The following is a 57,671-nucleotide window of genomic DNA, read 5'->3' on the forward strand; positions in this document are numbered from 1 at the left end:
ATGCAAAGGTCAAAGCTTTCAGAGCAACTTCTAGAGGGGTAAGAGATGTCAAATTCTTTCTGTTCAGACTTTCTAAAATCTATGCTTAAAGTTTCATGCCCCCAAGAATTCCGCTTGATCCCTTCTAGAGGGGTAAGAGATGTCAAATTCTTTCTGTTCAGACTTTCTAAAATCTATGCTTAAAGTTTCATGCCCCCAAGAATTCCGCTTGATCCGTTACAAGAGCATAAAAAAGGGGAAAAGTATCTTTAAAAGACTCTTTTCCCCAGCTACGGGTGGAATATGGGGCTCGAACCCACGACCCTCGGTACCACAAACCGATGCTCTAACCAACTGAGCTAAAACCACCATGTGTTTTCAACGGTACAAAAGTACGATTTAAAATATTTTATTCAAATCTTTTTTCAGTTAGATTAAATCTTTTTTTTAATCCTTTAAATCTCAGTCGATTAATTTTTACTGTAAATATAAAAAGTACCCTAAAAATTGCTTTTATACCTTAAAAAGCTAGATTTGCCTAACATATGATTGAACTTTATACCGACGGAGCAGCTAGCGGAAACCCAGGGCCGGGTGGATACGGAGTGATTTTACGCTCAGGTTCCCATTATAAGGAATTGAGTGCAGGATTCCGTTTAACTACAAATAACAGAATGGAATTGCTGGCTGTTATAGTAGGCTTAAATGCACTAAAAAGTCCAGGGCAAGAAATCACTGTATTTTCAGATTCAAAATACGTGATCGATTCAGTAGAAAAGAAATGGGTATTCGGTTGGGTGAAAACTGGATTTAAAGGCAAAAAGAATAAAGACCTTTGGATGCGCTTTCTTAACGTGTACAAACTACACCATGTTAAGTTTGTTTGGATAAAAGGGCACAATAATCACCCTGAAAATGAACGTTGCGACGAGCTGGCAGTTGCAGCATCTAAAAACAGAAGCGCATTGGGCGTTGATACAGAATTTGAAATGGAGAAGAGCAAATCCTCTTTATTATAAGCATAGCCTGTTTTTTACTGGTAATATTGTCCATGATTTAACAAAATAAGTCCATTTTTAGAGCTTATATAAAACACGATTTTTAGTAACCAAAATATTTCGATTCATTAGTAAAAGGAAAAACTTCAATAATAACTATATTGTTGGCGTCTTTTTACAAAATAAATAGCGACTAAACTTTTAGCTTAATTAGTATGGACGAAGTATTTTTGAGTGATAGAATAACAAATGTAACCTATATAATTTTCAAACTTTAATTAACCAAACATGAATTTATTAAAAAATAGATTTGCCTTAAAACTACAATTTGCTGTTGTTTTAGTGGCTGGTCTGGCGGCCTGTAAAAGTGTAAAGACAGGTGGATCTAGTGCTTCTGTTAAATACGCTGAAGCAAAATTGGGCTGGGAACTTGGTTCTCAAGCTTACACTTTCAGATTATTCACTTTTGCTGAAGCAGTTAAAAAGATAGATAGCTGTAACCTAAGATATGTTGAAGCTTTCCCTGGTCAAAAAATAGGTGGTGGTATAGAAGGAACAATGGGTCCAGATATGGACGACGCTAAAAGAAAAGCTGTTTTAGCCAAACTTAAAGAAAGTAATGTGAAAGTTGTAGCATTTGGTGTTACAGGTGCTAACAGCGAAGCTGAATGGGTTAAATTGTTCGAATTCTGTAAAGCAATGGGTATTCATACCATTACTTCTGAACCGAATGAGAAAGACTTGCAAATGATTTCAGATTTATGCGATAAATATCAAATCAATGTTGCTATTCACAATCACCCTGAGCCTTCTCATTACTGGAATCCTGATATCGTGTTAAACGCTATCAAAGGAAAAAGCAAACGCTTAGGTGCATGTGCTGATATAGGTCATTGGGTGCGTTCTGGATTAGATCCAGTTGCATGTTTGAAAAAACTTGACGGACACGTATTGCACTCGCACATGAAAGATCTTCATGAAAAAGGTAAAGGTGGACATGATGTACATTGGGGAGAAGGTGTTTCTAACATCCCTGCAGTTATCGCAGAATTAAAAAGACAAAACTTTAAAGGAGCAATCTCAGCTGAGTACGAATACAACTGGGAAAGCAATAGTGCTGATGTAGCTGCAAGTGTAGTTAACTTCCGTAATCTTGTATCTAAATTGTAATAAGCAATAAACATGATAAAATTGTCATTATTGAAACCAATAACAGCACTGTCGCTGTTATTGGTTTCTTCATATATAGCAAACGCACAATCGCCGGAAAAACCCGATGAGAATAGGTTTACCAAAGTTGTGCTTCAACAAAAATTAGAAGAGCCAATGCAATTCCAAATCCTCGATGGAGGTAAGGTTTTGTATGCAGAGCGCAAAGGAAAATTAAAAATATACGATCCTGCAACCAATAAAATGGATGTAATAGCTGATTTTACCGTTAGTAGAGAGTATGTAAGTAAAACTGGTGAACGTTCTGAAGGTGAAGATGGATTGCAGGGAGTTATCCTTGATCCTAATTACGCTAAAAACAAATGGATCTACATTTTCTATTCTCCTAAAGATGTTTCGGTAAACAGACTGTCTAGATTTACTTGGGCAGGTGGTAAACTGAACATGGCTACAGAAAAGAAAGTATTAGATGTAGTGGTGCAACGCGAAGAATGCTGTCACGTAGGTGGCGGTATGTTATTCGATAAGGACAACAACTTGTACCTAAGTACCGGTGATAATACCTTTTCAAGATCATCAGATGGTTTTACACCAACTGATGAACGTCCGGGAGAGGCTCCCCGTGATGCTCAGAAATCATCTGGTAACACCAATGATTTAAGAGGTAAGATTTTACGTATCCACCCAGAACCAAACGGTTCATATACCATTCCTGAGGGTAACTTATTCCCTAAAGGAACGGCAAATGCCCGTCCTGAGATTTATACCATGGGTAATAGAAATCCTTGGAGATTAGCCATTGATAGTCATACAGGTTGGTTGTATTGGGGTGAGGTAGGTCCGGATGGCTCAAATTCTTCAGAATCAAGAGGTCCAAGATCTTACGATGAGTTTAATGTGGCCAAAAAATCGGGTAACTATGGTTGGCCTTACTTTATAGGAAACAACCAGGCATATCGCCAATATGATTTTGCGACTAAGAAATCTGGCGAGCTTTATGATGTGCTTAAACCGGTAAACAATTCGCCTAATAATACAGGATTAAAAGTATTGCCACCTGCAGAATCAGCTATGATCTGGTATCCTTACGCAGCTAGCGAAGAGTTCCCGGTAATGGGAAGCGGTGGTAGAAGTGCTGTAGGCGGTCCGGTATTTCATAAATCTGATTTTACCAATGCTAAATACTTATTCCCTGCTTATTACGAAGGTAAATGGTTAATCACTGACTGGGTACGTGGTTGGATATTGGCGGTAACTCTTGATGAGAATGGCATGTACAAGTCTATGGAGCGTTTCTTGCCTGAACTTACTTTAAGAGGGGCTATTGATATGAAATTCGGTCCAGATGGTAGTTTATATGTACTTGAATATGGTAACGGATACTTTAAAGACAATCCTGAAGCTGAGCTTATCAAAATTGAATTCAATGGTGGTAATCGTAAACCTCAGGTACAGGCTACTGCAAATAAAACTGCAGGTGCTTTACCTTTAAAAGTGAAGTTGTCTTCAGAAGGTACAACTGATAGTGATGGCGATGCATTAAAATACGAATGGAAAATCACCAAAGGTGGAGTGTTAAAACAAACGTTTAAAACTGCAAATCCTGAAGTACAACTTACAGCAGCAGGTGTTTACAAAGCTACACTTACTGTTACCGATCCACATGGCGCTAAAAACAGCAAATCTGTTGATTTAGTAGCAGGAAACGCAACTCCTGTGGTTAAATTTAACTTTACAAAAGGAAACTCAAGCTTCTATTTCCCGGCTAGCATTATCAATTATGCAGTTAGTGTTACAGATAAAGAGGATGGAAGCCTTGCCGATAAAAGAATACCGGCTTCTCAGGTTTCTGTAGCCATCAACTATTTGTCTGAAGGATACGACATGACAGTTGTAGCGCAAAACCAAAATCAGTTTGATGTTTCTGCTCAGTATGCTAAAGCGAAAGCATTAATCAAAAAAAGTGATTGTAATGCTTGTCATGCTGTAGATACTAAATCTTTAGGCCCATCATTTACTGATGTAGCTTTAAAGTATAAAGGAGATAAAACTGCAGAAGGAAAGCTTACCAAAAAAGTGATTGATGGTGGTTCAGGTGTTTGGGGCGATGCAATGATGCCAGCGCACTCATCAATGTCTACTGCTGAGGTAAACTCTATCGTTAAATATGTGTTGAGCTTTAGCGAAAAGAAAACTGCTCAGAAATCGTTACCGGTTACAGGTTCTTACACTACAAATGTTGAGCCTGATCAACCTAACAAAGGAAGCTTTATTTTCAGAGCTGCATATAAAGATCATGGAACTAAACTTGCTCCGGCACAGTTTGGAGAAGATGTTGTTGTATTGCGTCATCCTTATGTGTTAGTTAATAATACTGATAACTCAAGTGAAATTAGCTTTAACGACAATAAATCTGTTGCTATAGCTAAGAGTAAAGGTGCTTATTTACAACTTAACAAAGTTGATTTAACAGATATTAAACAGATTGAATTTGTTGGTTCAGATAAAGTATCGGCAGGTAAAATTGAAATTCGTATAGATTCACCGGAAGGAAAGCTTATCGGACAGTCATCTGTTAAGGAAAACGGTAGTTTAAATACCGTTGCAAATATTGAAGCGCTTAAGGGTAAATACAATGTTTACTTTGTGTTTACGGAGCCTTCGGCTCGCTTAAAGGCGATTAGCATGAAAAATCTTTAAACAAGTTAAATTAAATATTAAAAAGGTGGCTTACTATAAAGTAAGCCACCTTTTTAATATACCTTATTTATCACCTTACCACTCTGATCCAACACAACCTTACGTTCCTCAAGTAATTTCTTCAATTCAACTTTATAATAGAACTTTTTAGCTTCTTCATAACGATCTACATCATCAATTCTGAAACCTTTATAGCTTTGTTTTAGCGTATTAAATACTGCTGCTGGCAATTCCGAAGAGCGAAGCTCTTTCTTATGCTTTACAATTGCTCCTTTGTCATTTAACCAAACTTCATTATCCCTTCTGGCTACGTCAAATTCCACATTGTATAAGTCACCTTTGCGTTCCCATTCAACTCTGGTAGCTTTCGGAAACGATTTATTAAATGAATTTAATACAGTAGGAGGAACTTCACTGACAAGTAAATCCTGAGCATAAGTCAAACCAGAAATAAGCAAGCAGATTGCAAGTAGTAGTTTCTTTGTCATAGTAAATTGAGTTAATGTTTTTATTTATAACAAGTGTTTTACTTATAACAAAGGAAAAAGGAAAACCTCCTTAAAAAAATGAAAAAATAAAAAATAACTCAATTACAGCTTTGCCATTTTTAAAGCGTTTATTTTATTGATGATCTGAATGTTAGATTCCTGTTCCGTACTAATCAATTCTTTAAGCGAAATGTTATCCAGCAACTGATCTACAGATAACTGGATCATTTGCCATAAAGAGCGTACAGAACAATCTACCGAGTTGGTACATAATTTCAGTGAACCAGAGTAATCTTCGCAAAACTTATTGCTATAAAGAGAACCGCCAAGCACCTTCATCACCTGATTAATATTGATCTCTTCGGCAGGTTTAGCCAAAATATAACCACCCTTATTACCGGGTGTACTATTTATATAACCGGCCAACCGAAGCGTACGTGTAAGCTTGGCCACATAGGCCGCAGAAAGTCCTTCTGCATCACTAATCATAGGAATGCTTGCTCCTTCTTTATCTCCATGTCGGGCTATGTGGAGTAGTATCCTTAAGCCATATTCTTCCTGAGCAGTGATTTTCATATTACATCATTCCTAATTCGAACCGCGCTGTTTCCGACATCATGTCTCTATTCCACGCAGGTTCCCAGGTTACAATAACAATAACCTCATTTACACCTTCAATTTGTTTTACCTTTTGCTCTACTTCCAAAGGGATAGATTGCGCAGCAGGACATCCCGGAGCAGTAAGCGTCATCACAATCTGTACATTATTTAGCGGAGGCATTATCTCCGTTTCATAGATAAGCCCTAACTCATAAATACTTACAGGAATTTCCGGATCGTATATGGTTTGTAAACAATCAATCACTTTCTGTTTCAATTCTTCTTTATCCATGACCTTCAATTTATTTATGATCAGTTTTTTGACTGCCAATTGCCTGAAAGGCGATAGCATAGTTTTTCATTTGTTTTATCATTGAGAGCAAGCCATTAGATCGGGTTTGTGCCAAATGCGTCATCATACCAATCTCTCCTATAAAATCCAACCGGGCGTCAATAATTTCGGTAGGAGTATGGCCAGATAATACCTTTATGAGCATACTGATCAAGCCTTTCACAATTACCGCATCACTATCAGCTTTAAAGAACACGCGACCATCGTTGTAAGAAGCAACCAGCCATACCGTACTCTGGCAGCCCTTTATTTTATTTTCATCGAGCTTGTGTTCATCTTCAAGTACAGGCAACTTTTTGCCCATATCAATAATGTACTCGTACTTATCTTCCCATGAATCAAACAGTGCAAAGTCCTCAATTATCTCTTTTTCTATCTCCAGTATCGGCTTAATATTCATTACGAAAGCATTTTTATGGTTTTATTTAAACCTGTAATCAGTGCGTCTATTTCTTCTTTTTGGTTGTAAAGAGCAAACGATGCTCTTATGGTACCCGGAATACCAAAGCGTGCCATTAAAGGTTGTGTGCAATGGTGCCCCGTTCTAACTGCAATTCCTTGATTATCCAGTAAAACTCCCACATCCTGAGGGTGTATATTCTTAATTATAAAAGATACCAGACTTACCTTTTCTTTGGCATTGCCGATGATGGTTAAACCCGGAATGGCTTGTAATTGAGCTGTAGCATAAGCAAGCAGTTCTTCTTCATGAGCTCTTATAGCAGGTTTCCCGGTTTCTTTAATGAAATCCAGAGCTGCGTTTAGTGCAATAGTATCTGCTATATTCGGTGTGCCCGCTTCATATTTATAAGGCAGGTCGTTATAGATGGTTTTTTCGAAAGTAACTTCCTTAATCATCTCTCCGCCGCCCTGAAAAACAGGCATAGCTTCCAGTAATTCTTTCTTGCCGTAAAGTACACCAACCCCTGTTGGCCCATATACTTTATGCCCAGAAAAAGCAAAAAAGTCGCAGTCCATTTCCTGTACATCTATATCAAGGTGTACGGCCGACTGTGCCCCATCTATTAGCACCTTAGCGCCAACCTGATGTGCCGCCAATATAATCTCTTTAACAGGATTTACGGTGCCTAATGAGTTGGAAACATGAACAACAGAAACCAGTTTAGTTTTGTTACTAAGCAAAGCTTTATAAGCATCTATCAAAAGTTCGCCATCATCATTAACAGGAATAACTTTTAGAACAGCACCTTTTTCCTCACATAGTATTTGCCATGGAACAATGTTAGAATGATGCTCCATGCCCGAAATAATGATCTCATCACCAGTTCCTATGTTTTGTCTGCCCCAGGTGTAAGCAACCAGATTAACCCCTTCTGTAGTACCTCTGGTAAAGATAATCTCTTCTTCGTGCAAAGCACCTATAAACTCTTGTGCGGTACGACGGGTAGCTTCGTAAGCCATAGTAGCTTCTTCGGCAAGGGTATGGATGCCCCTGTGTATATTGGCGTTGTAATGGGTGTAATAATGGGTAAGCGCATCAATAACCACTTGCGGTTTTTGCGAAGTAGCCGCATTGTCAAAATACACCAAAGGCTTGCCCTTAACCATGCGGTTAAGTATCGGAAACTGCTGTCTGAGATCTAATATGCCCATGTTATTGAATAGCTAAATGTTCATAGATAAGTTTAGAAACATAAGAACGTAAAGGCTCCGGTTTAATTTGATCAATAATATCAGCAGCAAAAGCTTGCAGTAAAAGCACTGCGGCACTTTCTTTTGGAATACCCCTTGCCCTTAAATAAAACATAGCTTCTTCGTCTAGCTGACCAATAGTACAACCGTGAGAGCATTTAACGTCGTCTGCAAAAATCTCTAGCTGAGGTTTTGTATTTATAGTTGCATTTTCTGATAACAAGATGTTCTTGTTGCTTTGGTAAGCATTGGTTTTTTGCGCATCCGGCTGAACCATAATGCGGCCATTAAATACCGCTGTTGAAGTATCATCTGCAATTCCTTTGTACAATTGATTGCTAAAGCAATTTGGCTTTAAATTGTCTATCAGTGTATGGTTATCTGCATGACTTTTACCTTTCAACAAGTACAAACCATAAAGGTGAGTTTCATTGCCTGCGGCATCAAGTACCAGATTCATATTGTTACGTACGATGCCTCCGTTTAAAGTAATGGTAACGGTATGCACGTAGCTTCGTCCAATTTGTCTGATATGTGTACTGCTTACCTGACTGGCATTTGCCACGTCATTTTGGATTTTATAATACTCTACATAAGCGTTCTCCTTAACTACCACTTCCATCACCTGGTTGTTAAAACTGTCCGACGAGCCAAGGGTAGTATAGCTTTCCGTTAGTTGGAGCTTGCTGCTTTCATCAACTAAAACCAGACTTCGCGGTAGTGCCAACGAAGGATTTTCTCTGGCATCTAAAATATGATAGCAATAAACGGCATGCTCAGGTTCTTTACCTTTAAGCACATGAACAAAAACCCCACCATCAATAAAAGAGGTGTTTAAGGCATGAATGCCATTATTTAAGTAATTACTGCTCTGATTCAAATGAGCGGCAACAATGTCTTTATATTCGCCTTTAGCAGCATCTTCAAGGGGTAATACGATAAGATCAGTAGCCTCCGAACGGATGGTAGAAAGATTGGCCATAAAGCGACCGTTTACAAACACCAGCTCATTTGCTTGTTTATAACCCGGTAATCTTAGCGCATTAACATCCACTAAAGTAACCGAAGAGTTTTCTGCTATTTGATATTCCTTATTGAACAGACTGCTTACATTGGTGTACTTCCAATCCTCATCACGATAGGTAGGCACGCCATCTTTAGTGAACTCATCAAATCCATTCTGCCTCAAATTGGCAATTGTACCTTTCGGATTTGCCTCTTGTAGCTGCTCAAACTGATCTTTAAAATAAGTTATGTTGTTCATTGTAAAGTCTTTTAAATGGACTGCTACTGATTGGCAGCTAAATCAATATCATCAGTGATGAAGTCGTACCCTTTTTCTTCCAGTTCAAGCGCCAGTTCCTTTTTGCCCGATTTAACAATACGACCGTTGTAAAGCACATGTACAAAATCTGGATGGATATAATCAAGCAAGCGCTGATAGTGGGTAATCAGTAACATGGCGCGATCGGGGCTTCTTAGCTTATTGATGCCATTAGCAACTATACGAAGCGCATCAATGTCCAAACCGGAATCAGTCTCGTCCATGATGGCAAGTTTAGGTTCAAGCATGGCCATTTGAAAAACCTCATTGCGTTTTTTCTCTCCGCCAGAAAAACCTTCGTTGATAGAGCGACTCAATAAACGCTGATCTATTTCAACCAAAGCCATCTTTTCTTTCATCATCTTTAAAAAGGCAACCGCATCCAAAGGTTCCTGCCCAAGGTATTTACGCTTTTCATTTACTGCAGCTTTAATGAAGTTGGTTGTACTAACACCCGGTATTTCTACCGGATACTGAAAGGCAAGAAACAAACCTTCCCGAGCCCTGTCTTCGGTTGATAATTCCAGCAGATCTTTACCTAAAAAAGAAACGGCACCTTCTGTAACTTCATATTCTTCTCTGCCGGCAAGAACAGAGGCAAGGGTGCTTTTTCCGGAGCCATTTGGCCCCATAATAGCATGAACTTCCCCTGGTTTAATATCGAGGTTAATTCCTTTCAAAATTTCTCTTCCGTCGATGTTTGCGTGTATATTCTTTACTGATAGCATAATTCTTATAAATTTTGTTTAACCTACACTGCCTTCCATGCTAATGGCCAGTAGTTTTTGTGCTTCTACGGCAAATTCCATTGGCAACTGATTCATTACTTCTTTGGCAAAGCCATTTACAATAAGCGCCACTGCGGTTTCTGCATCGATGCCTCTTTGTTTACAATAAAAGAGCTGATCTTCTCCAATTTTTGAAGTAGTAGCTTCATGCTCTACAATTGCCGTTTTATTTTTAACCTCTATATAAGGGAAGGTGTGTGCGCCACATTTATCGCCGAGTAGCAAAGAATCGCACTGCGAATAATTACGCGCATTGGTGGCCTGTTTACTGGCTCTAACCAATCCTCTGTAGCTGTTCTGACTATGACCTGCAGAGATTCCTTTAGACACGATTCTGCTCCTTGTATTTTTGCCAAGGTGAGTCATTTTTGTACCTGTATCTGCCTGTTGATGGTTGTTTGTGAATGCAACCGAATAAAACTCACCAATAGAATAATCACCTTTTAGAATTACACTAGGGTATTTCCAGGTAATAGCTGAGCCTGTTTCAACCTGTGTCCAGGAGATTTTAGAATGATCGCCTTTACAAATACCACGTTTAGTTACGAAGTTGTAAATACCACCCATGCCATTTTTGTCGCCCGGATACCAGTTTTGTACAGTTGAATATTTAATTTCTGCCTTGGTATGAGCTACAAGTTCTACTACTGCAGCGTGTAGCTGATTTTCATCTCGCGTTGGGGCTGTACAGCCTTCAAGGTAACTCACATAGCTTTCATCTTCAGCAATAATCAAGGTGCGTTCAAACTGACCCGCATTTTCTGTATTGATACGGAAATAGGTGGAAAGCTCCATTGGGCAGCGCACTCCCTTAGGGATGTAGCAGAATGAGCCATCGGTAAATACCGCCGAATTTAACGCGGCAAAATAGTTATCCGTCATAGGAACTATCGATCCAAGGTATTGTTTTACCAATTCGGGATGTAGCTGTACCGCTTCGCTGATGGAACAAAAGATGACCCCGATTTCCGAAAGTTGCTCTTTAAATGAGGTGGCTATAGAAACACTGTCCATCACCACATCAACGGCAACTCCGGTAAGTCGTTTTTGTTCATTTAAGGAGATTCCCAGCTTCTCAAAAGTGGCTAGCAATTCCGGATCTGCCTCGTCAAGGCTGTTTAATTGCTTTTTAGGCTTGGGAGCCGCGTAATATATAATGTCCTGGTAATTGATGATGGGGTACTTAATGTTTGCCCATTTTGGTTCCTCTAGCTTTAACCAGTGGTTATAAGCTTTAAGTCGCCAATCTAGCAGCCATTCCGGTTCGTTCTTTTTACTCGAGATAAGTCGGATGGTGTTTTCGCTAAGGCCCTTGGCAATTACGTCTGTATCTATGTCTGTTACGAAACCGTATTTGTATTCGGTTAATACGGCCTGTTCCAGAGTATCTGGTTTTTCTTTCATAGTAGCCTATATTAATTAATTGAAATATTAATATATATCAAATATACGCGGTATAAACTGTTTGTACAAAATAGTATAAACAGCGTAGTGTAATAATTGATAGTGAGTTATGGAGAGGGGATGGCGTTACCTGGAAATCATGAAGATATTGGTCAGATTTTATCAAGCTCTGACTGGATAATGTCTGGACGATCACTGGACAACCACTGGACAATGTCTGGATAATTGGTAAACTATCTTATATTCATGGTCATATAAATTATTTGTAATTTTAGACTAAGATTCGAGTCAAACGAATATAATGAATTGCAAACTGGTACAGCCGCCTGATTATCTTAAAAGATTTGTTCGCTACTTCTGGATTTTAGAGGGCGGAAGTAATGGTTGCGCGCCTACAACATTTGTTGCGCTTCCAGACGGTTGTCCGGGAATGATTTTTGGGCAGGCAGAGCAGGGTTCGTTTTTGGAATCTCACAATTACAAACTGCCGGAAGTGTTTTTATACGGACAAACTACTAAACACACGGAAATTAGTACGGCAGGAAAATTCAATACTATTGGGGTCTATTTTTATCCAGATGCGGTAAAATCTATATTTGGATTTAGTGCTGTTGAAATTACAAATACCTGCTTGGATGTGGATTTGACCTCAAAAAAGACCGACTACAACTTATCAGAAAGACTTTTGAATGCTTCATCTCTGGCCCATCAAATAGAACTAATTTCAGATTATCTGTTTAATTTGATTCGTAAAAACAGGAAGGTTCCTGATGATTTAACACATTATGCAGCATCTAAAATGATCAGTTCAAATGGTAATATCGCTTTAAAAGAATTGCAGCAGGATTTAAGAATATCAGAAAGAAGCTTTGAGCGCAGATTTAACCAAAATGTAGGAATTAGTCCGAAATTGTTTTCTAGAGTATGTCGTTTTCAGGCATCTTTAAGTCAGTTGAGAAACAATAAATATAATATCCTTACAGAGGTAGCTTTTGAAAATGGCTACGCTGATCAATCTCATTTTATCCGTTCTTTTAAAGAATTTACAGGATTTAGTCCGGAGCAATATCAAAAGCAATCAAATGAGCTGGTAGAGAATTTCCCTGAACTCATTAAATAACTCATCTTTTATTTAAATAATATTTAGTGTCGGTTTTGTTCTATTCATGGTTTTGTATAGCTCATAATTTTGGTAAAAAAAGAAATTATGATAGCAATAACAGGAGCAAACGGAAACCTTGGTAAAGCAACTATAGGTTTTCTATTGAACAAGATTAAGCCAGAGCAGATTGTGGCGATAGTAAGAGATCCAAAGAAAATGGAGGATCTAAAAGATTCAGGTATTCAAATTCGCATTGCCGATTATGACGATCTTGAATTGTTAAAAGAAGCATTGAAAGGAGTTGATAAGCTATTGCAAATATCGGCAATAAGTATAGGCGAGCAGGGTATCAAAGAGGAAGCTAATGTGGTTAAGGCCGCAAAACAGCAGGGTGTGCAACACATTGTTTATACAGGTGCTGTAAAGCCAAAATTGGATGCGCGCTTTATGGCAACGCAACAATGTTTGGCAACAGAAAAGGCTATTTTGGATTCAAGAATACCCCATACCTTTTTTGGCAATAGTTTGTATATGGAAACCATCCCAATATTTATTGGCGAGGCGCTGGAACATGGCAATATTTACTATCCGGCAGGTAATGGAGCAGTAAGTTTTGTATTGCGTATGGACATTGCTGAGGCGCTAAGTAATGTACTTGCAAGCAATGGTCATGAAAATAAGCGGTATGAAATAACGGGTTCAAAGGCTTATACTTTTAAAGATCTGGCGGCTATTTTAACCGCAGAAAAGGGAGTAGAGGTTTCTTATGTGAATATCCCTAATGTAGTTTTAGCTGAAGAACTGGGTAAGTTTCAAATGTCTGATGATCAGATAGGCTGGCAGTTGAGTTTGGCCGATAGTATTAAAGCTGATGAGTTTTCTTATGTTGACATTACACTGGAGAATTTATTAAAGCGTAAACCATTTGAGCTTAAGGAATATCTAAGAAATCTTTAGTAATTTATGGAAAAGTTAAATCGTATGATGTCTTTAACGAATATAGTTTTGGTGCTTGCGGGCACCACAACTGCACTGATGGCAGGATTATTTTATGCCTGGTCTTGCTCAGTAAATCTGGGATTGGCAAAGCTGTCGGATGAAGGGTATTTAACTGCAATGCAGGAAATTAACAGAGCCATATTAAATCCGGTATTTTTTGCAGGATTTTTGGGCGCATTGGTGTTGTTGCCGCTAAGTGCATATCTGCATTATGGTTCGCCTTTACAACTTAAATTCTGGTTACTGGTTGCAGCAGCATTGTGTTACATTATAGGAACTTTTGGAGTCACTATTTTTGGTAATGTGCCGCTTAATAATGCATTGGATGTTTTTGATTTGAAATCAGCAACTGCTGAGGCAATGAGGGCGCAAAGGATTGGATTTGAAGCCACTTGGAATTCATTAAATACCATTCGGGCGGTTACCTCTACTTTGGCTATTGTATTGGTTATAATTGCATGTTTGTACCCAGATGGGGCACAAACACACAATTAAGAATTGTTATATAGTTTTAGGGGTATATACTTTAATTACACCATCGTTTTCACTGCTTACTACCAATAAACTTTTCTTGGTAGGACTGTTTTTTGCAGCAATAAATAGTACTCCTTCAGGAGCATCTCCACATTTTAAAAGTTGTAAGAAAACTGGTTTAACCGGATTGGTTACATCATATACCGCTACTGCATCGGCTCTTTCCATACCTACAAAAGCAACTTTTTTGGTTCCAACGGTTCCAATAGTTATTCCTTCCGGTTCAACACTTTTGTCGTCACTTCTGCTGTCTTCATAAGTGTTAGCGGCAACACATTTGGCGTCCAGTTCGTTTTTACTGTCGAAAATCTGACTTCCATTGATGCCATTCCAAACGCTAAATGAACGAGAACCTAATGAATATAATGCATCAAAAACTCCATCACCATCGGCATCGCCTAAGGTTGTTGTAATGTTAAGGCGACCAAGTTTACCATCTTTTTTTAGCTCAGCTGCATTTGGGAAAACAGTAGGATTAAGTGTAATGTCCTTAACTTTTTTCATTTCTGAGAAAGCATCGTATTCTCTAGAGTCACCTTCGTTGGCGGTAAATAGGTAAGGAGTTCCGTTTTGCTCAAGTACGGCAATAGCATCAGGCATATAAATACCTTTTACCGGCCATTTTGCAGCAGCAAAACCACCGTCTTTATCACTAGGATCTATTTCGTTACCATCTGTGTTGTAGTCTTTAAACCCAAGAGGGAATATGTTGGTTATGGTTTTCGAAGCAATATCAATTTTGGCTATTGCATTGTTTTCCTGTAAGGTAACCCATGCAGTTTTTGAATCGCTAGATACGGTAATGTACTCAGGCTCTATGTCGTTTACAAAGTTTTTACCTGGGCCAAAAACTCTAAATCCTTTAGCTGTAAGAGCAGCTTGCTGACCGATCATAGAGGAGAAGTCGATAGTAGTTACGGCGTAGTTGTCGTTAACAGATATGATAGAGATTGTGCCAGCCGGATCGCTTTTGTAATCGGTGCTAGGCTCGCCTTCGTTGGCTGTTAAAATATATTTTCCATCAGGAGAAAAGGTAACCATATCGGGCAAGGCACCAACGTTTATTTCACTGATTTTGCTATGGTCGCTGGTTTTAAAAACAACAACTTTACCATTAGCCTGTTTGTTGTTGGCTTGGATAGCTGCGGCTAGTTTGCCATCGTGAACTGCAACGCTATTAACTGCACCTCCGTATGGGGTAACGCTAATAAAGCCAGTAGCTTTCATGTTTGACGGGTTTGCAAAATCAACCACCTCAATTCGGTTAATCTGATTTGGCTGACCTTCATTTTCATTTTTTACGACAAAAAGTTTGTTAGTAGCGGGGTCAAATGCAGAGATTTCGGCAGCGCCTAATTCTCCAATATCAAGAGATCCTATTTCAGCATAAGTTGATGGATCTTCGTTTAAAACAACCTCTTGGTCTGTTATTAATTGCTCTTTTGTACAGCTAAATAGGCCAATTGCAAGTAAACTAAATAGTAGCGTTTTTTTCATGTATCGAATATGTTTAAGCTACGAATGTATTGTAGGTAGATTACCACTGCCTAAGTATAAGATTATTATATTGTTAAAATAATTTTAGGTGTTGTCCCCATTGAGACTTACTTAGTTGTCTATCATTATAACCAAGCAATATCTATGAAGCGCTCTCATTTTGGATTATTGTTATTTCTCTTGATTTTTTTGGCATTTGTACCAAAAGATGATGATCCCATTGAGAAATTGGTGACCTCTTTGCAGAAATGGTCAGAGACTAATCCTCAGGAAAAGATTTACCTCCACACAGATAAACCCTACTATGCATTGGGCGATACCATTTGGTTTAAAGCTTACGTAACTGTAGGTAGCAGACATCAGCTTTCGGCCTTAAGCGGTGCTTTGTATGTTGATCTTATTAATGAGAAAGATGTTGTTGAAAAGACATTGAAATTGCCATTAACCGCAGGTATGGCGCTGGGTGATTTTACATTGTTTGATACTATGGATGAAGGTAATTATAGAATCAGAGCCTATACTAAGTGGATGCGAAATGCAGGTGAGGATTATTTTTACGATAGAACCTTTGCTGTAGGAAATGCATGGAGTAATGCTATAATAGCCAAAGTGGCATATCAGTACAAAATGATAAACGATAAAACTAACATAACTGCTGTTATCAATTATCGTGATCTAAATGGTAAACCTATTTCAGATAAAAAAGTTAGTTGTCATATTATTACGCAGGGGTATAAATCGGAAGAAAAAAAGGTAAGAACGGATTTAGATGGAAATGTCAAGATTGAGTTGCCAAATGATGAGCAACTGGATTTAAAAGGAGGGCAGATACAAACTGTGATTGAAACTGATGATAAACAAAGTGTGAATAGGAATTTCCCAATAAAGGTTGCTCTGTCGCGAAGTGACGTACAGTTTTTTCCAGAGAGCGGAAGTTTAGTGAATGGAATATCATCAAAAGTAGCGTTTAAAGTAGTGGGGATGGATGGACTTGGAATCCCAATAAAAGGTACTATAACTGATTTGGATAATAATGTTATAGTTGAGTTTGAAAGTCTACATGCAGGAATGGGAGCTTTTACTATAAAACCTGTTTCAGGAAAGGGTTACAAGGCAAAGATTGCTTATGCCGATGGTTCAGAAAATGTATTGGAGCTTCCTAAAGCTGAAGACAATGGTTATGTATTGGCTGTATATCAGCCGGATCAGGATAGTGTGTTGGTAAGGATTAATGCTTCTGCTAAAGAATACAATGCCCTTGAAAATGTTGCACTTATAGCTCAGTCAGGAGGTGAGGTGGTTTTTGCTTCCCAAGTAAAAATTACTAAAGGGATAACTTCAATCTGGCTTAAAAAGAATGATTTTCCAAGTGGCATTGCTCAATTCACTTTGTTTAACAGTAATGGAGAGCCGTTAAATGAACGGATCGCTTTTATAAGAAGTAAGGATCGGATGAAGATTTCTATAAAATCAGATAAAGCAAGCTATAAAGTAAGAGAAAAGATGGATCTAGGGATTGAAGCTAATGATCAATTGGGTAAGCCAGCAATAGGGAGTTTTTCAATATCTGTTATTGATGAAAGTAAGGTGCCTTCTGATGAGATTATGGAGAATACAATTTTATCAAATACACTCCTTACTTCTGATTTGAAAGGATATGTAGAAAAGCCCAATTACTATTTTATAAGTGAGGATGAGACGACAAATAAGGCACTTGATTATTTGATGCTTACCCAAGGGTATAGGAGGTTTGAATGGAAGGATTTTACAGATGAAAATCCCAAAGTAGCCATATATAAGGCAGAAAGCTTAGTTAATGGTATTTCTGGTAAAGTAGTAACCTTAGGAAATAAACCTGTTCCTTATGGAAAAGTTACGTTGTTGTCAATAAAGTCAGGAATTATTGCAGATACGGTTGCAGATGTAAATGGAAGGTTTGCATTCGACAAATTTGTACTTACGGATAGTTTGAAATTTACTGTTCAGGGTAGAACTCAAAAGAATGGCCGTAAGGTAGAAGTGATCATTGATCCTCCGGCAATGCATTCGATAAGTAAAAATAGAAATATTGCTGACCTGAACCCAGACATAGCTGAAAGTACCAAAGTATATCTGGAAAATAGCCAAAAGCAAAAGATGGCATTAGAGAAGATAGTTAAGTTAAATAAGGTTAATTATTTAAAAGAGGTCAAAATAAGGGCTAATGCAAGTGACCGGAGGCCAAAGAAACAGAAAGAATATAATTTAAATCCTGGAGAAAACCGCTACGATCAAATTATTAAAAATGAAGAGTTACAAGCTTGTCTCGACCTGAGAAATTGTTTGGAAGGCAAGCTAATTGGTGTTGTTTTTCTAAGTCTAATGACAAAGTTTGGTCTGGTTACCGTACCGTTTTCAACAAGAACAGTTACCAGAAGCTTTGAAACGGCTATGTTGGTAGTTTTAGATGGTTTTGCTATTAGAGTAAGATTTAAAGATGATCCTGAAATATCCAAATTGATGGGGATATTTGATCAACGAGATCCGAATCCACTGGATATTGCAAGTATCGAAGTTTTAAGAAGCCCTAGTTTAACTGCTGTTTATGGCGTTGAGGGAGTAAATGGAGTTATTCTTATTAATACAAGATCGGGTGGAACAAGAGGGACTGAGTATAATCCTTCAATCTTTAGTTTTTCGCCTAAAGGTTTCGACAATGCCAGAATCTTTTATTCTCCACGGTATGATCATAAGAAGACAATTGTTGAGTTGGCTGACTTGCGCTCTACTATCTATTGGAACCCTGTTTTAAAAATGGATAAAAATGGCAAGGCGAAGGTTAGCTTTTTTAATGCCGGTGATCCTGGTACTTATAAAGTAGTTATTGAAGGTATAAATGCGGATGGAGAGTTAGGGAGGCAGGTGTATCGATATATCGTAGAATAAAAATAAGCAAGCAATAGTTATGAGGCGCTCTAAGGTTGGATTATTGTTATTTCTCTTGATTTTTTTGGCATTTGTACCAAAAGATGATGATCCCATTGAGAAATTGGTGACCTCTTTGCAGAAATGGACTGAAACCAATCCTCAGGAAAAAGTATATTTGCATACCGATAAGCCTTATTACGCATTAGGCGATACGGTTTGGTTTAAGGCCTATGTAACCATTGGCAGCAGGCATCAGCTCTCTGCATTAAGTGGCGCTTTGTATGTAGATCTGATCAATGAAAGAGATTCGATACAACAAACTTTGAAACTTCCGGTTACGGCAGGAATGGCTATTGGAGATTTTGTTCTAAGTGATACTTTAAATGAGGGTAATTACAGGATAAGATCTTATACCCAATGGATGCGCAATGCCGGTGAGGACTACTTCTTCGATCGGACATTTATGGTAGGAACTGCTTTTGGTAATGAGGTGATAATTAAAGCAGATTATCAGTATAAGACCGTCGACGATAAGCCGGTTGTCACAACAGTACTAAATTATAAGGATGAGGGGGGTAATTCGCTTTCTGATCGGGAGGTGAGGTATGAGCTGGTTGTTAACGGAGCTACAATAGTTAGTAAAAGTAAGAAAACTGATGTTAATGGGAATATAAGTATTGATATGCTCAATAATCAGAAATCTAATTTGATAGGAGCTTATATTAAAACTACGGTATTGGCCGATAGCAAGATAAATATTACCAAAGTGATTCCTATAAAAGCGGCGCTTTCACAAACTGATGTGCAGTTTTTTCCTGAAAGTGGCATTCTCGTAAATGGGATATCTTCAAGGGTAGGTTTTAAAGCAGTTGGTGCAGATGGTTCTGGGGTAGCCATTAAGGGTGTTGTTACTGATAATGAGAATAATGAAGTAGTAAGTTTTGAAAGTGAGCATGCGGGTATGGGGATGTTTAACTTGAAGGCTGAACAAGGGAAATCATACAAAGCAAAAATTACTTATGCTGATGGTTCAGAAACAAGTTTAGCGCTTCCAAAGGCGGAGCAGGAAGGGTATGTTTTAGCTGTTTATCAAACGTCAAATGATAGTTTGCTGGTAAGGATTAATGCTTCCGCCGATCAGGTGAGAGATCAGCAACTTGTTAGCTTGATTGCACAATCAGGAGGGGAGATGATTTATGGCTCCCGGGTAAAAATAGTTAAACCTTCAACCTCGGTATGGCTACAAAAGAAAGATTTTCCGACAGGAATTGCACAGTTTACACTGTTTAATGGGAGTGGAGAACCTTTAAATGAGCGGATCGCCTTTTTAAAGAATCCCGACCTGATGCATTTAAAAGTGAGTGTCGTTAAATCTGAATATAAAAGTAAAGAGAAGGTTGAAATAGAATTGGATGCGAAAGACCGTATGGGTATGCCTTCGGTAGGGAATTTTTCTGTAACAGTAATTGATGAGCAGAAAGTACAATCAGATGAAAATTTGGAAAGCACCATCTTGTTTAACATCCTCCTGACTTCAGATTTGAAGGGGTATATAGAAAAGCCTAATTATTACTTTTTAAAGGATTCGGAAGAGATAAACAGAGCTTTGGATAATTTGATGCTAACACAAGGGTATAGAAGGTTTGTTTGGAAAGAATTATTGAATCCTGTGAAGAATAAACCAGTTTATAGAGCAGAACAGTTGGGCGTAGAGATATCGGGAAGGGTTCTTACTCTAGGCAACAAGCCTGTAGCTAACGGAAAGGTGACCTTGATGTCGTTGACAGCAGGAATAGTACAAGACACAACAACCAATGCGGAGGGCAGATTTAAGTTTGTAGGATTAGTACTGAAAGATAGTATAAAGTTTGCAGTGCAGGCAAGAACGGCAAAGAATGGGAAGCAAATAGAAGTGGTATTGGATACTGTGCCAAAGCAGTTGTTGACTCAGAATAGAAACATTGCTGATGTTAATACAGATATCCCCGCAAGTATTAAAGCATATCTCGAAAATAGTAAAAAGCAGGATCAGGCTTTCTCAAAGATGGGTGGTTTAGGTCGTACACAAAGGCTAAAGGAGGTAAATATCAGGGCAAAGAAGCTTCAAAGTGAAAAGTATACGGCTCAAGGTATGTTTCAAGTACCTGAAGGTCATTCTGATCAAACTTACATTATGGAAGATGGAGATAAATGTGCAACGCTTGGTATTTGTTTACAAGGGAGATTGTATGGAATTACTTTTACTAATTATCAAAAAGGCTACTGTTCAATTGCTAATTATCCCCACGTTCGTAGTGGGAATATTTTGAGTCCGGTAAGTGTTTTTCTTGATGGAAGAAAAGTGTCTGATTGTGATGAGTTGAGGGGTATTTTTGAATTAAATGTCGTAGATCCGGCTAGCATAGGGAAGATTGATGTTGTTAGATTGAGTATGACCTTTGATCAAGGGATATATATAGTAACAAAAAGAGGTTGGGCACAAAGACCAAGATACATTCCTTCTATTACCAACATTTCTCCAAAGGGTTTTAATAAGGCCCATCTGTTTTATTCGCCTCGTTATGATCAAGCCAATGCCAATGTAAACTTGCCTGATCTTCGTTCCACGATTTATTGGAATCCGACTTTAAAAACAGATGAAGACGGTAAGGTAAAGTTTGATTTCTTTAACGCAGATGGACCTGGTAATTATAAAGTTGTTGTAGAGGGAATTAATGCTGCGGGTGAATTAGGAAGGTTAGTGTTTAATTACAAAGTAAACTGATTTAATATGAAACGTTCTCTTTTGCTTCTGTTTTTTCTTCTTGGTATTCTGGCATTTGTGCCTAAGGATGATGATCCTATTGAAAAACTACTAGGCTCTTTGCAGCATTGGTCGGAAACTAATCCTCAGGAAAAGGTATATCTGCATACCGATAAACCCTATTATGCATTAGGCGATACGATTTGGTTTAAGGCCTATGTAACTATCGGTAGTAGGCATCAGCTTTCTGCATTAAGCGGAGCTTTGTATGTAGATCTGATTAATGAAAGAGATTCAATACAGCAAACATTAAAACTTCCGGTTACGGCAGGAATGGCTATTGGCGATTTTGTGTTAAGTGATACTTTAAATGAGGGAAACTATAGGCTAAGATCTTATACTCAATGGATGCGCAATGCCGGTGAGGACTACTTCTTTGATCGGACATTTATGGTTGGAAATGCTTTCGATAATGAGGTGATAGCTAAAGTTGATTACCAGTATAAAACAATTGAAAATAAACCGGCAGTGGTGGTTCAGTTAAATTACCGAAACGAAGGAGGTGAAGTACTTTCAGGTAAGGGAGTAAATTATGAAATTGTTGTGGACAAGGAAGTAATGACAACTGAAAGAGTGAAGACTGATGCTGATGGAAATATAGTAGTTAGCATCTTTAATGACCCAAAAAAGGATTTAAAAGGTGCTTATCTGCAAACTACAATAAAAATAGATGGAAAGAAAAGTGTTACTAAAACAGTTCCGATAAAGGCTGTACTTTCACAGAGTGATGTGCAGTTTTTTCCTGAAAGTGGTAGCCTTGTTAATGGAATAACTTCGAGGGTTGGCTTTAAGGCTGTAGGTGTTGATGGATTAGGATTGCCGATTAAAGGTGTTGTGAAGGATAGTGAGAATAAGGAAGTGGTCAGTTTTGAGAGTTTTCATGTTGGTATGGGAATGTTTAATTTAAAGCCGGAGTCTGGTAAAAGCTATCATGCAGTTATTACTTATCCCGATGGATCAGAGATGAAATTAGATCTGCCAAAGGCTATAAATCAAGGGTATGTACTTGCGGTTTATCAAACCTTAAATGATAGTTTATTGGTTAGGATTAATGCTTCAGCAGATCAGGTTAAAGCCCAGGAATTTATTAGTCTCATTGCACAATCAGGAGGCGAAGTGATTTATGGATCACAAGTGAAGGTAATTAAATCCTCAACCTCTGTCTGGCTACAAAAGAAAGATTTTCCGACAGGAATTGCCCAGTTCACTCTTTTTAATGGCAGTGGAGAGCCCTTAAATGAAAGAATTGTGTTTGTAAAGAATCCGGATCTGATGGAGCTTAAATTAAATACAGTAAAGGATAATTACACTGCCAAAGGAAAGGTAGAAATGGAATTGGAAGCTTTGGATTCTAAAAGAAATCCCGTTATTGGTAATTTCTCTCTAAGCGTGATTAATGAAACGAAAGTGCCATACGATGAGGCGTTTGAGAATACATTGCTTTCAAATACGCTGCTTAATTCTGATTTAAAGGGCTATATAGAGAAGCCTGGTTATTATTTTGCAAAGGAAACAGAAAATGCAAATCAAGCTCTTGATAATCTGATGTTGACACAGGGATACAGAAGGTTTGTCTGGAGCAATCTTGTAAAAGAAAATAAGAATCCCCTTACTTATAAAGCTGAACAGCTTACTTCAGAAATCTCCGGCAAGGTGCTGAGTTTAGGTGGTAAACCTATTGTTAAAGGAAAGGTGACTTTATTATCCTTGCGCGCCGGAATTGTAAGAGATACAATTACTGATGAATCAGGTCGGTTTAACTTTGATCAGCTCGTACTTACTGACAGTATAAAATTAGCTGTGCAAGCAAGAAGAGCAAAGAATGGTAAGAATGTAGAAGTAATATTGGATAGTGTTGCAATACAAAAGCTAACTAAAAATAAGAATACGGCCAATATCAATGCCAATATTTGGGGCAGTATTAAAGAATATCTGAATAACAGTAAAAAACAAGATGAAGCTTTGGCGAATGTGGGTGGATTAAGTAGAACTCAAAGGTTAAAAGAAGTTAATATTCAAGCTAAAAAAATAAAACCAATAGTTAGAGTGCATAACTTAAATGGGCCAGATCATTATGATCAAATTATCAAAGCAGAAGAACTTAAAGCATGTGCAACTTTAGCAGGATGCCTGGAGGGAAGATTAACTAATATTATTCTTAGAAAGGTTTCAATTTCGGAAATGTGTCCTCCGGTTACCTGCGCATTTTCGGGGAGAACTTCAGTCGCTGAATATAATAAAGAGTCTGCAATGTTAATTGTTCTTGATGGAATTCAGTATAGTCCTAGTGATGGGAATTGTAACGTAATAGGTGGGATTTTTGATTTTGGAGATCCGTCGCCTGCTGATATAGAAAGTATAGAGGTTTTAAGAACTCCAGGGTTAACTAATATTTATGGAAACAAAGGAATGAATGGAGTGATATTGATCAATACTAGACGAGGTGGGAGTGGTAATGAAAGATATACTCCTTCGATAGCCAATATTTCTCCAAAGGGTTTTAATAAAGCCCGTCTGTTTTATTCGCCTCGTTATGATCAACAGAATGCTAATATGAAATTGCCTGATCTTCGTTCCACCATTTATTGGAATCCAATTTTGAGAACTGGTGAAAATGGTAAGGTGAAGTTTGATTTCTTTAATGCGGATGGATCTGGGGTATATAAGGTTGTTGTTGAGGGTATTAATGCTGCTGGGGAATTAGGTAGGTTAGTTTATAGATATAGAATTGATTAGTTTAATGGAAAAAAAGAACAAATGAAAGTTATCATTCTGGTTTTATTTTTATTGACATTTCCGCTCTTTAATTGTCTAGCCCAGTTCCCTTTTTATGGAGATCTGCAAAAGCCTAAAGGGAAAGTGAAGTCATTTACTGAGACTTGCTATGAGACTACCGGGGGTATAAATACTTTGGTTCAAAAAAGAAGTTATGCTTATGACTTAAATGAGAAACTGATTGAACAAAAGATATATGATACCATAGATAGTAACTCCATAGAACAGACCATAAGTTATGTATATGAGAATAAGGAACTCTTAGAAGAACAAGGTGATGGTGAACATGGTTACAGGATTAAATATATGTACTATGATAATGGAAATATGATGGCGAAAAAATATATTTCTGATGCTGTGAAAAACTTGGAACGCTATGAGTATGACAATAAAAATAATAGGAGCTTACGCGTTTGTTATGATGGATATGGAGAATTAAAGCTTAAGGAGGTATATAGGTATGATAACTCAAATAACCTCATATTAAAGCAGTGGAATGATTATGATACTACTTTAAATAGCGGAAGTATTGCCTATTCAATTGAATCAACATTACTGTGTAGTGGGGAACGGGCTTATGCTCCAAATGGACATTTAAAATACTCAATTACTTATGAATACGATGACAAGAATAATATGGCTCAGGAGATTAGATATACCGGAGGAGGCTATGTTGACTGGAGAAGGAAATATTCATACGAGTATGATGTGAAGGGTAATTGGCTTACCCTTAATAACAAAAATAAAGCAAGTACTTATTTAACCAAAAGAGATATTAACTATTATTAAATATTATGAAACGAGCGCTCTACATTCCTTTCTTTTCCGTTGTAATTCTGGTTTTAGCATTTATTCCCGGTGATAATGATCCGGTTGATAAGCTAATTGCATCTTTGCAAAAATGGGTTGAAACTAATCCACAGGAAAAAGTTTACTTGCATACTGATAAGCCTTATTATGCAGTTGGTGATACCATTTGGCTTAAAGCTTATGTAACAAGTGGGAGCAGACATAAGCCATCAACCCATAGTGGGATAGTGTATGTAGATCTGATTAACGAAAGAGACTCCATACAGAAAACGCTTAAGCTTCAATTGACTAAAGGAACGTCGGCCGGAGATTTGATATTAGCAGATGATTTTAAAGAGGGTAACTATAGACTAAGAGCTTATACGCAATGGATGCGTAATTCGGATAAAGATTATTTTTTTGACCGTACTTTCATTGTAGGTGATCCCTTTCTTAACAGTGCGGATGCCAAAACGAATTCCCCGATTGCAAAGAAGGAAACTAAAGGAAAGGAAAATAAAAAGACTGATGTTAAGGGTGAACTTTCTGAGAGTGATGTTCGGTTTTTTCCGGAAAGTGGAGATTTAGTTAATGGGATAACATCTAAAGTAGCTTTTAAAGCTATTGGAATTAATGGTGCCGGAATAAGTATTAAAGGTAAAATAAAAGACAATGAGGGTAAAGAAATTGCTGGTTTCTCTAGCTTGCATGCCGGGATGGGGGCTTTTAATCTAAAGCCAGAATTAGGGAAGAGTTATGTGGCAGAAATAATTTACCCGGATGGATCAGAAAAACAAATAATGCTTCCTAAAGTGAGTGATGATGGTTACGCTGTTTCAATTAATCAGGATAATAAAGATAGTTTAAGTGTCAGTATTAAAGCTTCTTCAGGTTTGTATCAGTCGGCAAAAACTGTTGCTCTAATCGTGCAATCCTCTGGAGAGGTTATTTATTCTTCTTCAATAAAAATAACCAAACCGATAACATCAATACGACTCGCCAAAGGTAGTTTTCCTACAGGAATTGCCCAGTTTACCTTGTTCAATAATGAAGGCGAGCCTTTGAATGAAAGGATCGCATTTGTTAAAAGCAGGGATCTGATGCAATTGAAGGTGGAAACTGAAAAGACAAGTTACAATACTAAAGAAAATGTTGAGATAGAGTTAGAATCAAAAAATCCATCAGGAAAACCTGTGGCCGGAAATTTCTCTGTAACTGTAATTAATGAGGGTAAGGTGCCATTTGATGAGGCTTCGGAAAGTACAATACTGTCAAACCTATTGCTTAGTTCTGATTTGAAAGGCTATATAGAAAAGCCTAACTATTATTTTATTAATGAAACCGAAGAAACTAGTAGAGCTTTGGATAATCTGATGTTGACGCAAGGCTATCGGAGGTTTGTGTGGAAGAGTCTTGGTCAGGCTTTTACTCCAGTTTACAAAACGGAAAAGTCGGGTATAGAAATTTCTGGAAAGGTAGTTACATTAGGGAATAAACCACTTGTAAATGCAAAAGTGAATCTGCTTTCATTAAATGGAGGTATCATGGAAGATGCCAGGACATTTTCTGATGGAAGATTTAAGTTCGAAGACTTAATGTTTAAAGATGGTTTTAAGTTTGTAGTGCAGGGCAAGACAAGTGATAACCGAAAAAATGTTGAGGTAATATTAGATAGTGCTCAGGTGGAGGGTATTACTAAGAATAGAAATTTGCCGGATGTTGGTAATGGCACTAGCACAGATATTAAAGTCTATCTTGAAAATAGTCGAAATCAGGATCAGGCATTGCCTAAGTTCGGCAAGTTAAGTCATGTTCAAAGGCTTAAAGAAGTAAAAATAATAGCCAAGAAAAGGGAAAGTGAAAAACTTGCTCCTCAGGGAATGATGCAGATTCCTGAAGGACATGCTGATCAAACCTTTTTTCTTGAAAAACCTGAAGTTTGTGCCAATTTAGGGATTTGTTTACAAGGAAGATTACATGGGGTGCGTTTCGGGAAGGGAGGAAAAGATGGGGTAGTTAACAATTATCCATTATATCATGATACTTTAGCTGATTCAGTGCGTCTTATGCAGGTTATAGTTAACGGAAGAAAAATTGAGGACGATATGGAGATTGCTGGAATATTTGATAACAATGACATAGATCCTGTTGATATTGTTAAAATTGAGGTGGTTAGGAGCAATTTGGCATTGATAGGGTTGTTGGGGAGATCCTCTATTCTTATTTACACAAAAAGAGGTTACCTGAGAAATAAAAGATATACCCCAAATATTGTCAATTTTTCGGTAAAGGGTTTTGATAAAGGGCGTGAATTCTATGAGCCCAGATATGAAAATGGGGATAAAAATAATAGGATTCCTGATTTTCGTTCTACGATTTACTGGAATCCTGCTGTGAAAACTAATAATGAAGGTACGGGTCTCTTTGATTTTTATAATGCGAATGAACCTGGGATTTACAAGGTTGTTGTAGAGGGGATTAACTCTGCAGGTGAATTAGGGAGATTGGTTTATAGGTACACAGTGAAATAAATTAAGCTGTTGTCCCTATTCTGTTGTTCTGAGATGTCTTTGTTTATATATACGCAATCATATTTAAAACAATGGAAAATCAAAGCTTCATAAGATTCCTTAGGATTGGGCTGATGTTATCAGTCCTAACTTTTCTGGCCTTTGTGCCAAAGGATCAAGGACCGGTTGAGAGATTAGTAACCGCATTGCAGAAATGGATAGAAACTAATCCACAGGAAAAAGTGTATTTACATACCGATAAGCCTTATTATGCACTTGGCGATACCATTTGGTTTAAGGCCTATGTAACTGTTGGTAGCAGGCATCAGCTATCTGCATTAAGTGGTGCACTGTATGTAGATCTAATAAATGAAAGAGATTCGATAGAAAAATCTTTAAAACTACCGGTTACTGCTGGTATGGCAATGGGTAATTTTAGTTTAAATGAAGAGCTTAAAGAAGGGAATTATCGGGTAAGGGCTTATACCCAATGGATGCGAAATACAGGTGAGGATTATTTCTATGACCGTACTTTTATTGTCGGTAGCCCATATAGCAATGAGATTATTTCTAAAGTTGATTATCAGTATAAGGTAATTGATAACAAACCGGTAATAACTGCCCAATTGAGTTATAGTGACGATGAGGGGCAAGCCATTTCAGGACGATCGGTGAGTTATCGGGTAGTAGCGCATGGGGAAACCATAACAACCAAAACTGTAAAAACAGATGCTAATGGAGTCATTTATATAAATGTTCAGAATGATAAGGCTGCAAATCTACAGGGAGCTTATATCCAAACAACTATAGAAACTGATAGTAAATTAAAGATTACTAAAGATTTTGCAATAAAGGCAGGATTTTTAAATAGTGACATTCAATTTTTTCCAGAAGGTGGTGGTTTGGTAAATGGGGTTGCTTCAAGAGTAGGTTTTAAGGCTGTAGGAATGGATGGGAAAGGTGTTTCGGTTAAAGGAAAGGTGGTAGATGAGCTAGGAAATGATGTTGCTGACTTTGAAAGCCAGCATGCAGGAATGGGGGTCTTTAATTTGAGGCCCGAAGAAGGAAGAGCTTATACCGCGAAAATAACCTATCCTGATGGTTCGGAAGGGTCTATTGCTTTGCCTAAAGCAGAAAATAAGGGGTATGTACTTGCTGTTTATCAACCAAATAAAGATAGCGTACTGGTAAGGGTAAATACATCGCCTGTTATGACTGGTACTCCATTAAAAGTTAGCCTTATTGGGCAATCCGGAGGTGAAATAATTTATGCTACATCACTTGATATTACTAAATCCGTAAACTCAATCTGGCTGCTGAAGAAAGATTTTCCGACAGGAATAGCTCAGTTTACGCTGTTTAATGAAAGTGGTGAGCCTTTAAATGAAAGGGTTGCTTTTATAAAGAACAACGACCAGATGAAACTGGAGATTACAACCGCAAAGCAGAGCTACAAATTGAGAGAAAATGTAAGTGTAGGACTTCAAGCTTTTAATTCAAATGGGAAACCTGTAGCAGGAAATTTCTCGGTAACTGTTATTAATGAGGATAAAGTGCCTCTGGACGAAAGTAATGAGCATACTATATTATCCTCAACATTGCTTACTTCAGATATTAAAGGGTATGTGGAGAAGCCCAATTATTATTTTAATGCGGAAAGTGAATCTTTAGATAAAGCCTTAGATAACCTGATGCTGACACAGGGGTATAGACGCTTTACCTGGAAAGAACTTTTAAGTGGTTCTTCGGTTAAACCAGAGTTTATGTCCGAAAAGTTAGGGACAGTGATTTCTGGAAAGGCAGTGTCGCTAACAAATAAGCCTGTAGTTAAAGGAAAAGTAACATTAATGTCGATGAGAGCTGGCATACTGGAAGGAACAACTACTGATACGCTCGGACGATTTAAGTTTGATCAGCTGGTTTTAACTGATAGTGTGAAATTTAGCGTACAGGCCCGGACAGAAAAGAATAAAAATAAAGTAGAGGTGATTTTGGATCAACTTCCGGAACAGAACCTAGGTAGAAATAAAAATTTACCGGATGTAAATACTGATATCACGGGTACAACTAAAGCCTATTTGGAAAATAGCAGAAAGCAGGAGGAAGTATTGGTAAAGATGGGTAAACTGGATAGGGTACAGAGACTACGGGAAGTGAAAATCAGCGCAAAAAAGCTGCAGATTGAAAATTATTCGCCTCAAGGTGCGATGGTAATTCCTGAAGGTCATGCTGATCAAACTTATATAATTGATAATCCGGAAACCTGTGCCAGCTTAAGTATTTGTTTGCAAGGTAGGTTGCAAGGCGTGCAGTTTAGAGAGTATATTAATGGACCTGAAAAGATTCTTCTATATCCTCATTATCTTGAAACAGATTTTTCACCACCTAAATGGGTTCCTTTACAGGTTATTTTAAATGGCAGGAAGCTTGATGTTAGCGAAACAGCTGATATATTTTCCTCAAATACAATAGATGCTACAGATGTTGCTAAAATTGAAGTTGTTAGGCAGAATGCTGCTTTGAAATCATATTTGAAAGGAGCTGCTTTGTTAATCACAACTTATAAATCAAGGAAAACTAAATATGACCCGAGTATAGTTAATTTTCTGCCCAGAGGTTTTAATAAAGCCCGCGAATTTTATTCGCCAAGATATGATCGTCCGGGGCTCAATAATCAGGCTCCAGATTACCGCTCAACTGTATATTGGAATCCCGGAATAAGAACTTTCGATGCAGGGAAAACCACATTTGATTTCTTTAATTCCGATGTAGCAGGGAACTATAAGGTGATTGTTGAAGGAATTAATGCTGCGGGTGAACTAGGTAGGCAGGTTTATAGGTATAAAGTAGAAGGCGGGGAGTTTCAGGCTCAGCAACCGATAGTTCAGAATGCTAAAGGTGTAGTTTCGGCATTACAGGATTTTCATAGTAAACTACCAGAGGAGAAGGTTTACCTACATACTGATAAACCTTACTATAATCTGGGTGATACGATTTGGTTTAAAGCATATTTATTTGATCCTTCTTATTTATCTGCTTCAGAAAAAAGCGGGTTGCTGTATGTTGAACTTAATGATGATAGTGCTGAGGTAGTTAGAAGAATAAGTATTCCTATAAAGCAAGGTTTAGGCTGGGGACAAATCCCATTGCCTGCAAAGATTTTTCATGAAGGGGGATACACCTTACGTGCTTATACCAATTGGATGCAGAATTTTGGAGATGATTATTTGTTTAATAAGCGTTTTTATTTAGGTAAGCCTAGTCAGAATATATGGCTAGTGAAATCGGAGGCAACAATTGATAAAGTGGCAGACAAAGATCAAGTTAAAGTAAATATTAACCTGATGCGTTCTGATAAAGTTCCTCTTGGATTGCGTGACGTAGGGATTAGAGTAATGGAAGGTGATAAGTTGCTCTTTAAGGAAGAACTTAGAACTACTAATGAGGGGGATTTAGCACTGATGTTTAATCTCAAAGAAAAGGCTGATGGCAAAAACATAAGAATAGATATTAAAAGTCTGGCAAAAAATGATGGGAGTCAGGTACTAAGTGTCCCATTGAATATTAAACGTCAGCAAAATATTGATCTACAATTTCTACCTGAGGGTGGTGCACTAGTAGCAGGATTAAAATCGTTTGTTGGTTTTAAAGCAGTGGCCGAAGATGGAAAAGGAGTGAATTTTGAAGGGGATGTTTATGATAGTAAAGGAAATGTGATTGCTCCAATTGCCAGTTTAGTTAATGGGATGGGATCATTTGAATTTATCCCTAAGGATGGTGAAAAATATACAGCTAGGTTAACTAGGCCACTAGAAAATGATAAAAGTTATTCTTTGCCATTGGTAAAATCCACTGGAACTGTTTTGCATGTGGTTAATAATAGGGAAAGTGACTCTCTTGAAGTTAATGTAATGGCTACTTCGGGCGCCATTAATTCTGATAGTACTTATTATGTAATAGGTACTTCACGAGGAATAGTGTGTTATGCAGAACAGGTGGATTTTAAGAAACCTAAGCTGATGATAGGTAAAAGTAAGTTTGCAACAGGCATAGCCAGGTTTACTTTGTTGAAAGGAAAGCGTCCTTTAAATGAGCGTATTGTATTTGTCGATCATCAGGATCTGGCCACGGTTAATGTAGTGCCTAATAAAAGAAACTTCCTAAAAAGAGATAGTGTTGCTTTGGCTATTGAGGTAAAAGATGTAAACGGAAATCCGGTATCAGGGAGCTTCTCTTTATCGGTAACTGATGATTCGCAAGTTAGGGCAGATAGTTTAGGGAATCATGATATTGCAGCTAGTTTGTTATTAAATGCAGGATTGAAGGGTGTAATAGAAACTCCCGGGTATTACTTAAGTAAGAAAGATAAGCAAACCTGGACAGCGCTTGATAACCTTATGCTTACGCAGGGGTGGACAGGCTACAAATGGGATGATGTATTTAATGAATCAGCAGCGCCTAAATTTATTGCTGAGAAGGAGTTTAAAGTAACAGGTAGAGTGACCAATCTTTTTAAAAAACCTATATCTGGAGCTCAAATGCTGATATCTTCACAAAAACCGTTTTTTATAACAACTGCAATAACTGATCCGCAAGGCAAATTTATGTTCTCGGCTTTGCCTCAAATTGATTCCGGATCTTTCTTTATTCAGGCCAGAAGTCCAAAGGGGAAAACTATGAATTTTGGAGAAGTAGAAGTAGATCGACAACTGTTTCCTCCGGCCGAAGAAATGTTTAGAAATAAAATAATGCCCTGGTATGTAAACACTGATAGTACCCAACTGAACTACGTTAAAAATAAAGCTATCCTATTAAAAGAAGAAAAGTTGAATGCTGGAGGTATTCCTTTAAAAGAGGTTAAGATTGTTGATAAAAAGGTCATAAAGGGTTCATTTAATAAGGGTAAACCAGCTGATTTGGTTTTTGATGAAAAGGACATCAAAGAATCTGCGGTGATGAGTCTGTATCAGTTACTTAAACAAAAAGTGCCCGGATTTAGAGTGGTTTTTGAAGATGGCTTTGCAAAGATGAAGATGAATAATTATGATTTGATGATTAGTATTGATGGAAAACCACTTCCCATGTTTTATAGTGATGTACATGATGTAATTGATCCAAGAGTTGAGGATATTAAACAGGATTTGGAAGACTTTAAAATTGCCACTTTTAGGGGGTTGGAGGTTTTCTATACCAGAGCAGCTAAATCTGCATTTACTGGGGGTAGTGGTGCGGGATCTGCAGGGGGTACAGGTGTGGGGTCTGCAGGGGTTGCTATGGCTAACTATGCAGCGAAATTTGGAGAAAATGGGGGAAAACAGCCAAATACCTCAAGAAGGGAGGTTGAGATGGCTGTTGCTCTATTAACAACCTTTAGTGGTACCGGCTGGCATAGAATTAACAAACCTGATGTCGCTTTTTACCGACCTCTCCCAATTATGTATCCGCAGGAATTTTACCGGGCAAAGTATGTTGCTACGAGCGCTTCAGCGATGAATCCAGATTTAAGGGCAACTATACATTGGGAGCCAAACGTTGTAACAGATGCTCAGGGAAAAGCAAATGTGTCTTTTTATACTGCTGATATTCCAGGATCGTATACTGTAACCATTGAGGGAAGTAATATGAACGGCGTTATTGGAAGTAGTCGATATAAACTGCTGTTACCTAAAGAAGTTAGTAAGTAATTATCTCTTAATTTTTACACCTAATAAATATGCGCTTCATGATAATTTTTTATATTTATGAAATTCTAACCAACCAGAACAAACCGTATGAAATTTAAAAACGCTCTTAAAATTGCGATTCCTGTGCTATTAGTTGTCGGGGCTTTCTCTTTTACGCCAAAGGATACTGATCCTGTAGAAAAATTAGTAGCATCGCTGCAAAAATGGACAGAAACCCAACCACAGGAAAAAGTATACCTTCACACTGATAAACCTTATTACATGGTGGGTGATACCATCTGGTTTAAAACTTATGTAACTATTGGAAGCAAGCACCAGCTTTCTGCACTTAGTGGCGCAGTATATGTTGATCTTTATAATGAGGCAGATTCACTTGCTCAATCATTAAAGCTACCTCTTATAGCGGGTATGACTAAGGGTAGTTTTGTATTGCCGGATAGTAGTTCTCACGATGGTAATTACCGGATTAGGGCCTATACACAATGGATGCGTAATTCTGATCCTGCTTTTTTTTACGATAAAGTAATTAGGGTTGGTAACTCAGTTGCTAACACTGTTTTTTGTAAAATAGGCTATGAATATAGTAAAGATGGATCGAAGGATGTTGTAACCGCTGTATTAACCTATTCCAATGATAAAGGTGAGGCTTTAAGTAATAGGCATGTCGACTATGCGCTTTTAGAAAATGGCTATGAGAAAGTATTTAGTGGTAATAAAGAAACGGATAATTATGGGCAGCTAAAGATAAAATTAGATGGCGGTAAATCGGGTAAGTTACAGGATAAGCATCTGACAGCGAAGCTTCAAACGAGAGAAAAGGAAATAGTGGTCAAGGATTTTTCAATTAAAAGCATATCAACACAAACGGATGTTCAGTTTTTTCCGGAAAGTGGACCGTTAGTAAGTGGAATACGCACTAGGGTTGCATTTAAAGCAACAGGGACTGATGGATTAGGTGTGCCAATTAAAGGGGTTATCATTGATAATGATAGTAAAGAAGTAGGAACTTTTGAGACAACCCATCTTGGAATGGGACAATTTAGATTGCTTCCTGAAAAGGGCAAATCTTATCAGGCAAAAGTGACTTATCCTGATGGTTCTGAAAAATCGATTAAATTACCGGCAGTTCAGGAAAGCGGATACGTTCTTTCTGTTTTTAACAATACTGAAACAGATACGGTACTTGTACGTATTGTGGCCAATCCTTCTATTATTGAAAAAGGGGCCCAAACAGTTAGTCTGATTGCTCAAGCTAGTGGTAGCGTTAGTTACGCAAGCAGTATGCCAATAAGTAAGGCGCAAACTTCTCTATCGATACCTGCAAAGGATTTGCCATCCGGAATAACTCAATTTACATTGTTCTCTTCTACCGGTGACCCGATGAACGAAAGGGTAATTTTTATCCAGAACAATGATCAGATGGATGTTAAATTATCTACAGCTAAAAAAGTTTATGCAGGAAAGGAAAAGGTAGAAATAGACTTAAATGTAGCTGATGGAAGCGGCGCTCCTGTAGGAGGTAATTTTTCAGTATCTGTAGTTAGTGAAGATGCTGTTCCGGTTGATGAGACGAAAGAAAGTACCATATTTTCTCAAATATTGTTAAGCTCTGACATAAAGGGCTACATAGAGAAGCCTAGCTATTATTTTAACAATCCTACTGAAGAAACTAAAGCAAATCTTGATCTTTTAATGCTTACCCAGGGCTACAGAAGATTTGTTTGGAAAGATATAACGGCTGGTAAGCCATTTCAGCCTGCTTTTCAAGCGGAAAAATTAACCACTAATGTTACAGGAAGATTATTGAGTTTGGGAGAGAAGCCCATAGCTGGTGGAAAGATATCCTTGATAAATAATAAATTAGGGGTGGTAATTGATACCGTAACGAATGCACAGGGTTATTATAAATTTAGTGATCTCTTAATTACGAATGAGATCAGCTTTACCGTTCAAGGTAGAAACGCAAAAGGTGGTAAAAACGTAGAAATAAAAGTTGATAAGATTCGTGATCAGGACAGAACACCAAATTTTAATATTGGTGATTTGGATACTGATCTGGGTAAGTCAATGTTAGCTTCGCTTGAGAATAGTAAAAAGCAGGATGCTGAAATGGTAAGGAACGGTCAAATGGGAAGAGCACAACAACTTAAAGAAGTAATAATAAGTGCGAAAAAGCGTAAGAGAGCATTTGGCTATGACCTTATATTGGATGGACATGCAGATTTTACTTACAGACCAAATAATGTACAGGCATATGGGACACTTTTGGAATGGTTAAGAGCTACAATTGGCAATGTTGATTTTAGATCTTCTGAGGCTGATTGTGGACCTGTAACCTTGCCATTTACAAGAAATGAAAAAATGGGGGTATTTGTGGATGGTAGAAGAATTAACGATTGTGAAGTTCAGGATCTGTTTTATTTAGATCCTCTGGATATTGAAAGGGTAGATGTTGCTCGTACTAATGCGGCTATAATCAGTATGGCTGGAGGGCCTTGCTTGTTCTTGTCAACGAAAAGGGGAGTTGGAATATTACGTTCAGGATATAATCCTGAAGTTGTAAGTTACGCGCCAAGAGGCTTTAATCCCGTAAAGGAATTTTATGCTCCGGTTTATGATAGCAACAGTCGTATAACTGATTTAAGAAGTACCGTTTACTGGAATCCTGGAGTGTTGGTTGGTGCAAATGGAAAAGGGAAAATTAGCTTTTTTAATGGAGATACCAAGGGTGTTTACAGGGTAGTTATTGAAGGTATTAATGGGGATGGTTTGTTAGGCAGACAGGTGTATAAATACGAAGTTAAGTAAAAGATATTTTTCTTGAATGATTTGTCCCCAATTGGGACCTCATAGTTGTCTTTGTATTTGATAACCGAAGTGTTATCAAATACAAAGACAACTATGAAATTGAAGCGCTCCCTTTTTCTATTTTGTGCAATAACTCTAATTGGTGTGTTGGCTTTTACAAGTCGAGATGAAGACCCAGTTGAAAAGCTGGTAACTGCTTTGCAGAAATGGACAGATACTAATCCCCAAGAAAAAATCTATCTGCATACCGATAAACCCTATTATATTGTTGGTGATACCATATGGTTTAAAACATACGTAACCATAGGAAGTAAAAATCAACTTTCGGCATTAAGTGGAGCTGTTTATGTGGATCTGATTAATGAGGGTGATTCAGTTGCCCAGTCGCTTAAACTCCCTTTGACCGCTGGGATGGCCAAGGGAAATATTGTTTTATCTGATACAGTTTTACCTGAAGGAAATTATCGTTTGAGGGCTTATACCCAGTGGATGCGCAATGCGGGTTCTGACTATTTTTACGACAGAACCTTTAGTATAGGTAATTCTGTAGCTAACGCTGTTTTTGCAAAAATTGATTACATCTACACTCAAGATGGAACAAGTACCAAAGTAAAGGCACTATTAAAATACACCAATCAGAAAGGTGAACCTTATGTGGATAAGCCCATCAGGTATGAGTTAAGAAAAAGCTATAAGCTACTTGCAACCGGAGGCGGTAACACCAATGAACTTGGCGAAATCTCTGTGAACATTCCAGATTCAAAACCTGGGGACGTTTTGAACTCATACTTATTAACAAAGATTGCTATTGCCAAGGATGCAAATATTGTCAAATCATTTCCAATAAAAACCGCCTCATTAAAAACAGATGTTCAGTTTTTTCCTGAAGGGGGTAGTTTGGTTAATGGAGTGAGGTCAAGAATAGGATTTAAGGCAACTGGTACCAATGGGCTGGGGGTTCCTGTAAAGGGAGTAGTTATAGATAGCGAAGATAAAGAGGTGGCAGAGCTGGAAAGTAAGCATCTTGGGATGGGGTATTTTCAACTGACACCTGAGCAGGGTAAAACCTATCAGGCAAAAATAACTTACACTGATGGATCAGTTAACATCTTGAAGCTGCCTGACGCAGTTAATGATGGGTATGTGCTTTCTGTGTATAACAACCCGGAAACTGATACCATATTGGTAAGGGTAAATGCTAATGGTTCTACTTTGAAAAAGGAAGGTCAGGCTGTTAGTCTGGTAGCTCAATGTGGAGGTACAGTTCAATATGCAGCTAGTATTGTTATTAATAAAGCTGCTACTTCTATTCCTATTTCCGCTAAAGATTTTCCGTCCGGAATTTTGCAGATCAGTTTGTTTTCTGAAGAGGGTAGTCCTCTGAATGAAAGGGTTGTCTTTTTACAGAGAAATGATCTGATGGATTTGAAAATTAATAGTTCAAAAAAGGAATATGGTGTGCGGGAAAAAGTAGAGATGGAAATTGATGCCAAAGACGCTTCGGGTAAACCTCTTGTCGGGGATTTTTCAGTGTCAGTAATTAATGAAACTATAGTTCCTTCCGATGAAACTACAGAAAGTACGATAATTTCTCAACTGCTGCTAAGTTCTGATATAAGGGGTTATATAGAGAAACCTAATTACTATTTTTATAAACCTACAGATGAAACCAAGGCAAATCTTGATATCTTAATGCTTACTCAAGGATATAGGAGATTTGTTTGGAAGGATTTGATATCAGGTAAACAAGTGCCACCAATATATAGAGCGGAAAAGTTGGTTACTGACATTACAGGTAAGTTAGCTACTTTGGGGAATAAGCCTGTTGCAGGGGGTAAGGTTACATTAATGAATAATAAGCTAGGGTTGATTTTAGATACCGTATCCGATAATAATGGATTGTTTAAGTTCAGCAATCTGCTTATTACCGAGGGAATTGATTTCATGCTTCAGGGGAGGACATTGAAAAATGGAAAAAGATTAGAGCTTCAGCTTGATAAAGTGACGCAGCATGAGCCAACGTCTAACGTGAATATAGGAGATATTAATACCAATATACCTGCAGTGCTTAAAGCCTCAATAGAAAATAATATTGAACAGGATATGGATTTGCAAAAACATGGAAAGACAGGTCGAGTGCAGCAGCTAAGGGAAGTTCAGGTAAGTGCAAGCAAAAAGTGGGGGTTTGGAAATCATATCAATGAAAATCAGGCAGATGAGGTGTTTAAGCCGGATAGTCGGAGGCCATGCGCAACACTTAAAGAGTGTTTAGAAGAAATGGATAAAACAAGGGTTTCATTTACATTGAATAAAGGTGGACTATGGCAGTTAAAAGGAAATTATGTTACATTAATAGATGATGTGTTAATTGAACCTGAGGATTATCAGGAGCTTCTTTTATCTGATGTTTCTGATATAAGAAAGATATATTTCTCCTATCAAAGCAGGGTTATGTCTGCAAGATTATTGGCCAGTTACATGGCCAGATTTGACCCAAAGGACCCTCCTTCAGTAATGGCAATTTATACTAAAAGCGGCAATTTTCGTAAAAAGTATGATCCTTCGGTGGTTTATTATACACCAAAAGGGTTTAGTGCTGTAAAAGAATTTTATGCACCTAAATATGATAATCCTGCAGCTAGTAACCCGTTGACAGATTTAAGAAGTACAATTTATTGGAATCCAGCTACAGTTACAGATCAGGAGGGTAAAGTTAAACTTACTTATTTCAATTCAGATAATAAAGGAACTTACCGCGTAACTGTTGAAGGAATTAATGCCGATGGTTTACTGGGTAGACAGGTTTATCGTTATACCGTGAATTGATTGAGTAATCTTATTTAATAATGTAATTATGAAATTGAAAGTTTCTCTTTTCGCTATTTTCACACTATTTATATTAATCTTTTTGGCCTTTGTGTCGAAAGACGAAGATCCGATAGAGAAGCTTTTAGCATCTCTACAGAGCTGGACGGACAATAATCCTCAGGAAAAGGTTTACCTGCATACAGATAAACCTTATTATGTTGTTGGTGATACCATTTGGTTTAAGGCCTATGTAACAATAGGAGCCAAGCATCAGCTATCTGCATTAAGTGGTGCAGTATATGTAGATCTGATTAATGAAGGTGATTCTCTTGCTCAGTCGCTTAAGTTGCCGCTTATGGCAGGAATGGCTAAGGGGAGTATCGTGCTCTCTGATACCTCTATTCGTGAAGGGAATTATCGCTTAAGAGCTTATACCCAATGGATGCGTAATGCAGGGCCAGATTACTTCTACGATAGAACTTTTAGTGTAGGTAACTCTGCAGCAAATACTGTGTTTGCGAAAATAGATTACATCTATACCAAAGATGGAGCGCAAACAAAAGTAAAGGCGCTGATAAAATACACCGATCAAAAAGGAAAACCGTATGCCGATAAAGCTGTTAGGTACGAATTAAAAGAAGGCTTTGAATCAATTGTTACTGGTGGAGGTAAGACGAATGAGTTGGGAGAGCTGAGCATAAACCTGCCAGATCGAAAGAAAGAAAGTAAAGGTAGTGCTTATGTTTTAACAAGGATCACCATTGCGGATGGTGAAAATGTTCCTAAATCGTTCCCTATTAAAAGGGCTTCGCAGCAAACTGATGTCCAATTTTTCCCCGAGGGTGGAAATCTTGTAAATGATATAATAACAAAGGTGGGGGTAAAAGCAATTGGGGTAAATGGTTTAGGGGTGTTGGTACAGGGAGTTGTAATTGACAATGAAAATAATGAGGTTGCCAAATTGGAAACTACACATTTTGGTATGGGATATTTTAGTTTGAAACCGGAACAAGGTAAGACCTATCAGGTAAAGATAACCTATCCCGATGGATCCGTAAATATGTTAAAGCTGCCTAAAGCAGTTAGTGATGCTTATGCGCTTTCTGTGTACAACAATTCTGGAGCCGATACCATTTTGGTAAGGATAGGAGCGGGCAGTTCCATTTTGAAAAAAGGAGATCAAGTTGTCAGTTTAGTCGCCCAATCAGGAGGTGATCTGCAATATGCGGCCGACATTCCCATTAGTAAATCGGTTACTTCAATTCCAATTCCTTCAAAGGGCTTTTCTTCTGGTATTTTACAATTTACGCTCTTTTCTAAATCCGGTGATCCACTTAATGAAAGGATTGTTTTTGTACAAAAGAATGATCGTATGGATTTGAAAGTTAGTAGTTCTAAAAAAGAATATTCGCTAAGAGAGAAAGTCGAAATAGACCTGGATGCTAAAGATGCTGTGGGGAAACCTTTAGTGGTTAATTTTTCGGTGTCGGTAATTGATGAGGGGGTAGTTCCTTCAGATGAAACTAACGAGAATTCTATATTCTCTCAATTGTTATTGAGCGCTGATATAAAAGGTTATATAGAGAAACCTAATTATTATTTTTACAACCCAACAGAGGAAACCAAAACGAATCTTGATATTTTAATGCTTACTCAGGGTTATAGAAGATTTGTCTGGAAAGACCTGATTTCAGGTAAACAAATTCCCCCAATATATAAAGCAGAAAAGCTGGTAACCAACATTACCGGAAAGCTAATGACATTGAGCGGTAAACCTATGGCTGGTGGTAAGGTTACGCTAATTAATAATAAGCTAGGCTTAGTTTTAGATACGGTTTCTGATAGCAAAGGGCAGTTTAAGTTCAGTAATCTTCTGATTACTGAAGGAATTGATTTTACTATTCAGGGTAGGACAGTAAAAAATGGTAAAAGATTGGAGGTACAGATTGATAAGGTCGTTGGACAAGATGTTACGCCAAATGTTAATATTGGCGATATCAATTCAGATATTCCTAAGGCGCTCATGGCATCTATAGAAAATAGTGTAAAGCAAGATCTGGATATGCAAAAACATGGTCGAATGGGGCGTAATCAGCAATTGAAAGAAGTCCGGATTCAGGCAAGTAAGCTGCCTAAATTTGGTAACACCATACTTGAAAGCCAGGCCGACCAGGTTTTTAGACCAAATCCAGGACAAAATTGTGGCACGTTTAAAGACTGTCTGGAGAAAATGGACAATAACAAAAGTGTATTTTTTGAACTCGTCACGTCGGTAGATTGCGGGCCTATGTGGGTGGCACGTCCCAAATCAGAGCCAGAAGTGTATGCCGTAACTATTGATGGATGGCTGCTTGAAAGTTGTGATTTTCAGGAGCTACTATTGGGAGATGGATCAAACATTAGTAAAGTATATTTTGCCTATGATAGTTACGCTGTAAGAGCCAGGTTACTCAGAGGGAGGTTTGGTGGATCAAAGCCCCCACCGGTAATGGCGATTTATACGAAGAATGGTAATTTTCGCTCAGGTTATGATCCTTCTTTAGTGTATTATGCTCCAAAAGGCTATGCTTCGGTAAAGGAGTTCTATGCACCTAAATATGATAATAGTGGAGTGAATAGCCCTCTTGCAGATTTAAGAAGTACCATTTACTGGAATCCTGCAACAGTTACTAATAAGGAGGGTAAAGCTAAAATCACTTTTTTCAATTCGGATAATAAAGGAACTTACCGTGTAACTGTTGAAGGAATTAATGCCGATGGTTTATTGGGTAGGCAAGTGTATAGATACGAGGTTAGATAATTTCAATCCCTGCATCCTTATAGTGCTGTAGATTCCCTTCTTTTGGATCTATGTCAGTTATTATTGTGTCTAGTTCGTTTGTTGCGCAGATGTAGTAATTTTCAGCTGTATCTAATTTTTCAAATGTTGAAAGTGCAATGATATGTTTGGATGTTTCAACCATGGCTTTCTTCATCTGGCTATCTTCGTAATTTAGGCCGGTAACTCCAAGGTTAAGGTCGATACTGCAAATGCCTAAAAAGCAAATGTCGGCACGCACATTTTTAATGGCCTGTATAGCATCATGCCCCATTGTAGAGAAAGATGATTTATTTAATCGGCCACCAACAAAAATAACCTCAGCATTTGGATGATCTTCGAGGACGTTGGCTACGGGGAAGTTGTTGGTTACTACAGTTATATTTAGTTCTTTAGGTAAGTTAGTTGCGACTGCTAATGCAGATGTTCCGGCGTCGAATATAATCACCTGGCCATCTTTAATGAACTTTAAGGCTTTGGCAGCAATTATCTCTTTGTGACCAACATCATAATTCTCCCGTTCTCTATAGTGTCTTGGAATAGGGGAGTGCAGAACTGCCCCACCACGTACTGCTTTAAGCAAACCTTCATCAGATAGCTCTTTAATATCTCTCCTTACGGTGTCTTCAGAAACATTTAATAGTTTGCTTAAATCCCCTAAAAGTACCTTGCCTTCTTTGGTAATGTGATCTATTATCTGTTGTAATCTTTCGGCCTTTATCATAATTGTTTTGCAATATTATGCAATATTAAGAAAATTAATTTGCAATATATTGCAAATTGTAGTATTTTTGTTGCAACTTATTACAAGATACTAATTAAATTAATTATGAGAAAAACAATAGCAATTGATATGGATGGTGTACTCGCAGATATTGAGAACCATTTCATAAACTGGTATGAAAGAGACTACGGTGTTAAGGTGAACCGTGAAGATATGTTAGGTGTACTTGAATCTGAAGGGTTTCCGGATAAGACTGCGGTTCAAAGATTTGTTTATACTCCCGGATTTTTCAGAACAATACCTGTAATGCCAGGAGCAATAGAAGCAGTAAAAGAGTTAATGGAGACTTACGATGTTTATGTGGTATCGGCAGCAACAGAATTCCCTCAATGCTTATCTGAAAAACAAGAATGGTTAGCTGAGCATTTTCCATCTATTAGCTGGAGAAACATCGTTTTTTGTGGAGATAAAAGCATTATCAACACGGATTATATGATAGATGACCACTGTAAAAACCTTGATTTCTTTAAGGGTAAACCGATTATGTTTACTGCTGCACACAATGTTTACAAAACGCATCATGAAAGAGTAGATAACTGGAATGATGTAATGGCCTTCTTTGAGAAAGAGGAAGTTCCGGCATAATAGCCTTTAGTTAATCTGTCGAAAACGTTTTCGATAATAAATGCTGATTAACATGCATTTAATGTTCTAAACAAGATTTATATTTAGTTTTTATACCCTTTATTACTGCATTAGTAAATAGCGGTATAAAGAAACTAAATATAATATGAGCCAAGGCAGTAAAATACACAGAATGATTCAAACCATGCGTTGGTTTGGGCCCAAAGATCCGGTAAGCTTATCAGACATCAGACAAGCTGGTTGCACCGGAGTTGTTAGTGCACTTCATCATATTCCAAATGGAGAAATCTGGACTGTTGAGGAAATCTTAAAACATAAAAATATAATTGAACAAGCTGGTCTTGAGTGGGATGTGGTAGAAAGTGTACCCGTTCACGAAGCTATAAAAACTCAGGATAAAGGCTTTGAAAATTATATATCCAATTATAAAACTTCTTTAAAGAATCTGGCTTCTTGCGGTATATCAGTTGTTACCTACAATTTTATGCCGGTACTGGATTGGACAAGAACGAACCTTGCTTTTGAACTTGAAAATGGAGCTAAAGCTTTAAAGTTCGAGAAAGCAGCGCTTGTTGCATTTGATGTATATATGCTCAATAGGCCAAAAGCGGCTGATGACTATACCTATCAGGAACTTGAAAATGGTAGGTTGCGTTTTGAACAGATGTCTGAAGAGGAGCGTTTAGTACTGCAAAGAAACATTATTGCCGGCCTGCCGGGAAGCGAAGAGAGTTTTACGTTAAACCAGTTTCAGGAAGCTTTAGATAAGTATAAAGGGATTGATGAAGAACGGCTTTCGCAAAATCTTATTCATTTCCTTTCAGAAATTGTTCCGGTTGCCGATGCAGTAGGAATAAAACTTGCCATTCATCCTGATGACCCACCTTATCCTATTTTCGGTTTGCCAAGGGTGGTTAGCACAGCACCACAGGTTCAAAAACTGTTCTCTGCGGTTCCATCATTGAATAATGGACTTTGTTTCTGTACAGGTTCGTTTGGTGTGAGAGAGGATAATTGCCTGCCCGAAATGGTTGATGCATTCGGCGAAAGGATTCATTTTATTCATTTGAGGAGTACAAAAAGGAATGAAGTGGGAGATTTTTATGAGGACAATCATTTAGAAGGGGATGTAGATATGTATCGTGTTGTAAAGCAAATTCTGTTGGTACAACAAAGAAGACAGTTGAGTATTCCAATGCGACCAGATCATGGTCACCAGATGCTTGATGACTTAAAGAAAAAAACTAATCCCGGTTATTCTGCTATAGGCAGGTTAAAAGGCCTCGCTGAATTAAGAGGATTAGAATTCGCAATAATAAACCAGTTATCAGATAAATAATATGAAAGAAGGAGCAGTAATACCTGAAGATTTTTTGCTGCAAGGCAAAAAAGCGGAAGTACTTTTTAATGAATATGCAAAGCACCTTCCTATAATTGATTATCATAATCATTTGCCTCCACAGGAAATAGCGGAGAACAAAAAGTTTGCTAATCTAACTGAAATCTGGCTTAAAGGAGATCATTATAAATGGAGAGGCATGCGTGCATTGGGGGTTAGTGAAGAGCTGATTACCGGCAAGGCTCCAGATCAGGATAAGTTTATGGCCTGGGCCAGGGTAGCACCTTCAACAGTAAGAAATCCATTGTTCCATTGGACTCATATGGAACTTCAAAATCCTTTTGGCATAAACTCTTTTTTAAATGCTGATTCCGGTAGAAGAATTTATGAGCAATGTAATGCATTACTTACTAAAGATGAGTTTTCTACCCAAGGCTTACTGAATCATTTTAAAGTAGAAATGGTAGGTACCACAGATGATCCTTGCGATGATCTTAAATATCATAAACAACTTAGTGAAAGTGATTTTTCAGTAAAAGTAAAGCCTTCATTTAGGCCGGATAAAGCTTTGCTGATTGATAAAACAGTTCAGTTTAAAGATTATATAAAGCAACTTTCTGCAGTTTCAGGAATTGTAATAACTGATATAAATGAGTTGCTTGCTGCTTTAAAACAGCGTGTTGATTATTTTGCTCAGCATAATTGCAGTGTTTCTGATCATGGATTAGCTACATTGCCTGCAACTTATAGCTTAACTGACACAGAGAAAAGGGAATTTGTTAGTTTTTTAAAAACTGATGATGCTGTGTTTTCTAATCCTGATGCTTTTGCAGGTTATGTTTTAACAGAATTGAGCAAACTATATCACGAAAGAGATTGGGTACAACAATTTCACCTGGGGGCAATTAGAAATAATAACCTGGGCATGTTTAATAAAATAGGCGCAGATACAGGGTACGACTCTATTGGCGACTTTAAACACGCTGAAAGACTATCAGGGTTTTTAGGGAATCTGAGCATTACAGATCAGCTTACTAAAACCATTATCTATAATCTTAATCCTGCAGATAATGAAGTTTTTGCTGCCATGACCGGTAATTTTGCCGATGGAAGAATGAAAGGTAAGATGCAGTTTGGCTCCGGTTGGTGGTTCTTAGATCAGAAAGATGGTATGGAGAAGCAATTGAACGCATTATCTAATATGGGGATGGTAAGTAATTTTGTAGGTATGCTTACAGATTCGCGTAGTTTCCTATCTTATTCGCGTCACGAGTATTTCAGAAGGATATTGTGTAATCTTTTCGGAGCAGAAATGGAGAATGGAATATTGCCGAATGACGAGAAGTGGATTGGGCAAATCATTAGTGATATCTGTTATTACAATGCTAAAGAATATTTTAAATTAGGTTAGGGGTTAATCCCTAACCTAATAAAAATACGGTCATACTTTTAGGCCCGTGAGCTCCAAGTACTAAAGATTGTTCAATATCTGCAGTTTTGGATGGGCCTGCAATAAAAGATCCAAATCCATATTCAGCATCACCTATTTTGCTATAAGCATCGTGCATAGTAGCAACGATGTCTGCCTTATTTACTACAACAGCTAGCTGCTGACAAATAAAAGGCACAGCTCTTTGGTGCATCAAGTCTTCAGTAATCCACAATGCTGCATTTTCTGCAACACCAAAATGAGCTTTAATTACTGCCAAATCAACATCTTCATAACTATGAGGATCTTTGTTCTCCCATCCGGATTCTGTTACTGAGGCAAGTTCAGGTAGGGTAGAAATTAGTCTCTTTTTAGCTTTAAATTCCTGTTGAATATATTGTGCGATCTCTTCAAAATTGCTAACCTCAACTACAGCTCCACCTATGGTTGTCAGCACAGTTTTAAACTGCGTTAGGCTGTCCATTCCGCCAGGTACAGTACTTAAGTCTGCCGGTAGTGGACGTGGGCCTGGTTGATTTGTTTTTACTTTAGCCAGTATTTCTTCTCTGCTAGTCATTTTTATTGTTTTGTTTATACCATTCTCCAAATGATTGCTTTGGTGGTTCAGGCATTTCTCTGTGTTTATACCAAAGATTTAATTTGTTGTTTACCGTGAAAGGTGCATGTTTTAGCACGAAGCGGCCTGCTTTTCCGGCAAACTTGTATATAGTCGGATTTGATAAGGTAAAATCCATCGCCTTCATGGCTATTGCCTTTTTCGGGTCAGCATATCCCTCTTTTACAATGACCTGGCGCCATTTATAAAGCTGCTCATGAATGTTTATTTTTACCGGACATACATTGCTGCACGACCCGCAAAGGGTAGAGGCAAATGGAAGATCGGCGTAATTCTTCATGTCGAGGTTTGGAGCCAATATAGAGCCTATAGGGCCTGCAATTGCAGTATGGTAACTGTGGCCACCGCTTCTGCGATAAACCGGACAAGTGTTCATACAAGCTGCACAACGGATACATTTAAGGGAGTTGCGGAAATCCTCTCTTCCAAGTTGCGTAGTTCTTCCATTATCCACCAAAACGATATGCATGGTTTGTCCGGGTCTTGGTTTCTTGAAATGACTTGAATAGGTAGTGATAGGTTGTCCGGTTGCACTTCTGGTAAGTATTCTTAAAAATACAGAAAGGTGTTTACGTAGAGGTAGTAACTTCTCGATTCCCATACAGGCGATGTGTACATCGGCAAGATGCGCACCCATATCTGCATTACCTTCGTTTGTACATACTACAAATTCACCGGTTTCTGCTACTGCAAAATTTACTCCTGTAATCGCGGCTTTTCTGGTAATGAACTTTTCGCGTAAGTGGTCTCTGGCTGCTGCTGTTAGATATACAGGATCTGACGCCCCCTCAAGAGTGCCAAGATGCTTGTGAAACAATTCGCCAATTTCTTCTTTCTTTTTATGGATACAAGGAAGTACGATATGGCTAGGTGGTTCTTCGGCTAACTGCACAATGCGCTCGCCTAAGTCAGTATCTATAACTTCAATATCGTTTTTATGGAGGTAATCATTTAAATGGCATTCCTCAGTAAGCATTGATTTGCTTTTAACGATGCGGTTTACACCGTTTTCCTTTAAAATGGAATGCACTATTTTATTGTGTTCTTCGCCATTTGCAGCCCAATGAACTTTTATGCCGTTCTTTTCTGCATTGGCTTCAAATTGCAACAGGTATTCGTGCATGTTTGATAGCACATTGTCTTTTATTTGTGATGCGGTTTCGCGCAAGGTTTCCCATTCAGGTAAACTGTGCGCAGCCTTATCCCGCTTGGCCCTCACAAACCAAAGCGTTTCATCATGCCAGTCTACACGCGCTTCATCTTTATTGAAGATGTCGGATAATTGAGCGTGATCTTTTGCTCCTGTACTCATTTTATTACTGTTGGTTGTGGGTTTAAAATTCCTGTGCGTTTAATATCTCTGCAATATGTATCACTTTAACATTGCTGTTTTGTCTGCGTAAAATACCTTCCATATGCATCAGGCAAGACATGTCTGCTGCGGTAATGTACTCCGCGCCACCATTAAGGTGATCTGCAACTCTGTCTTTACCCATTTTTACAGAAACAGCTTCTTCAGCAACACAAAAAGTACCACCAAAACCACAGCACTCATCAGGACGTTTCAGGTCAATTAGTTCTAAACCTTGGACCATATTTAGCAAATGTAAAGGTTTAGAGAAAGGAGCCTCAACAAGTTCTGTCATTTGAGCCAGCATCAATCCACGCTGTCCGTGGCAACTTTGGTGTACGCCAACTTTATGTGGGAAGCTTGCAGTTAATTTCTCAACTTTAAGAACATCTGTAAGAAACTCAGTTAGTTCATAGATTTTTTTTCTGATCCCAAGGGCTTTGTCTTCGGCCTTTTCAGCATGAAGGTGATCCTTAATGTGAAGTACGCAGCTCCCGGAAGGGGATACCACATAATCAAACTCTGAAAAGTTTTCTATAAACAGATCGTTGCATCCTTGCGTAAGGTGTTCAAAACCGGAATTGGCCATTGGCTGACCGCAACAGGTTTGTTTAGTGGGATAAACCACATCAACGCCTAGTTTTTTCAGTAAAGTTAAGGTTGCAATTGCGGCATTTGGGTAGAACTGGTCGATGTAACAGGGGATAAAAAGTCCAACAGTCATGGTTAAAAGTATCTGGTCTTACTTGGTTTAGGTTGTGTGTTTAAGCAAATATAATTATGCTATGCGGTAAATATAAGGTTATTAAGAATATTATGCAGAATAGTTTGTTATTTAGAAAGGAAACGATTTCATATAATGATATTCAGATTAAGTTATTTAAATCAGAAAAACTTAATCTAAAGAATTTAACTAGGATTACTAGAGCTAATTATACATTATAAATACTGATAAATTCATTTGTTGGTATTTATGAAAACGTTTTCATATTATTGTATTATTGGTTAGCTTGGAAATTATATAAGCTTAAGCCGGTAACCCTATATCATATTTAAATGGCCAATCCAAAAAAGGCACAACAAAATACAATCCTGGATATCGCAGAAGCTTTAAAGCTTTCACCTGCAACAATTTCCCGTGCGCTTAGTGGCCATCCTTATGTAAAGGAGAAAACAAAAAATGATGTGCTAAAAATGGCTGCACAACTGGGGTATAGACGTAACAATATGGCTTCGGGACTTAGAAGCAATAAAACCCATACCATCGGACTTATTGTGCCAAGGATTTCTATGTTTTTTCATGCCGAGGTAATTACTACCATTCAGAATGGTTTGCATAAGTACGGCTATAACCTGATCATATGCCAGTCTAACGATTCATTAGATATGGAGAAAGAGCTTGCTGAGATACTTTTTTCTTCCAGAGTTGATGCTTTAATTGCGGCCTGTACATTGCACACTGTAGATTTTAGTCATTTCGATAAGCTTTTACTAAACGGTACGCCCGTAGTTTTTTACGACCGTGTACCTCTAAATGAGCAACATGCGGCAATAATAAAAGGCGATGATTTTAGGGGAGGTTATATTGCAACCACTCATCTTATTGAAACAGGCTGCAAAAGGATTGCACATATCTCTGGTCCTTTAACCTCAAATTTATACCAGGATCGTTCCTCTGGGTTTCAGCAGGCTATGGAACAGCACAAACTTCCTGTAAATAAAATCTGGGTGTTTCATCAGGAATTAACACATACCAATGCGAGAGAAGCCATGCGGAAAATGTTTGAAGGAGAGGTAACTCCTGACGGCGTGTTTACAGATAATGATACCAGTGCTATAGCTGCACTTGAATTTGCAAGAGAAAAAGGAATCAACGTTCCTGGCGACTTAAAAATTATTGGCTACTCGAATGATCCGCGAACTTCAATAATTACGCCTTCAATAACTACGATAGAACAATTTCCAGATGAAGTGGGTAAAAAAATAGTTGAAACGCTAATGGATTTGCTAAAGTCTGGCGGAAATAATGTTGATGAGAGAATTCAACCCATAATTATACCTGTGCAGTTAATTAGAAGAATGACAACCTGAAAACCGAATATAAAACCATATAGATGATGAAAAAACTATTAATCGCAGTCTGTTTTTTACTGATAAATAATGGCATGCTAAGCGCTCAGAACAAGAGCGTAAAAATGAGTCAATTGATAGATGATCAGTTTAAATTTGCAGATCAGCAATACAAAGTTCTGGCAAAAAATGTTCCTGCTGATGTAATGCCCAAAACCTATTATGAAAAAACAGGTAAAGTAGAAACTAGTGATACCAAATGGTGGTGTAGTGGTTTTTTTCCGGGCACACTGCTTTATATTTATGAATACACAAAAGATGCTGAGATCCTGAAGGAAGCTAAAGCTCGCCTTGCAATTCTAGAAAAGGAAAAGCATTACACAGGTAATCATGACCTTGGTTTTATGATGTACTGCAGCTTTGGTAATGCCTATCGCATCTTTAAAGATCCATCGTATAAAACAACAATAGATACTGCTGCAGAATCTTTGTCTACACGCTACCATCCAGAAGCGAAAGTAATCCAGTCCTGGAATTCAAGTAAAAAAATGGCAGGCCCGGTTATTATAGATAACATGATGAATCTGGAGCTACTAAGTTGGGTTAGCGATCATGGTGGTGACAAAAAATACAAGGAGATTGCGATTACTCATGCTAATTCAACCATCAAGAATCATTTCAGACCAGATTTCAGTTCATATCATGTTGTCGATTATGATATGAAAACCGGTAAGGTATTGCAAAAAATAACAGCGCAAGGTGCTGCAGATTCATCAGCATGGAGCAGAGGACAGGCTTGGGGTTTGTATGGATATACCATGATGTATCGTTTTACTAAAGACAAGCAATACTTAAAACAGGCAAAAAGTATTGCTAAATTCATGTTAAATGATCCAAGTATGCCTGCCGATATGATTCCTTACTGGGATTACGATGCGCCAGGAATACCTAATACCTACCGTGATGCTTCTGCTGGAGCTGTTATGGCTTCGGCATTATTAGAACTTGCTCAGTATGCTGATAAAGCAGAACGCAAACAATATTTAAGTGCTGCAGAAACAGCATTGAAGACTTTGGCTTCTGATTCCTATCGTGCAAAACTAGGAGAGAATGGCGGGTTTTTGTTGAAACACAGTGTAGGTTCAATACCTCACAATTCGGAAATTGATGTTCCCTTAACTTATGCCGATTACTACTTTTTAGAAGCCTTACACCGTTATAAAAACTGGTATTTATAAACCGCATTTAAAAAAACAACAAGAAAATATGCAAACACATTTTGAAAGCCGCTACGCATTAAGTCCAACTGAAACTAAACAAATGGTTACAGCAGATTTGCGTAAAAATTTTCTAATCCCGGAAATATTCGAAGCCGATCATATTCATCTTACCTTATCTCATTACGATCGCTATATAGCTGGAGGTGCAATGCCTGTAAATGAAACTATTGAACTTTCAAATCCTGATAGCTTAAAAGCAGCCTACTTTTTAGAAAGAAGAGAAATGGGCATTATCAACGTAGGTGGTAAAGGTACTATAGTTGCTGATGGAGTAAGTTATATTCTTGATTTTAAAGAAGCTCTTTATATCGGAAAGGGAACTAAAAACGTAACTTTTACTTCTGCGGATAAATTGAAGCCTGCAAAATTCTATATCAATTCGGCCCCTGCTCACCATAAATATCCTACCAAAAAGGTATCAAAAGCAGAAGCCGAAATTGTTGAATTAGGAAGCCCGGAAACAGCAAATCACCGTGTTATCAATAAACTGTTGGTGAATAGTGTTTTGCCTACTTGTCAACTGCAAATGGGAATGACTGAGTTAAAGAGTGGAAGTGTTTGGAATACCATGCCTGCTCATACTCACGACCGACGTATGGAGGTTTACTTCTATTTTGAAGTTCCACAAGGTCAAAGTGTTTGCCATTTTATGGGTGAACCACATGAAACCAGACATATTTGGATGCAAAATGAGCAAGCGGTGATTTCACCTAACTGGTCTATACATTCAGGTGCTGGTACTAGTAACTATACTTTTATTTGGGGTATGGCTGGTGAGAATCTTGATTATGGCGATATGGATCATTGTGCTATTAATGAGCTTAAGTAACAATTATGAGAAAGGTATTTGCACTTTTATTGTTGCTACCCGGTGCGTCATTTTTTGGACAAGCACAAACAAATACAGCCAAAACAACCATTGTTATTAAGAACTCATCTGATATAGATCGGGTAGGAGAAGTGTTGTCTATTAACTGGGCAAGTGTCATCACAAGATATCCGAGTATTGATACTGCTAATTTCAAAGTGTTGGATGCTGTTACCAAAAAGGAAGTTCCTTTTCAGTTGGAGCATAAAGGAGAAGTAGCGATTCAGAATTTATTGATACAGGTTAATATTAAAGCAAAGGGGAATGCTAAGCTCTTAATTGTTGAGGGTAAACCTGCAGTTATGGCTAAAAAAACCTATGGCCGTTATGTTCCTGAACGTTATGACGATTTTGCATGGGAAAACGATAAAGTGGCCAATCGGATGTACGGAAAGGCTTTGGAAACGAGAAAAGACAATGCTTTTGGGATAGATATTTGGGTGAAGAAAACCAATAAACTTGTAATTAACGATTGGTACAAAAGAGGAGATTACCATACCGATCATGGTGATGGAATGGATTACTATAGCGTAGGCTTAACATTAGGGGCGGGAGATATAGCGCCTTTTGTTAAAGATTCTGTGTATTACTCTAAAAATTATCACAATTGGAAAGTATTGGATAATGGTCCATTGCGAACCTCTTTTCGATTGTATTATGACGAACGGGATGTAGCTGGTAAATCGGTAAAAGTGGTAAAAACAATAACTCTGGATGCAGGGTCTCACTTTAATCGCATACAAGCTGATTATTCTTATTCAGGAGGTGCAGATCTTCCGGTAGTGATTGGTATAGTTAAACGTGCCGAACCGGGAGCTATTATTATGGATGAACAGCAGGGTATATTAGGCTACTGGGAGCCGGAGCATGGTGTAGATGGAACTACTGGTGTAGCAACAATACTTCCCGCGGGAAAAGTAAAAATGAATACGGATAAGGTTCATTTGCTTACTCATACTTCGGTAAAAAGTAATGAACCGTTGGTGTATTATAATGGTTCTGCCTGGAGTAAGGGTAACGAAATTACCAATGCAAAGGCATGGTTTAAGCTTCTGGATACTTTTAATCAGAAATTAAAGCAGCCCCTAACTGTAAAAGTGCAATAAGAAAAATAAAAAAATGGCAGTGCTTGATTTATTCAATTTAAAAGGAAAAATAGCTTTAGTAACAGGTTGTAAAAGAGGTATAGGTAAAGCTATGGCCGAAGCGCTTGCAGAAGCCGGTGCCGACATTATAGGTGTATCAGCAAGTTTAGAGCTATCAGGTAGCGAGGTAGAAAAATCTATAACCTCAATTGGTAAGCAATTTTATGCCTATCAATGTGATTTTAGTGATAGGAATTCACTTAAACAATTCATAGATCAGGTAAAAAAAGATCACCCTGTAATAGATATTTTGGTAAATAATGCAGGAACTATTTTAAGAAAGCCGATAGCTGAACACCCTGATGAGTATTGGGATGAAGTGGTTGCTGTAAATCAAACTGCTCCATTTATCCTGACAAGGGAAATTGGAAAAGAAATGGTTTTGAGAGGTAGTGGAAAGGTTATTTTTACAGCTTCACTATTAACATTTCAAGGTGGTATTACTGTGCCGGGTTATGCTGCCAGTAAGGGTGCAATTGGTCAGTTAACAAAGGCTTTTGCTAATGAGTGGGCTGCTAAAGGAGTAAATGTAAATGCTATAGCACCAGGATATATTTCGACCGACAATACCACTGCGCTGAGAGCAGATGAGAATCGTAGTCGCTCTATTATGGAGCGTATTCCGGCTGGCCGTTGGGGTGATCCTGAAGATTTCAAAGGGCCGGTGGTTTTTCTGGCTTCAGAGGGGTCTTCTTACATGCACGGCACTGTTATGACGGTAGACGGTGGCTGGATGGGGCGATAAAGCTATATTGATAGAAATTAAAGTAGACCCTGTTGGTTAGCAATGCTTATCAGTTCGGCCATGTTTTTTGCCTTTAGCTTTTGCAATATGTTTTTCCGATGATTTTCTACTGTAAATTTGCTTAAGAAAAGGTGTTCTGCAATGTGAGGAGTTGTGATACCATTTGCAATTAACTTGAGGATTTCCGTTTCTCTTTTTGTGAGTTTGGTTAGCCGGTTTTCTTTTAATTGAGCCTGTATAAGGATATCATTAATTGCTTTGCTGAATGTGATTTTACCATTCAGCGCCTCTTCAATGCAAAACATAAGTTCATCTATTGAAGCATCTTTTAACACATATCCGCTTGCGCCATTTTCAAGCATCTTCATAATGCCACTTCGCTCCTGATGATTACTAAAAGCAAGCACAGTGGTTGTTGGCGATATACTTTTTATTTCTTTACATAAATCCATACCGTCTATACCGGGTAATACAATATCCAAAAGCACAATCTTAACCGGAGTGGCTTTTAAGAAAGGAATAAAATCCATACCATTGGTAAAACTTCCAATGAGGTCAAATTTTTCTTTCTTCATTAAAAGTTTTGTCAATCCTTCAATAACAATAGGATGGTCATCTACAATGGCAAGGGTGGGTTTAGGTAGTAACATTCAGTTCTATATTTATGGAAGTACCTTGTTCGTTTTCTTTTGATAAAATTTCTATTGTTCCGCTTAGATGCTCAACTCGGCTTTTGATGTTCTTAAGCCCAATACCTTGGTTTTTTAAAGGCGCACCGACATCAAAACCTTTGCCATCATCATCAACGGTAATGAAAAATACATCTTCACTTTGGGTGCATTGTAAAAGTATATTTTTGGCATCGGCATGTTTGACAGCATTGGTTAATGCCTCTTGTACAATGCGATAAATGGTAATCTGCTCCTGGACAGGTGGCTCGGTCTGTATGTTTAACCATTGGAACACTACATCTAGGTTTTGGGTGCTTAGCGTTTCACATAAATCACGTAGCGCAGCCTCTAAACCCAGTTTTAAAAGCATTCCGGGTATCATATTATGCGCTATACGCCGTAGTTCTGTTATCGCATTTTCCAGCTGGACAACCACATTCCCTAACTCAGTATCAGTGTTGTTGGTTTTTTCCTGTGTGTAATGGGTTAAATTGACTTTAGCGGTAGATAGCATTCCGCCTAAACCATCATGTAAGTCGCGAGCTACCCGGTTTTGTTCATCCTCTTTAGTATCCAGCATTACCTGCACCACATCTATTTGCCTTTGCCTTTCTATATCTATCAGCTGTTGCTGATGATTTAGTTCTTTTTGTGTAGCTAACTTTTTGCTGTTCCTATAAAAAAGCCAGCCCAAAATAGCAATCACAAATAAAAACAAACTAGTCAAACTCAATAACCAATTTAGGAGACGATTTTGTTTGATTTTATAATTGGCATTTTCGTTTTCGGCATGCAGAGATACAATTTTCTTCTCCTTCTCTGCAGTTTTGTATTTTATTTCCAGATTGCTGATATCCGTTTTTAGTTTGCTTTCGCTTAAACTATCTCCCAGCGTTTTACTTTTTTTTAACCAGATATAAGCTTTGGCCATATTGCCGGTTGTATAATGAAGGCTGGCTAACGCATTAAATGTTTTTAATCGGTTTTGAGTTAAAGAGTTTGTCTCTTTTTGCTTCACCAAATCCATTAAAATTTTCTCTGCCTCGGGGTAACGTTTTTGATCAATAAGAATGGTGTGCTTATCGAAAGCGATTTCTTGTAAGGAGTAATTATCATTTAGCTCTTTCGCTAGTTTTATCGCCTCGTTGGCATGTTGTAGTGCTTTTTGATATTGTTTGGTAGCTGTAAAATATGTGGTGGCACATTTATAATAGTCAAGTAGAAATATTTCTATGCGATAGGGAGAAACCACATTTTTTGATTTGTCCAGCAATATTTTGGCTAAATCCAGATATTTTTTTGTTTGCTGGTACTTTCCTAAACCAGAATAATTATCTGCAGCAGTTAAATAAGCATTTACCAGTAAAAAATATTGACTCGAAGGTGCATTTTGAAAATGTTCAATACCTTGATTCAGATAGGGAATTGCCTTGTCGTACTGTTTTAAATTCATAAATATCGCAGCTATTGAAATGTATTCAGTACCCAGCCATATTTTGTCACCTGCTTTTTTTGATAATGGAAGAACATGATTAATCAATGCATCTAAGGCTCCTTTATGATCATCCTGATGTTGTTGCACTAAGGCGTAGTTATGCCAGGCCCCGGCTCGTTCCTGATAAGCCTCTTTGGTCGAGAAAGCCGAAAGCTCTTTGTCGGCTTTTAAATAATTGATCTCACTTTTAGTGCCATCTATTCCTAAATAATAATTAGCTAAGTAAGAATAGTAGATCGCTTTCAGGTAAGGATACTTATCGCCGTGTGCCTTTCCCTTTTCCAGATAAGCTTTTGATTTAGTCGTATCCTGTTCTCTCCAAAAATCAGATAGTAAGAAGTAGTTACGAGCCTTTATACTATCAGAACTGGTTTTCTCGATCAATTGATTAAGACTATCGAGATACTTTTTGTCTGGAGTAGAAGATTGCGCGCTACTCTTAAAAAATGTCAGAAGAAGAAGTAAACTAAAGCAACATGTTTTCATTGGCCGAGGGATGTATGGTGAATTTTTATCCCCCGATAAGGTTAAGCATAATCTATATCTTATGGAAATAAAATGTAGAATATAGCTGTTTACAGCTATATAAGAATGACTGCTTATAGTTATTGTGGTACTTATTCTCGGGATATAACTTTGAATAAATAAGTCAAAATAACAAATACAACCTATGAAAATCAAAAAAAATGTAATGATGCTGGCCTGCGGGATGATAGCTTTAACTGTTTTATTCTCTTGTAAAAAGAAAGATGGCGACAGTCCATCAAGTGATAAAAAAGCAAAAATTACCATAACCCTTTCAAGTGAATTTAAAAAGGCGGAGAGTGATAAATTTGATGTAACCCTTGTTGCATCTAAAGGCAATGGGACAACTGTAGACTGGAATGTGAACGGAGTTCTGGTTAAAGGTGCTTCACTAAATTTGGGTACCGATGATTTTAACGGAGGAAAGACAATAGTTATAGAATCAGCCAGTGGTTTTTATACAGGTGCTTTAAATATTGGGGGTTTTGAATTTGGTGCCACACCTTTTACTGTTACGTACAAAGTTGAGGTTAATGGGAAATTAATTGATGAAGGATCTCAAAGAATAGTGAAAGATAGAGATCCAATTTTCACAAAAACTATTCAATTATAAGTAAGTATTGCATCTCAAACCCTTAAATACAATGAATGAGTAATTTGCTGTGCAAACTAAAGAGCCCGTATCATTTTGATTAATGATGCGGACTCTTTAATTTATGCGGTAATGTGCTAATTTTTTTTAATTAGTAACCGTAAAATTGTTTGAACTTGTTACAGTTTGTCCATTAGTCATTACAGTTAATTTCATGGTACCAGGATTTAAATTTGACGGTACAGCAACAGTGATTGTATTTTCAGTAATACTAGAAATTGGCGCTTCAATAGTGCCGAATTTAACATAAGCACCATAGTTTTTTGCAAAACCATCACCTTTTATAGTTACAACAGTTCCAGCATTTCCTGAGGTAGGCGAAAATGAGGTAATGGAAGGACCAACGATTTTGAAATCCTTGGCAATTGTAAGTTTCTTACCACCAACAGCTAAATAGATTTTTACATTTCCTTCATTTATGCCTCCAGGAACTTCAACCCTTAAATTTGTAGTTGAGGTAGGATTGCCATATATAGCTACATCTCCAAAGTAGACAGTATATAATGCGCCGGGAATAAAATTCCCTGTAATATTTACTTCTTTACCAGGACCACCAGATACAGGAGAAAAATCAGTAAATGTGTAAGGTAATACTTTAAGTTTTT

40 protein-coding genes and 1 tRNA gene (1 of these 41 running past the window's edge) are annotated in these 57,671 nt (G+C 37.8%); 24 read left to right on the forward strand and 17 right to left on the reverse strand.

Going from position 1 to position 57,671, the window contains the following annotated elements:
- Nucleotides 1-273 precede the first annotated feature (273 nt).
- Nucleotides 274-349: transfer RNA gene (locus tag HQN83_RS03905), tRNA-His, on the reverse strand.
- A 175-nt stretch (nucleotides 350-524) separates the two neighbouring features.
- Between HQN83_RS03905 and rnhA the strand changes: the two genes are divergently transcribed.
- From rnhA to HQN83_RS03920, 3 genes are all read left to right on the forward strand, one after another.
- Nucleotides 525-998, forward strand: a complete 474-nt coding sequence (gene rnhA, locus HQN83_RS03910; protein WP_173088847.1) for a ribonuclease HI — start codon at nucleotides 525-527, stop codon at nucleotides 996-998.
- Nucleotides 999-1,265: 267 nt separating this feature from the next.
- Nucleotides 1,266-2,147 (forward strand): sugar phosphate isomerase/epimerase family protein, encoded by an 882-nt coding sequence (locus tag HQN83_RS03915; protein WP_173088849.1) that lies wholly within the window; start codon nucleotides 1,266-1,268, stop codon nucleotides 2,145-2,147.
- 30 nt (nucleotides 2,148-2,177) lie between these two features.
- Nucleotides 2,178-4,847 (forward strand): PQQ-dependent sugar dehydrogenase, encoded by a 2,670-nt coding sequence (locus HQN83_RS03920; RefSeq protein ID WP_173088851.1) that lies wholly within the window; start codon nucleotides 2,178-2,180, stop codon nucleotides 4,845-4,847.
- 53 nt (nucleotides 4,848-4,900) lie between these two features.
- Here HQN83_RS03920 and HQN83_RS03925 read toward each other — a convergent pair whose 3' ends face one another.
- The 8 genes from HQN83_RS03925 to sufB all read right to left on the reverse strand — a co-directional run bounded on the left by HQN83_RS03925 (nucleotide 4,901) and on the right by sufB (nucleotide 11,456).
- Nucleotides 4,901-5,335: a PepSY-like domain-containing protein gene (locus HQN83_RS03925; RefSeq protein WP_173088853.1), complete on the reverse strand. Its 435-nt coding sequence runs from the start codon at nucleotides 5,333-5,335 to the stop codon at nucleotides 4,901-4,903.
- A gap of 102 nt (nucleotides 5,336-5,437) precedes the next feature.
- Nucleotides 5,438-5,911, reverse strand: coding sequence for an RrF2 family transcriptional regulator (locus HQN83_RS03930; RefSeq protein WP_173088855.1), 474 nt, complete (start codon nucleotides 5,909-5,911; stop codon nucleotides 5,438-5,440).
- Nucleotide 5,912: 1 nt separating this feature from the next.
- A complete protein-coding gene (locus tag HQN83_RS03935; RefSeq protein WP_173088857.1) occupies nucleotides 5,913-6,227 on the reverse strand; it encodes an iron-sulfur cluster assembly protein in 315 nt (104 codons plus the stop codon).
- Nucleotides 6,228-6,237: 10 nt separating this feature from the next.
- Nucleotides 6,238-6,687 carry a SufE family protein gene (locus HQN83_RS03940; RefSeq protein WP_173088859.1) on the reverse strand — a complete coding sequence of 150 codons (450 nt, stop codon included), beginning with the start codon at nucleotides 6,685-6,687 and terminating at the stop codon, nucleotides 6,238-6,240.
- Nucleotides 6,687-7,901, reverse strand: a complete 1,215-nt coding sequence (locus tag HQN83_RS03945; protein WP_173088861.1) for a cysteine desulfurase — start codon at nucleotides 7,899-7,901, stop codon at nucleotides 6,687-6,689. The genes HQN83_RS03940 and HQN83_RS03945 overlap by 1 nt, the downstream gene beginning before the upstream one ends.
- 1 nt (nucleotide 7,902) lies before the next feature.
- Nucleotides 7,903-9,204, reverse strand: coding sequence for a Fe-S cluster assembly protein SufD (gene sufD / locus HQN83_RS03950; RefSeq protein WP_173088863.1), 1,302 nt, complete (start codon nucleotides 9,202-9,204; stop codon nucleotides 7,903-7,905).
- 23 nt (nucleotides 9,205-9,227) lie between these two features.
- The gene (gene sufC, locus HQN83_RS03955) at nucleotides 9,228-9,992 is read right to left on the reverse strand and encodes a Fe-S cluster assembly ATPase SufC (RefSeq protein WP_173088865.1); all 765 of its coding nucleotides are present in this window, start codon (nucleotides 9,990-9,992) and stop codon (nucleotides 9,228-9,230) included.
- An 18-nt stretch (nucleotides 9,993-10,010) separates the two neighbouring features.
- Nucleotides 10,011-11,456: a Fe-S cluster assembly protein SufB gene (gene sufB / locus HQN83_RS03960; protein WP_173088867.1), complete on the reverse strand. Its 1,446-nt coding sequence runs from the start codon at nucleotides 11,454-11,456 to the stop codon at nucleotides 10,011-10,013.
- Nucleotides 11,457-11,757: 301 nt separating this feature from the next.
- On the opposite strand from sufB, the gene HQN83_RS03965 reads away from it, so the two are divergent.
- From HQN83_RS03965 to HQN83_RS03975, 3 genes are all read left to right on the forward strand, one after another.
- Nucleotides 11,758-12,576 (forward strand): helix-turn-helix domain-containing protein, encoded by an 819-nt coding sequence (locus HQN83_RS03965; RefSeq protein ID WP_173088869.1) that lies wholly within the window; start codon nucleotides 11,758-11,760, stop codon nucleotides 12,574-12,576.
- 87 nt (nucleotides 12,577-12,663) lie between these two features.
- Nucleotides 12,664-13,515 carry an SDR family oxidoreductase gene (locus HQN83_RS03970; protein ID WP_173088871.1) on the forward strand — a complete coding sequence of 284 codons (852 nt, stop codon included), beginning with the start codon at nucleotides 12,664-12,666 and terminating at the stop codon, nucleotides 13,513-13,515.
- Between the two features lie 6 nt (nucleotides 13,516-13,521).
- Nucleotides 13,522-14,052 (forward strand): anthrone oxygenase family protein, encoded by a 531-nt coding sequence (locus HQN83_RS03975; RefSeq protein ID WP_217277319.1) that lies wholly within the window; start codon nucleotides 13,522-13,524, stop codon nucleotides 14,050-14,052.
- Between the two features lie 6 nt (nucleotides 14,053-14,058).
- Here the strand turns inward: HQN83_RS03975 and HQN83_RS03980 are convergent, their stop codons facing one another.
- Nucleotides 14,059-15,588: a choice-of-anchor I family protein gene (locus HQN83_RS03980; RefSeq protein ID WP_173088873.1), complete on the reverse strand. Its 1,530-nt coding sequence runs from the start codon at nucleotides 15,586-15,588 to the stop codon at nucleotides 14,059-14,061.
- 144 nt (nucleotides 15,589-15,732) lie between these two features.
- Between HQN83_RS03980 and HQN83_RS03985 the strand changes: the two genes are divergently transcribed.
- From HQN83_RS03985 to HQN83_RS04025, 9 genes are all read left to right on the forward strand, one after another.
- Nucleotides 15,733-18,513: a TonB-dependent receptor gene (locus HQN83_RS03985; protein ID WP_173088875.1), complete on the forward strand. Its 2,781-nt coding sequence runs from the start codon at nucleotides 15,733-15,735 to the stop codon at nucleotides 18,511-18,513.
- A gap of 19 nt (nucleotides 18,514-18,532) precedes the next feature.
- A complete protein-coding gene (locus HQN83_RS03990; RefSeq protein ID WP_173088877.1) occupies nucleotides 18,533-21,259 on the forward strand; it encodes a carboxypeptidase-like regulatory domain-containing protein in 2,727 nt (908 codons plus the stop codon).
- 6 nt (nucleotides 21,260-21,265) lie between these two features.
- Nucleotides 21,266-24,034 (forward strand): TonB-dependent receptor, encoded by a 2,769-nt coding sequence (locus tag HQN83_RS03995; protein ID WP_173088879.1) that lies wholly within the window; start codon nucleotides 21,266-21,268, stop codon nucleotides 24,032-24,034.
- 21 nt (nucleotides 24,035-24,055) lie between these two features.
- Nucleotides 24,056-24,862 (forward strand): RHS repeat protein, encoded by an 807-nt coding sequence (locus HQN83_RS04000; protein ID WP_173088892.1) that lies wholly within the window; start codon nucleotides 24,056-24,058, stop codon nucleotides 24,860-24,862.
- Nucleotides 24,863-24,867: 5 nt separating this feature from the next.
- On the forward strand, nucleotides 24,868-27,393 hold the full coding sequence (locus HQN83_RS04005; RefSeq protein ID WP_173088894.1) for a carboxypeptidase-like regulatory domain-containing protein: 2,526 nt from the start codon (nucleotides 24,868-24,870) through the stop codon (nucleotides 27,391-27,393).
- A 113-nt stretch (nucleotides 27,394-27,506) separates the two neighbouring features.
- Entirely contained in the window at nucleotides 27,507-33,056 is a 5,550-nt protein-coding gene (locus HQN83_RS04010; RefSeq protein ID WP_173088896.1) for a hypothetical protein, read from the forward strand.
- A gap of 87 nt (nucleotides 33,057-33,143) precedes the next feature.
- Entirely contained in the window at nucleotides 33,144-35,864 is a 2,721-nt protein-coding gene (locus HQN83_RS04015) for a carboxypeptidase-like regulatory domain-containing protein (protein WP_173088898.1), read from the forward strand.
- 93 nt (nucleotides 35,865-35,957) lie between these two features.
- Complete coding sequence (locus tag HQN83_RS04020) at nucleotides 35,958-38,690, forward strand: carboxypeptidase-like regulatory domain-containing protein (protein ID WP_173088899.1); 2,733 nt, start codon at nucleotides 35,958-35,960, stop codon at nucleotides 38,688-38,690.
- A 28-nt stretch (nucleotides 38,691-38,718) separates the two neighbouring features.
- Complete coding sequence (locus HQN83_RS04025; protein ID WP_173088901.1) at nucleotides 38,719-41,472, forward strand: carboxypeptidase-like regulatory domain-containing protein; 2,754 nt, start codon at nucleotides 38,719-38,721, stop codon at nucleotides 41,470-41,472.
- Here HQN83_RS04025 and HQN83_RS04030 read toward each other — a convergent pair.
- Nucleotides 41,465-42,214, reverse strand: coding sequence for a DeoR/GlpR family DNA-binding transcription regulator (locus HQN83_RS04030; RefSeq protein WP_173088903.1), 750 nt, complete (start codon nucleotides 42,212-42,214; stop codon nucleotides 41,465-41,467). The two genes, HQN83_RS04025 and HQN83_RS04030, sit on opposite strands and share 8 nt — an antisense overlap.
- A 105-nt stretch (nucleotides 42,215-42,319) precedes the next feature.
- Here HQN83_RS04030 and HQN83_RS04035 point away from each other — a divergent pair, with 105 nt between their 5' ends.
- The 3 genes from HQN83_RS04035 (at nucleotide 42,320) to uxaC (ending at nucleotide 45,609) form a co-directional block, all read left to right on the forward strand.
- Nucleotides 42,320-42,859 (forward strand): 5' nucleotidase, NT5C type, encoded by a 540-nt coding sequence (locus tag HQN83_RS04035; protein WP_173088905.1) that lies wholly within the window; start codon nucleotides 42,320-42,322, stop codon nucleotides 42,857-42,859.
- Nucleotides 42,860-43,004: 145 nt separating this feature from the next.
- Entirely contained in the window at nucleotides 43,005-44,198 is a 1,194-nt protein-coding gene (gene uxuA / locus HQN83_RS04040; protein WP_246254282.1) for a mannonate dehydratase, read from the forward strand.
- Between the two features lies 1 nt (nucleotide 44,199).
- On the forward strand, nucleotides 44,200-45,609 hold the full coding sequence (uxaC, locus tag HQN83_RS04045; RefSeq protein WP_173088914.1) for a glucuronate isomerase: 1,410 nt from the start codon (nucleotides 44,200-44,202) through the stop codon (nucleotides 45,607-45,609).
- Between the two features lie 10 nt (nucleotides 45,610-45,619).
- Here the strand turns inward: uxaC and HQN83_RS04050 are convergent, their stop codons facing one another.
- The 3 genes from HQN83_RS04050 to HQN83_RS04060 are packed head-to-tail and all read right to left on the reverse strand — an operon-like array spanning nucleotide 45,620 to nucleotide 48,339.
- On the reverse strand, nucleotides 45,620-46,204 hold the full coding sequence (locus HQN83_RS04050) for a LutC/YkgG family protein (RefSeq protein WP_173088916.1): 585 nt from the start codon (nucleotides 46,202-46,204) through the stop codon (nucleotides 45,620-45,622).
- Nucleotides 46,197-47,576 (reverse strand): lactate utilization protein B, encoded by a 1,380-nt coding sequence (locus HQN83_RS04055; protein ID WP_173088918.1) that lies wholly within the window; start codon nucleotides 47,574-47,576, stop codon nucleotides 46,197-46,199. The genes HQN83_RS04050 and HQN83_RS04055 overlap by 8 nt, the downstream gene beginning before the upstream one ends.
- Before the next feature lie 22 nt (nucleotides 47,577-47,598).
- Nucleotides 47,599-48,339, reverse strand: coding sequence for a (Fe-S)-binding protein (locus HQN83_RS04060; protein WP_173088920.1), 741 nt, complete (start codon nucleotides 48,337-48,339; stop codon nucleotides 47,599-47,601).
- Nucleotides 48,340-48,671: 332 nt separating this feature from the next.
- Here HQN83_RS04060 and HQN83_RS04065 point away from each other — a divergent pair, with 332 nt between their 5' ends.
- The 5 genes from HQN83_RS04065 to HQN83_RS04085 are packed head-to-tail and all read left to right on the forward strand — an operon-like array spanning nucleotide 48,672 to nucleotide 53,723.
- A complete protein-coding gene (locus HQN83_RS04065) occupies nucleotides 48,672-49,706 on the forward strand; it encodes a LacI family DNA-binding transcriptional regulator (RefSeq protein WP_173088922.1) in 1,035 nt (344 codons plus the stop codon).
- 23 nt (nucleotides 49,707-49,729) lie between these two features.
- Nucleotides 49,730-50,923, forward strand: a complete 1,194-nt coding sequence (locus tag HQN83_RS04070; RefSeq protein ID WP_173088924.1) for a glycoside hydrolase family 88 protein — start codon at nucleotides 49,730-49,732, stop codon at nucleotides 50,921-50,923.
- A gap of 28 nt (nucleotides 50,924-50,951) precedes the next feature.
- On the forward strand, nucleotides 50,952-51,794 hold the full coding sequence (gene kduI, locus HQN83_RS04075; RefSeq protein ID WP_173088926.1) for a 5-dehydro-4-deoxy-D-glucuronate isomerase: 843 nt from the start codon (nucleotides 50,952-50,954) through the stop codon (nucleotides 51,792-51,794).
- Nucleotides 51,795-51,799: 5 nt separating this feature from the next.
- Entirely contained in the window at nucleotides 51,800-52,939 is a 1,140-nt protein-coding gene (locus HQN83_RS04080; protein ID WP_173088928.1) for a DUF4861 family protein, read from the forward strand.
- Between the two features lie 13 nt (nucleotides 52,940-52,952).
- Complete coding sequence (locus HQN83_RS04085) at nucleotides 52,953-53,723, forward strand: SDR family oxidoreductase (protein WP_217277322.1); 771 nt, start codon at nucleotides 52,953-52,955, stop codon at nucleotides 53,721-53,723.
- Nucleotides 53,724-53,740: 17 nt separating this feature from the next.
- Here HQN83_RS04085 and HQN83_RS04090 read toward each other — a convergent pair whose 3' ends face one another.
- Together HQN83_RS04090 and HQN83_RS04095 are read right to left on the reverse strand one after the other, a co-directional pair.
- Nucleotides 53,741-54,373 carry a response regulator gene (locus HQN83_RS04090; protein WP_173088930.1) on the reverse strand — a complete coding sequence of 211 codons (633 nt, stop codon included), beginning with the start codon at nucleotides 54,371-54,373 and terminating at the stop codon, nucleotides 53,741-53,743.
- The gene (locus HQN83_RS04095; RefSeq protein WP_173088932.1) at nucleotides 54,360-56,375 is read right to left on the reverse strand and encodes an ATP-binding protein; all 2,016 of its coding nucleotides are present in this window, start codon (nucleotides 56,373-56,375) and stop codon (nucleotides 54,360-54,362) included. Before HQN83_RS04095 ends, HQN83_RS04090 begins: the two co-directional genes overlap by 14 nt.
- A 184-nt stretch (nucleotides 56,376-56,559) precedes the next feature.
- Between HQN83_RS04095 and HQN83_RS04100 the strand changes: the two genes are divergently transcribed.
- Nucleotides 56,560-57,027, forward strand: a complete 468-nt coding sequence (locus HQN83_RS04100) for a hypothetical protein (protein ID WP_173088934.1) — start codon at nucleotides 56,560-56,562, stop codon at nucleotides 57,025-57,027.
- Between the two features lie 126 nt (nucleotides 57,028-57,153).
- Here the strand turns inward: HQN83_RS04100 and HQN83_RS04105 are convergent, their stop codons facing one another.
- A protein-coding gene (locus tag HQN83_RS04105) for an IPT/TIG domain-containing protein (protein WP_173088936.1) crosses the window boundary here: on the reverse strand, nucleotides 57,154-57,671 show its end. It continues 1,141 nt past the right edge of the window; only the last 518 of its 1,659 coding nucleotides appear in the window; the start codon falls outside the window, past its right edge — the gene reads right to left on this strand; its stop codon occupies nucleotides 57,154-57,156.

Origin of the sequence: Pedobacter foliorum, from assembly GCF_013266735.1 — a bacterium.
GTDB classification, from domain to species: Bacteria; Bacteroidota; Bacteroidia; order Sphingobacteriales; family Sphingobacteriaceae; genus Pedobacter; species Pedobacter foliorum.

Bases quoted from the DNA above. Each gene is read 5' to 3' on its own strand.
- rnhA (WP_173088847.1), top strand. From the start codon at position 525: ATGATTGAACTTTATACCGACGGAGCAGCTAGCGGAAACCCAGGGCCG.
- HQN83_RS03915 (WP_173088849.1), top strand. From the start codon at position 1,266: ATGAATTTATTAAAAAATAGATTTGCCTTAAAACTACAATTTGCTGTT.
- HQN83_RS03925 (WP_173088853.1), bottom strand. From the start codon at position 5,335: ATGACAAAGAAACTACTACTTGCAATCTGCTTGCTTATTTCTGGTTTG.
- HQN83_RS03930 (WP_173088855.1), bottom strand. From the start codon at position 5,911: ATGAAAATCACTGCTCAGGAAGAATATGGCTTAAGGATACTACTCCAC.
- HQN83_RS03935 (WP_173088857.1), bottom strand. From the start codon at position 6,227: ATGGATAAAGAAGAATTGAAACAGAAAGTGATTGATTGTTTACAAACC.
- HQN83_RS03940 (WP_173088859.1), bottom strand. From the start codon at position 6,687: ATGAATATTAAGCCGATACTGGAGATAGAAAAAGAGATAATTGAGGAC.
- HQN83_RS03945 (WP_173088861.1), bottom strand. From the start codon at position 7,901: ATGGGCATATTAGATCTCAGACAGCAGTTTCCGATACTTAACCGCATG.
- sufD (WP_173088863.1), bottom strand. From the start codon at position 9,204: ATGAACAACATAACTTATTTTAAAGATCAGTTTGAGCAGCTACAAGAG.
- sufC (WP_173088865.1), bottom strand. From the start codon at position 9,992: ATGCTATCAGTAAAGAATATACACGCAAACATCGACGGAAGAGAAATT.
- sufB (WP_173088867.1), bottom strand. From the start codon at position 11,456: ATGAAAGAAAAACCAGATACTCTGGAACAGGCCGTATTAACCGAATAC.
- HQN83_RS03965 (WP_173088869.1), top strand. From the start codon at position 11,758: ATGAATTGCAAACTGGTACAGCCGCCTGATTATCTTAAAAGATTTGTT.
- HQN83_RS03970 (WP_173088871.1), top strand. From the start codon at position 12,664: ATGATAGCAATAACAGGAGCAAACGGAAACCTTGGTAAAGCAACTATA.
- HQN83_RS03975 (WP_217277319.1), top strand. From the start codon at position 13,522: ATGGAAAAGTTAAATCGTATGATGTCTTTAACGAATATAGTTTTGGTG.
- HQN83_RS03980 (WP_173088873.1), bottom strand. From the start codon at position 15,588: ATGAAAAAAACGCTACTATTTAGTTTACTTGCAATTGGCCTATTTAGC.
- HQN83_RS03985 (WP_173088875.1), top strand. From the start codon at position 15,733: ATGAAGCGCTCTCATTTTGGATTATTGTTATTTCTCTTGATTTTTTTG.
- HQN83_RS03990 (WP_173088877.1), top strand. From the start codon at position 18,533: ATGAGGCGCTCTAAGGTTGGATTATTGTTATTTCTCTTGATTTTTTTG.
- HQN83_RS03995 (WP_173088879.1), top strand. From the start codon at position 21,266: ATGAAACGTTCTCTTTTGCTTCTGTTTTTTCTTCTTGGTATTCTGGCA.
- HQN83_RS04000 (WP_173088892.1), top strand. From the start codon at position 24,056: ATGAAAGTTATCATTCTGGTTTTATTTTTATTGACATTTCCGCTCTTT.
- HQN83_RS04005 (WP_173088894.1), top strand. From the start codon at position 24,868: ATGAAACGAGCGCTCTACATTCCTTTCTTTTCCGTTGTAATTCTGGTT.
- HQN83_RS04010 (WP_173088896.1), top strand. From the start codon at position 27,507: ATGTTATCAGTCCTAACTTTTCTGGCCTTTGTGCCAAAGGATCAAGGA.
- HQN83_RS04015 (WP_173088898.1), top strand. From the start codon at position 33,144: ATGAAATTTAAAAACGCTCTTAAAATTGCGATTCCTGTGCTATTAGTT.
- HQN83_RS04020 (WP_173088899.1), top strand. From the start codon at position 35,958: ATGAAATTGAAGCGCTCCCTTTTTCTATTTTGTGCAATAACTCTAATT.
- HQN83_RS04025 (WP_173088901.1), top strand. From the start codon at position 38,719: ATGAAATTGAAAGTTTCTCTTTTCGCTATTTTCACACTATTTATATTA.
- HQN83_RS04030 (WP_173088903.1), bottom strand. From the start codon at position 42,214: ATGATAAAGGCCGAAAGATTACAACAGATAATAGATCACATTACCAAA.
- HQN83_RS04035 (WP_173088905.1), top strand. From the start codon at position 42,320: ATGAGAAAAACAATAGCAATTGATATGGATGGTGTACTCGCAGATATT.
- uxuA (WP_246254282.1), top strand. From the start codon at position 43,005: ATGAGCCAAGGCAGTAAAATACACAGAATGATTCAAACCATGCGTTGG.
- uxaC (WP_173088914.1), top strand. From the start codon at position 44,200: ATGAAAGAAGGAGCAGTAATACCTGAAGATTTTTTGCTGCAAGGCAAA.
- HQN83_RS04050 (WP_173088916.1), bottom strand. From the start codon at position 46,204: ATGACTAGCAGAGAAGAAATACTGGCTAAAGTAAAAACAAATCAACCA.
- HQN83_RS04055 (WP_173088918.1), bottom strand. From the start codon at position 47,576: ATGAGTACAGGAGCAAAAGATCACGCTCAATTATCCGACATCTTCAAT.
- HQN83_RS04060 (WP_173088920.1), bottom strand. From the start codon at position 48,339: ATGACTGTTGGACTTTTTATCCCCTGTTACATCGACCAGTTCTACCCA.
- HQN83_RS04065 (WP_173088922.1), top strand. From the start codon at position 48,672: ATGGCCAATCCAAAAAAGGCACAACAAAATACAATCCTGGATATCGCA.
- HQN83_RS04070 (WP_173088924.1), top strand. From the start codon at position 49,730: ATGATGAAAAAACTATTAATCGCAGTCTGTTTTTTACTGATAAATAAT.
- kduI (WP_173088926.1), top strand. From the start codon at position 50,952: ATGCAAACACATTTTGAAAGCCGCTACGCATTAAGTCCAACTGAAACT.
- HQN83_RS04080 (WP_173088928.1), top strand. From the start codon at position 51,800: ATGAGAAAGGTATTTGCACTTTTATTGTTGCTACCCGGTGCGTCATTT.
- HQN83_RS04085 (WP_217277322.1), top strand. From the start codon at position 52,953: ATGGCAGTGCTTGATTTATTCAATTTAAAAGGAAAAATAGCTTTAGTA.
- HQN83_RS04090 (WP_173088930.1), bottom strand. From the start codon at position 54,373: ATGTTACTACCTAAACCCACCCTTGCCATTGTAGATGACCATCCTATT.
- HQN83_RS04095 (WP_173088932.1), bottom strand. From the start codon at position 56,375: ATGAAAACATGTTGCTTTAGTTTACTTCTTCTTCTGACATTTTTTAAG.
- HQN83_RS04100 (WP_173088934.1), top strand. From the start codon at position 56,560: ATGAAAATCAAAAAAAATGTAATGATGCTGGCCTGCGGGATGATAGCT.